The sequence below is a fragment of the Sporosarcina sp. P16b genome (assembly GCF_002743065.1).
Taxonomy (GTDB): Bacteria; Bacillota; Bacilli; order Bacillales_A; family Planococcaceae; genus Sporosarcina.
On the sequence record NZ_PDYO01000001.1, the window covers coordinates 115,344 to 173,014 of the forward strand.

Annotated in this window: 55 protein-coding genes and 1 other annotated feature (2 of these 56 cut by a window edge); of the genes, 53 read left to right on the plus strand and 2 right to left on the minus strand. The window is 42.2% G+C overall.

Annotation, left to right across the window (positions count from 1 at the left end; genetic code table 11):
- The 14 genes from CSV77_RS00595 to pyrE all read left to right on the plus strand — a co-directional run.
- Nucleotides 1–304, plus strand: partial view of a DivIVA domain-containing protein gene (locus CSV77_RS00595; RefSeq protein WP_099635912.1) — the 3' portion only. 263 nt of this gene lie to the left of the window's left edge; only the last 304 of its 567 coding nucleotides appear in the window; its start codon lies beyond the left edge, outside the window; the stop codon is at nucleotides 302–304.
- Between the two features lie 42 nt (nucleotides 305–346).
- Nucleotides 347–567, plus strand: a binding site (T-box leader).
- Nucleotides 568–672: 105 nt separating this feature from the next.
- Nucleotides 673–3,432 (plus strand): isoleucine--tRNA ligase, encoded by a 2,760-nt coding sequence (gene ileS / locus CSV77_RS00600; protein WP_099671926.1) that lies wholly within the window; start codon nucleotides 673–675, stop codon nucleotides 3,430–3,432.
- 138 nt (nucleotides 3,433–3,570) lie between these two features.
- Complete coding sequence (gene lspA, locus CSV77_RS00605; RefSeq protein ID WP_099671927.1) at nucleotides 3,571–4,047, plus strand: signal peptidase II; 477 nt, start codon at nucleotides 3,571–3,573, stop codon at nucleotides 4,045–4,047.
- Nucleotides 4,047–4,952, plus strand: a complete 906-nt coding sequence (locus CSV77_RS00610) for an RluA family pseudouridine synthase (protein WP_099671928.1) — start codon at nucleotides 4,047–4,049, stop codon at nucleotides 4,950–4,952. The genes lspA and CSV77_RS00610 overlap by 1 nt, the downstream gene beginning before the upstream one ends.
- 225 nt (nucleotides 4,953–5,177) lie before the next feature.
- The gene (pyrR, locus tag CSV77_RS00615) at nucleotides 5,178–5,726 is read left to right on the plus strand and encodes a bifunctional pyr operon transcriptional regulator/uracil phosphoribosyltransferase PyrR (protein WP_099631026.1); all 549 of its coding nucleotides are present in this window, start codon (nucleotides 5,178–5,180) and stop codon (nucleotides 5,724–5,726) included.
- A gap of 20 nt (nucleotides 5,727–5,746) precedes the next feature.
- On the plus strand, nucleotides 5,747–7,033 hold the full coding sequence (locus tag CSV77_RS00620; RefSeq protein WP_099630863.1) for a uracil-xanthine permease family protein: 1,287 nt from the start codon (nucleotides 5,747–5,749) through the stop codon (nucleotides 7,031–7,033).
- A 54-nt stretch (nucleotides 7,034–7,087) separates the two neighbouring features.
- A complete protein-coding gene (locus tag CSV77_RS00625) occupies nucleotides 7,088–7,966 on the plus strand; it encodes an aspartate carbamoyltransferase catalytic subunit (protein ID WP_099671929.1) in 879 nt (292 codons plus the stop codon).
- A gap of 1 nt (nucleotide 7,967) precedes the next feature.
- Nucleotides 7,968–9,245, plus strand: coding sequence for a dihydroorotase (locus CSV77_RS00630; protein WP_099671930.1), 1,278 nt, complete (start codon nucleotides 7,968–7,970; stop codon nucleotides 9,243–9,245).
- Nucleotides 9,245–10,345 carry a carbamoyl phosphate synthase small subunit gene (locus tag CSV77_RS00635; RefSeq protein ID WP_099671931.1) on the plus strand — a complete coding sequence of 367 codons (1,101 nt, stop codon included), beginning with the start codon at nucleotides 9,245–9,247 and terminating at the stop codon, nucleotides 10,343–10,345. The genes CSV77_RS00630 and CSV77_RS00635 overlap by 1 nt, the downstream gene beginning before the upstream one ends.
- Nucleotides 10,338–13,535 (plus strand): carbamoyl-phosphate synthase large subunit, encoded by a 3,198-nt coding sequence (gene carB, locus CSV77_RS00640; protein ID WP_099671932.1) that lies wholly within the window; start codon nucleotides 10,338–10,340, stop codon nucleotides 13,533–13,535. The genes CSV77_RS00635 and carB overlap by 8 nt, the downstream gene beginning before the upstream one ends.
- Nucleotides 13,532–14,311, plus strand: a complete 780-nt coding sequence (locus CSV77_RS00645) for a dihydroorotate dehydrogenase electron transfer subunit (RefSeq protein WP_099671933.1) — start codon at nucleotides 13,532–13,534, stop codon at nucleotides 14,309–14,311. Before carB ends, CSV77_RS00645 begins: the two co-directional genes overlap by 4 nt.
- Nucleotides 14,308–15,222 (plus strand): dihydroorotate dehydrogenase, encoded by a 915-nt coding sequence (locus CSV77_RS00650; RefSeq protein WP_099635918.1) that lies wholly within the window; start codon nucleotides 14,308–14,310, stop codon nucleotides 15,220–15,222. The genes CSV77_RS00645 and CSV77_RS00650 overlap by 4 nt, the downstream gene beginning before the upstream one ends.
- A complete protein-coding gene (pyrF, locus tag CSV77_RS00655) occupies nucleotides 15,219–15,932 on the plus strand; it encodes an orotidine-5'-phosphate decarboxylase (RefSeq protein ID WP_099671934.1) in 714 nt (237 codons plus the stop codon). The genes CSV77_RS00650 and pyrF overlap by 4 nt, the downstream gene beginning before the upstream one ends.
- Nucleotides 15,929–16,558 carry an orotate phosphoribosyltransferase gene (gene pyrE / locus CSV77_RS00660; RefSeq protein ID WP_099671935.1) on the plus strand — a complete coding sequence of 210 codons (630 nt, stop codon included), beginning with the start codon at nucleotides 15,929–15,931 and terminating at the stop codon, nucleotides 16,556–16,558. Before pyrF ends, pyrE begins: the two co-directional genes overlap by 4 nt.
- A gap of 326 nt (nucleotides 16,559–16,884) precedes the next feature.
- Here pyrE and CSV77_RS00665 read toward each other — a convergent pair whose 3' ends face one another.
- Nucleotides 16,885–18,570, minus strand: a complete 1,686-nt coding sequence (locus CSV77_RS00665; protein WP_099671936.1) for an Rqc2 family fibronectin-binding protein — start codon at nucleotides 18,568–18,570, stop codon at nucleotides 16,885–16,887.
- A 364-nt stretch (nucleotides 18,571–18,934) separates the two neighbouring features.
- Here CSV77_RS00665 and gmk point away from each other — a divergent pair, with 364 nt between their 5' ends.
- From gmk to spoVM, 13 genes are all read left to right on the plus strand, one after another.
- Nucleotides 18,935–19,552, plus strand: a complete 618-nt coding sequence (gmk, locus tag CSV77_RS00670) for a guanylate kinase (RefSeq protein WP_099630873.1) — start codon at nucleotides 18,935–18,937, stop codon at nucleotides 19,550–19,552.
- A gap of 3 nt (nucleotides 19,553–19,555) precedes the next feature.
- A complete protein-coding gene (rpoZ, locus tag CSV77_RS00675) occupies nucleotides 19,556–19,780 on the plus strand; it encodes a DNA-directed RNA polymerase subunit omega (RefSeq protein ID WP_099671937.1) in 225 nt (74 codons plus the stop codon).
- Between the two features lie 77 nt (nucleotides 19,781–19,857).
- A complete protein-coding gene (gene coaBC / locus CSV77_RS00680) occupies nucleotides 19,858–21,078 on the plus strand; it encodes a bifunctional phosphopantothenoylcysteine decarboxylase/phosphopantothenate--cysteine ligase CoaBC (RefSeq protein ID WP_099671938.1) in 1,221 nt (406 codons plus the stop codon).
- Entirely contained in the window at nucleotides 21,068–23,476 is a 2,409-nt protein-coding gene (gene priA / locus CSV77_RS00685) for a primosomal protein N' (protein ID WP_099671939.1), read from the plus strand. The genes coaBC and priA overlap by 11 nt, the downstream gene beginning before the upstream one ends.
- A 29-nt stretch (nucleotides 23,477–23,505) precedes the next feature.
- Nucleotides 23,506–23,991 carry a peptide deformylase gene (def, locus tag CSV77_RS00690; protein ID WP_099671940.1) on the plus strand — a complete coding sequence of 162 codons (486 nt, stop codon included), beginning with the start codon at nucleotides 23,506–23,508 and terminating at the stop codon, nucleotides 23,989–23,991.
- Complete coding sequence (gene fmt, locus CSV77_RS00695; protein ID WP_099671941.1) at nucleotides 23,988–24,926, plus strand: methionyl-tRNA formyltransferase; 939 nt, start codon at nucleotides 23,988–23,990, stop codon at nucleotides 24,924–24,926. The genes def and fmt overlap by 4 nt, the downstream gene beginning before the upstream one ends.
- Complete coding sequence (gene rsmB, locus CSV77_RS00700) at nucleotides 24,923–26,263, plus strand: 16S rRNA (cytosine(967)-C(5))-methyltransferase RsmB (RefSeq protein ID WP_099671942.1); 1,341 nt, start codon at nucleotides 24,923–24,925, stop codon at nucleotides 26,261–26,263. Before fmt ends, rsmB begins: the two co-directional genes overlap by 4 nt.
- 28 nt (nucleotides 26,264–26,291) lie before the next feature.
- Entirely contained in the window at nucleotides 26,292–27,050 is a 759-nt protein-coding gene (locus CSV77_RS00705) for a Stp1/IreP family PP2C-type Ser/Thr phosphatase (RefSeq protein WP_099630880.1), read from the plus strand.
- Nucleotides 27,047–29,041, plus strand: coding sequence for a Stk1 family PASTA domain-containing Ser/Thr kinase (gene pknB, locus CSV77_RS00710; protein WP_099671943.1), 1,995 nt, complete (start codon nucleotides 27,047–27,049; stop codon nucleotides 29,039–29,041). The genes CSV77_RS00705 and pknB overlap by 4 nt, the downstream gene beginning before the upstream one ends.
- A 12-nt stretch (nucleotides 29,042–29,053) precedes the next feature.
- Nucleotides 29,054–29,935, plus strand: a complete 882-nt coding sequence (gene rsgA, locus CSV77_RS00715; RefSeq protein WP_099671944.1) for a ribosome small subunit-dependent GTPase A — start codon at nucleotides 29,054–29,056, stop codon at nucleotides 29,933–29,935.
- Between the two features lie 2 nt (nucleotides 29,936–29,937).
- Nucleotides 29,938–30,606: a ribulose-phosphate 3-epimerase gene (gene rpe / locus CSV77_RS00720; RefSeq protein ID WP_099631027.1), complete on the plus strand. Its 669-nt coding sequence runs from the start codon at nucleotides 29,938–29,940 to the stop codon at nucleotides 30,604–30,606.
- The gene (locus tag CSV77_RS00725) at nucleotides 30,603–31,256 is read left to right on the plus strand and encodes a thiamine diphosphokinase (protein ID WP_099671945.1); all 654 of its coding nucleotides are present in this window, start codon (nucleotides 30,603–30,605) and stop codon (nucleotides 31,254–31,256) included. Before rpe ends, CSV77_RS00725 begins: the two co-directional genes overlap by 4 nt.
- Nucleotides 31,257–31,271: 15 nt before the next feature.
- A complete protein-coding gene (gene spoVM, locus CSV77_RS00730; protein WP_099630884.1) occupies nucleotides 31,272–31,433 on the plus strand; it encodes a stage V sporulation protein SpoVM in 162 nt (53 codons plus the stop codon).
- A 351-nt stretch (nucleotides 31,434–31,784) separates the two neighbouring features.
- Here spoVM and rpmB read toward each other — a convergent pair whose 3' ends face one another.
- Nucleotides 31,785–31,973, minus strand: coding sequence for a 50S ribosomal protein L28 (gene rpmB / locus CSV77_RS00735; protein WP_029052334.1), 189 nt, complete (start codon nucleotides 31,971–31,973; stop codon nucleotides 31,785–31,787).
- 214 nt (nucleotides 31,974–32,187) lie between these two features.
- On the opposite strand from rpmB, the gene CSV77_RS00740 reads away from it, so the two are divergent.
- The 26 genes from CSV77_RS00740 to dprA form a co-directional block, all read left to right on the plus strand.
- Entirely contained in the window at nucleotides 32,188–32,550 is a 363-nt protein-coding gene (locus CSV77_RS00740) for an Asp23/Gls24 family envelope stress response protein (RefSeq protein ID WP_099630885.1), read from the plus strand.
- A gap of 18 nt (nucleotides 32,551–32,568) precedes the next feature.
- Nucleotides 32,569–34,224: a DAK2 domain-containing protein gene (locus CSV77_RS00745; protein WP_099630886.1), complete on the plus strand. Its 1,656-nt coding sequence runs from the start codon at nucleotides 32,569–32,571 to the stop codon at nucleotides 34,222–34,224.
- 118 nt (nucleotides 34,225–34,342) lie between these two features.
- Nucleotides 34,343–36,382 (plus strand): ATP-dependent DNA helicase RecG, encoded by a 2,040-nt coding sequence (gene recG, locus CSV77_RS00750; protein ID WP_099671946.1) that lies wholly within the window; start codon nucleotides 34,343–34,345, stop codon nucleotides 36,380–36,382.
- Nucleotides 36,383–36,482: 100 nt separating this feature from the next.
- On the plus strand, nucleotides 36,483–37,055 hold the full coding sequence (gene fapR, locus CSV77_RS00755; protein ID WP_099671947.1) for a transcription factor FapR: 573 nt from the start codon (nucleotides 36,483–36,485) through the stop codon (nucleotides 37,053–37,055).
- A gap of 6 nt (nucleotides 37,056–37,061) precedes the next feature.
- Nucleotides 37,062–38,054: a phosphate acyltransferase PlsX gene (gene plsX / locus CSV77_RS00760; protein WP_099671948.1), complete on the plus strand. Its 993-nt coding sequence runs from the start codon at nucleotides 37,062–37,064 to the stop codon at nucleotides 38,052–38,054.
- Nucleotides 38,051–38,995 carry an ACP S-malonyltransferase gene (gene fabD, locus CSV77_RS00765; protein WP_099671949.1) on the plus strand — a complete coding sequence of 315 codons (945 nt, stop codon included), beginning with the start codon at nucleotides 38,051–38,053 and terminating at the stop codon, nucleotides 38,993–38,995. The genes plsX and fabD overlap by 4 nt, the downstream gene beginning before the upstream one ends.
- On the plus strand, nucleotides 38,995–39,741 hold the full coding sequence (fabG, locus tag CSV77_RS00770) for a 3-oxoacyl-[acyl-carrier-protein] reductase (RefSeq protein ID WP_099631028.1): 747 nt from the start codon (nucleotides 38,995–38,997) through the stop codon (nucleotides 39,739–39,741). The genes fabD and fabG overlap by 1 nt, the downstream gene beginning before the upstream one ends.
- 111 nt (nucleotides 39,742–39,852) lie before the next feature.
- Nucleotides 39,853–40,092 carry an acyl carrier protein gene (locus tag CSV77_RS00775; protein WP_085133672.1) on the plus strand — a complete coding sequence of 80 codons (240 nt, stop codon included), beginning with the start codon at nucleotides 39,853–39,855 and terminating at the stop codon, nucleotides 40,090–40,092.
- 106 nt (nucleotides 40,093–40,198) lie between these two features.
- Nucleotides 40,199–40,966, plus strand: a complete 768-nt coding sequence (rnc, locus tag CSV77_RS00780; protein ID WP_099671950.1) for a ribonuclease III — start codon at nucleotides 40,199–40,201, stop codon at nucleotides 40,964–40,966.
- Between the two features lie 2 nt (nucleotides 40,967–40,968).
- A complete protein-coding gene (gene smc, locus CSV77_RS00785; protein WP_158231994.1) occupies nucleotides 40,969–44,526 on the plus strand; it encodes a chromosome segregation protein SMC in 3,558 nt (1,185 codons plus the stop codon).
- A 12-nt stretch (nucleotides 44,527–44,538) separates the two neighbouring features.
- On the plus strand, nucleotides 44,539–45,561 hold the full coding sequence (gene ftsY, locus CSV77_RS00790; RefSeq protein WP_099671952.1) for a signal recognition particle-docking protein FtsY: 1,023 nt from the start codon (nucleotides 44,539–44,541) through the stop codon (nucleotides 45,559–45,561).
- A gap of 63 nt (nucleotides 45,562–45,624) precedes the next feature.
- Nucleotides 45,625–45,951, plus strand: a complete 327-nt coding sequence (locus CSV77_RS00795; protein WP_099671953.1) for a putative DNA-binding protein — start codon at nucleotides 45,625–45,627, stop codon at nucleotides 45,949–45,951.
- A 12-nt stretch (nucleotides 45,952–45,963) separates the two neighbouring features.
- Nucleotides 45,964–47,319 (plus strand): signal recognition particle protein, encoded by a 1,356-nt coding sequence (gene ffh, locus CSV77_RS00800; protein ID WP_099630894.1) that lies wholly within the window; start codon nucleotides 45,964–45,966, stop codon nucleotides 47,317–47,319.
- Between the two features lie 92 nt (nucleotides 47,320–47,411).
- Nucleotides 47,412–47,684 carry a 30S ribosomal protein S16 gene (gene rpsP / locus CSV77_RS00805; protein ID WP_029052320.1) on the plus strand — a complete coding sequence of 91 codons (273 nt, stop codon included), beginning with the start codon at nucleotides 47,412–47,414 and terminating at the stop codon, nucleotides 47,682–47,684.
- A gap of 15 nt (nucleotides 47,685–47,699) precedes the next feature.
- On the plus strand, nucleotides 47,700–47,933 hold the full coding sequence (locus tag CSV77_RS00810; protein WP_099630895.1) for a KH domain-containing protein: 234 nt from the start codon (nucleotides 47,700–47,702) through the stop codon (nucleotides 47,931–47,933).
- Between the two features lie 76 nt (nucleotides 47,934–48,009).
- Nucleotides 48,010–48,525, plus strand: a complete 516-nt coding sequence (gene rimM, locus CSV77_RS00815; protein WP_099630896.1) for a ribosome maturation factor RimM — start codon at nucleotides 48,010–48,012, stop codon at nucleotides 48,523–48,525.
- Entirely contained in the window at nucleotides 48,525–49,262 is a 738-nt protein-coding gene (gene trmD, locus CSV77_RS00820; RefSeq protein ID WP_143560695.1) for a tRNA (guanosine(37)-N1)-methyltransferase TrmD, read from the plus strand. Before rimM ends, trmD begins: the two co-directional genes overlap by 1 nt.
- A 127-nt stretch (nucleotides 49,263–49,389) precedes the next feature.
- Nucleotides 49,390–49,734, plus strand: coding sequence for a 50S ribosomal protein L19 (rplS, locus tag CSV77_RS00825; protein ID WP_099630898.1), 345 nt, complete (start codon nucleotides 49,390–49,392; stop codon nucleotides 49,732–49,734).
- Between the two features lie 103 nt (nucleotides 49,735–49,837).
- A complete protein-coding gene (gene lepB, locus CSV77_RS00830; RefSeq protein WP_369802711.1) occupies nucleotides 49,838–50,404 on the plus strand; it encodes a signal peptidase I in 567 nt (188 codons plus the stop codon).
- 18 nt (nucleotides 50,405–50,422) lie between these two features.
- Nucleotides 50,423–51,277, plus strand: a complete 855-nt coding sequence (gene ylqF / locus CSV77_RS00835) for a ribosome biogenesis GTPase YlqF (RefSeq protein WP_099671954.1) — start codon at nucleotides 50,423–50,425, stop codon at nucleotides 51,275–51,277.
- A 115-nt stretch (nucleotides 51,278–51,392) separates the two neighbouring features.
- A complete protein-coding gene (locus CSV77_RS00840; RefSeq protein WP_099671955.1) occupies nucleotides 51,393–52,166 on the plus strand; it encodes a ribonuclease HII in 774 nt (257 codons plus the stop codon).
- Nucleotides 52,163–54,379 carry a hypothetical protein gene (locus CSV77_RS00845; RefSeq protein WP_099671956.1) on the plus strand — a complete coding sequence of 739 codons (2,217 nt, stop codon included), beginning with the start codon at nucleotides 52,163–52,165 and terminating at the stop codon, nucleotides 54,377–54,379. The genes CSV77_RS00840 and CSV77_RS00845 overlap by 4 nt, the downstream gene beginning before the upstream one ends.
- Nucleotides 54,376–54,663 (plus strand): EscU/YscU/HrcU family type III secretion system export apparatus switch protein, encoded by a 288-nt coding sequence (locus CSV77_RS00850; RefSeq protein ID WP_099630903.1) that lies wholly within the window; start codon nucleotides 54,376–54,378, stop codon nucleotides 54,661–54,663. Before CSV77_RS00845 ends, CSV77_RS00850 begins: the two co-directional genes overlap by 4 nt.
- A gap of 134 nt (nucleotides 54,664–54,797) precedes the next feature.
- On the plus strand, nucleotides 54,798–55,958 hold the full coding sequence (gene sucC / locus CSV77_RS00855) for an ADP-forming succinate--CoA ligase subunit beta (protein ID WP_099630904.1): 1,161 nt from the start codon (nucleotides 54,798–54,800) through the stop codon (nucleotides 55,956–55,958).
- An 18-nt stretch (nucleotides 55,959–55,976) separates the two neighbouring features.
- Nucleotides 55,977–56,879: a succinate--CoA ligase subunit alpha gene (gene sucD, locus CSV77_RS00860; protein ID WP_099630905.1), complete on the plus strand. Its 903-nt coding sequence runs from the start codon at nucleotides 55,977–55,979 to the stop codon at nucleotides 56,877–56,879.
- 73 nt (nucleotides 56,880–56,952) lie between these two features.
- On the plus strand, nucleotides 56,953–57,671 hold the 5' portion of the coding sequence (dprA, locus tag CSV77_RS00865) for a DNA-processing protein DprA (protein WP_099671957.1). 160 nt of this gene lie beyond the right edge of the window; the window shows 719 of its 879 coding nt (coding positions 1–719); its start codon is at nucleotides 56,953–56,955; its stop codon lies beyond the right edge, outside the window.

Below are 57,671 nucleotides of genomic sequence, written 5' to 3' on the forward strand. Positions count from 1 at the left end.
ATCAAAGTTAATCATTTCTGAAGCAGAAAAGAATGCGGACCGCCTTGTTAACGACGCACTTGCGCAGGCAAGAAAGATTGCACTTGAAGTTGAAGTGTTGAAGAAACAGTCAAAAGTATTCAAAAGCCGTTTCAAGATGATGGTAGAAGCACAGCTAGATATGATCAATACTGAAGACTGGGATGACCTGTTGAAGTATGAATTGGATACATCCAGTGTCGAAAGTGTAGCTGAGCAAGAGTTGGATATTCCGAATGTAGATAGTTTAGATGAAGAGCTAGTGAAGCAGACGAAAGAAGCTTGACAACTTTCGAACACATTTTTATAATGAAAAGTAAATTGAAACGAAGAAGCGTTGACGGAAAAAGTACTTTCTGATTTTGCCCATAGCGAGCCGGGGATGGTGTAAGCCTGGTGGTGAATCAAAAACGAAAATCACTCCTGAGCTAGAACCTTTATATAGATCTTGGTTCTCGGTCTCACACTGCCGTTACTAGTGTCTAAGCGGCAATTGCTTTATGCGATTGCAAGTAGGGTGGTACCGCGAGAATGAACCTCGTCCCTTTTTGGGATGGGGTTTTTCTGATTTCTTAAGCAGTTGAGCGCTTGAGCTAGCCGAATTCATTTCTATAGCAATAAAAAGAATTACCCATATTTTAAGGAGGAATTATAATGGAATATAAAGATACATTGCTTATGCCGAAAACTGATTTCCCTATGCGTGGAAATTTGCCAAATAATGAGCCGAAAATACAGGAAGAGTGGAATGAGAAGAATATCTATCAGCAAGTTCAAGAACGTACCGCAGATCGTCCGTTCTTCATATTGCATGATGGACCGCCTTATGCGAACGGTGACTTACACATGGGTCACGCACTGAACAAGGTGTTAAAAGACTTTATCATTCGTTATAAATCGATGTCTGGATTCCACGCACCATATGTTCCAGGTTGGGATACACATGGTTTGCCGATTGAGCAAGCACTTGTAAATAAAAAGATTGATCGCAAAAAAATGAGTACTGCTGAATTCCGTAAAATGTGTGAAGAGTATGCCCTACAACAAATTGACAATCAGCGAACGCAGTTTAAGCGTTTAGGGGTTCGTGGAGATTGGGAGAATCCATACATCACACTGAAGCCTGAATTTGAATCACGTCAAATACAAGTGTTTGGTGAAATGGCTAAAAAAGGATACATCTATAAAGGACTAAAACCTGTCTACTGGTCTCCTTCAAGTGAAACTGCTTTGGCGGAAGCGGAAATTGAATATCAGGATAAAAAGTCTCCCTCCATATATGTCAGCTTCCCAATCTCGGATGGGAAAGGTGTACTGGAGCATGATGTGAAGTTCCTAATCTGGACAACAACACCTTGGACCATTCCTGCAAACTTAGGAATTTCCGTTCATCCTAAATTTACGTATGTTGTAGTAAACGTACAGAATGAGAAGTTTGTAATTGCAAAGGACTTAGTCGAGTATTTGGCGAAAGAGCTTGAATGGGAAGAGTACACGATCGAAAAAGAAATTCAAGGCGTAGAACTAGACCGAATTGTTGCAAGACATCCGTTTTATGATCGTGATTCATTAATCATGTTAGGTGAGCATGTTACGGCAGATGCAGGTACAGGCTGTGTCCATACAGCACCAGGTCATGGTGAAGATGACTTCTACGTGAGCAAGCAATATGGAATCGATGCATTATCTCCGGTTGATGACCGCGGTGTCATGACAGATGAAGCTCCATTTTTCACAGGTATGTTCTATGAGGATGCGAATAAAGCGGTGACTGAAAAGCTGGAAGAAGTCGGAGCGCTTCAAAAATTGTCATTCTTCACTCACTCGTATCCGCATGATTGGCGTACGAAGAAGCCGGTTATCTACCGTGCGACTGCACAATGGTTCGCTTCTATTGAATCTTTCAGAAGTGATTTACTCGAAGCCATCCGAACTACTTCGTTCACGCCAGCTTGGGGAGAAACACGTTTATTCAATATGGTCCGTGACCGTGGCGACTGGTGTATTTCTCGTCAGCGCGTATGGGGTGTTCCGATTCCGGTATTCTATGCGGAAAATGGTGAGGTCATTCTTACAGATGAAACGGTCAGTCATGTAGCAGATTTATTCCGCGAGAATGGATCAAATGTCTGGTTCGAACGTTCTGCTAAAGAACTATTGCCAGAAGGCTATACACATGAAGGAAGCCCGAATGGCGAATTCACGAAAGAAACGGATATTATGGATGTTTGGTTCGACTCGGGTACCACACATCAAGGTGTACTAGATGAACGTGATGATCTTCGTTACCCAGCAGATTTATATCTTGAAGGTTCCGATCAATATCGCGGTTGGTTCAACTCTTCATTGACAACGAGCGTAGCCATCAACGGTATTGCACCGTATAAAGGTATCTTGAGCCATGGTTTCACATTGGACAAAAATGGTCGGAAGATGAGTAAATCTCTAGGGAATGTTATCGTCCCTTCGAAAGTCATCAATCAACTTGGTGCAGATATCGTGCGTCTATGGGTATCGTCAGTAGACTATACAGCAGATGTTCGGGTGTCTGATTCGAACTTTAAGCAAGTTTCAGAAGTCTACCGTAAGATCCGTAATACGATTCGCTTCTTGCATGGTAACGTAGCCGACTTTAATCCGGCTACAAATCGTGTAGCATTTGATGATATGCGTGCAATTGATCAGTATGTCTACGTGAAGTTGCAGGATTTGATCGAGGAAGTTCTTACAGCGTACGATCAGTATGCTTTCCCTACGGTCTACCACGCAATCAATAATTTCTGTACAGGTGTACTAAGTTCACTTTACTTGGATATTGCGAAAGATGTAGTCTATATCGAAGCTGCGGATCATCCAGATCGTCGTGCAATGCAGTCAGTGATGTATGATACATTGATTACACTTGTCAAGCTCATCACACCAATCTTGCCACACACTGCAGATGAAATGTGGAAAAACATTCAGTACGTTGAAGAAGATAGTGTCCAATTGACGGATATGCCTGAAGCTGATCATAAAGGTGAAGTAGCGGACACGCTTCGTGAGCGCTTCGATAACTTGATGGAGATCCGTGATGATGTCTTGAAAGCTCTTGAGGAAGCGCGAAACGCGAAAGTAATTGGGAAATCATTGGAGGCAAAAGTGACTGTTGTGTTGCCTGAAATTCAACGCGGCATATTGCAAGCAGACGATATCGATTTTGCACAATTCTTCATCGTCTCGGACTTTGAAGAAAGTACAGATGCAGATTTACCGAACGGATTGAAACTAGAGCATGCAACGGTCTTGGTAGAACCTGCTGAAGGTGAAAAATGTGAGCGTTGCTGGACAATCTCTGAAACGGTTGGAGAAGATGCAGAACATTCAACACTATGTACACGATGCGCGACTGTTGTGAAAGAAAATTATGCGTAAGTAATTTTGATGTCGCAGCCATCATCATTCATTCGTGGATGATGATGGCTTTTTTGAATCGTTGAACTAACAAACATAATGAAAGACGTGTTTTTGTGGTAAACTAAAGAAGAAATTAGCTGGACGGAGGGTAATGAAGTGATCGTTTATTATGCAATCGCAGCACTGGTCATTGGCTTGGATCAATTGACGAAATGGCTAGTCGTAAAAAATATGGAGTTAGGTGAACATATTTCTGTTCTAGATCCTTATATTGCATTGCTATCTCACCGTAACCGTGGTGCTGCATGGGGGATGCTTGAAGGGAAGATGTGGTTATTTTTTATAGTGACCATTGTAGTAGTAGTAGCTATTGTTTACTTCTTCCATACAGAAGGTAAAAAGGACCGACTACTAGGTATGAGTCTGATGCTATTGCTAGGCGGTGCGATTGGGAACTTTATCGATCGACTAGTAAGGGGAGAAGTAGTGGATTTCATCAGCGTCTTGATTCCTGTTATAAATTATGATTTCCCGATATTTAATGTGGCGGATGCCGCATTGACAATTGCTGTCATACTTATTTTGTTACACGTAATACTTGACGAAAAAAAGAAAAAGAAAAAGGTGTCCTAATGGAAAGAATTGAATATGAAATAACTGAAGAACTTACAGGCAATCGAATAGATAAAGCATTGGCTACTCTTCAACCGGACTGGTCCCGTACACAAATCCAGCAATGGGTGAAAGAAGAACATGTTAAGGTAAATGGCAGTGCAGTTAAGCCGAACTATAAAGTCAAAACAGACGATAAGGTTACTGTCGAGCAGCCGGAAATCGAGGAGTATGATGTTGAAGCTGAAAATTTACAACTTGAAATTGTATACGAGGATCAAGATGTATTGGTTGTCAACAAACCTGTAGGAATGGTGGTTCATCCGTCGGCGGGGCATGTAAGTGGTACTCTAGTTAATGGATTGATGTACCAAGTGACAGATTTGTCAGGCATCAATGGTATCATGCGACCGGGTATCGTACACCGTATTGATAAAGATACTTCAGGGTTATTGATGGTAGCAAAAAATGATAAAGCGCATGTTTCATTAGTTAATCAGCTCGTCGCGAAATCGGTTAATCGTGTATATACTGCTTTAGTTCACGGACATATTCCGCATGATAACGGCACAATAGATGCACCAATCGGACGTGACAAGCGTGATCGTCAACGAATGGCGGTCGTGGATGACGGGAAAAATGCTGTTACACACTTTAAGGTTCTAGAACGTTTTGGCGCGTATACATTGGTTGAATGTCGTCTTGAAACAGGTAGAACTCACCAAATTCGTGTGCATATGAGATATATTGGGTATCCTCTTGTAGGAGATCCGAAATACGGTCAAAGAAAAACAATCGATTTTGGCGGACAAGTACTACATGCGGGAACTGTTGGTTTTAATCACCCTGCGACAAATGAACACATGGAGTTCACTGCACCATTGCCTGAAAATTTCCAACAGTTACTAAACGAATTACGTTCTTAATAGGCGTTGACAAACGTTTAGTAAGGGATGTATACTCTAATAAGCAATTGAATAGCGATACCTTTAACGTCAGTCCTGTGAGGCTGGGAAGGTTGCACGGAATTACATGATAACTTACTGCGGTAAGTATCGATGTATGCTTTTTTCTGCACGTCCGCCCTCCAGTCTACTCTGACTGGAGGGTTTTTTTATGGAAAAGGTAAGAGAGAAAGGGGACTTATTGATATGACGGAAAAAGCAGAAATACTAGACGAACAAGCCATCACGCGGGCGGTCACACGTATTGCCCATGAAATTATCGAAAAAAACCGAGGTATTGATCACTGCATCCTAGTTGGCATTAAAACAAGAGGGGCAATCTTAGCGAAACGCTTAGCGGATAAGATTGAACTAATCGAAGGTAAACCTATCAAAACCGGTGAATTGGATATCACATTGTACCGGGATGATCTTCAATTAAAGAACCAGCAAGGAGAAGCATTTGTACAACAAGTCGATATCGAACATAATGTAGCGGATCAAAAAGTCATCTTGGTCGACGATGTTCTTTATACAGGCAGAACGGTTCGTGCTGCACTAGATGCCATTATGGACTTGGGAAGACCTTCTTCCATACAGCTGGCTGTCTTAGTAGATCGAGGTCATCGAGAACTACCGATTCGTCCAGATTTTGTTGGTAAGAATATCCCGACCTCAAATGAAGAACGGGTAGTAGTCAGTATGATCGAAAAAGATGGAACGGATGGAGTCAAGATTCACACACGCACATTATAAAAAGCTGGGAGAAATGATAGATGAGTGTAAAAGTATTGGATGTACATGAAAAACCGCAACCTATTCGTTGGCTGGTACTGAGTTTGCAACATATGTTCGCTATGTTTGGCGCGACAATCTTGGTACCACAATTAGTAGGCTTAAGCCCTGCTATTGCGCTATTAACGAGTGGGATCGCAACCATCGTATTTATTATTGTGACGAAGTTTCAAGTTCCGGCCTATCTAGGCTCTTCATTCGCTTTTATTGTACCCATTCAGATGGCGACGCAATCTGGCGGTATCGGCAGTGCAATGATAGGTAGTATGTTCGTAGCATTGGTCTATGCGATTATATCGTTACTGATTTATAAAACAGGCTATAACTGGATTATGAAATTATTGCCACCCATCGTTGTGGGACCGGTCATAATGGTGATTGGATTGGCGCTCGCACCGACAGCCGTAAATATGGCCAGCACGATCAATGTTGACGGAGCGGATGTTTATAGCGGCTTACACTTTTCCGCGGCTCTAGTAACACTTGCTTCTGCAGTATTTTGCTTAATGTTCTTTAAAGGAATTATCAGCTTGATGCCAGTTCTTATAGGAATCGTAGTGGGGTACATCTACTCTGCGTTCATCGGTATTCTAGATTTCAGCAAAGTTGTAGAAGCCAAGTGGTTTGCGGTACCGGAGATGCTGATTCCTGGTGTGGATTATGAATTTGTCGTAACACCGACACTTCTGATCATTATGGTGCCAATAGCGATTGTCACGATCTCTGAGCATATAGGACACCAGTTGGTACTAGGTAAAGTAGTAGATCGCAATTATATTGAAAGTCCTGGATTACACAGATCATTGCTTGGTGATGGACTGGGCACGCTTATGAGTGGACTAGTCGGAGGACCACCTAAAACTACATATGGAGAAAATATCGGTGTACTTGCTATCACGCGGGTTTATAGTGTGTATGTGATCATGGGGGCTGCGGTATTTGCGATACTCTTCTCCTTCATAGGCAAAATTATGGCGTTGATCGCTACAATTCCTACAGCAGTACTTGGGGGGATATCCATTCTGTTGTTCGGTATCATCGCTTCATCAGGAATACGGATGCTTATCGACCACAAGATCGATTTTGATAATCAACGAAATCTAGTTATCGCGTCCATCATCCTAGTCATCGGAATCGGTGGAGCGACTGTCAATATAAGTGAAACATTCCAAATCGGCGGTATGGCACTGTCAGCAATTGTCGGCGTTCTGTTAAATCTCGTGTTGCCAGGTAAAACAGATGATACTTTGATGGATCGGGAAGAATAGAAAAAAAGCAGTTCGTGCATGAATTACTTGCATTTCGTGAAGGAGGAACATCTGATGGAACATTTAGTTTCAATGAAAGACCTGACAGTTGAAGAGATCATGCTCATACTCGATAGGGCAGCGATTTTTAAGCGGCTGGGCTTCAGGGAATTGCCTGGAACATATACCGTCTGCAACTTGTTTTTTGAACCTAGTACGAGAACAAAAACGAGTTTTGAAATGGCAGAACGTAAAGTAGGCGCGCAAATCATTCCTTTTGAGACGAGTTTCTCGAGTACTTTAAAAGGAGAATCTTTGTATGATACGATTAGGACGTTGGAAGCAATTGGGTTGGATGCTCTAGTCATTCGTCATCCAGCCGATGGTTTCTATGAGGAACTGATAAAACGTACGAATGTTGCCATCATTAATGCAGGAGACGGATCAGGTCAGCATCCGACACAATCTTTGCTCGACATCTTCACGATTCAAGAAGAATTCGGACATTTTGCAGGACTGAAAGTATTGATTGCGGGGGATATCGCCCACAGTCGTGTAGCTCGCTCAAATGCGGAAGCTTTGCGGAAGCTCGGAGCTGAAGTCACGTTCCTCTGCCCACCGGAATGGGCAGGAGAATTCGACAGTGTTGACAACTGGGATGAAGTGATTGAAACGAGTGATGTCGTTATGCTGCTTCGCGTACAACATGAGCGTCACAATACAGAGATGGCTTATACGAAAGCTGCTTATCATGAGCAATATGGTCTCACTATAGAACGGGCTGCAAGAATGAAAAAAGGTGCAATCATCATGCATCCTGCTCCAGTGAATCGTGATGTAGAAATAGCGGATAGTTTAATAGAGGGTCCGCAATCACGAATTTTTAAACAGGTAGAAAACGGCGTCTATATTCGGGCAGCTGTTCTAGAACTTATTTTGAAGGGGCGGAAGTAATATGAACACGTTAATTCAACAAGTGCAAATGGTAAACGAGGAAGGCCAGATCGTCGAAACGGACATTAAAATTGCAGACGGAAAGATTTTGGAAATTGGTAATCAACTAGGTACAGCCGGATGTGAAGTAATTGAAGGAAAAGGGTTACTTGTATCACCAGGGTTCATCGATGTACACGTTCATTTGCGCGAGCCGGGTGGAGAACATAAAGAAACAATTGAAACAGGTACCCATTCAGCAGCAAAAGGCGGATATACAACCATTTGTCCAATGCCGAATACACGTCCAGTACCAGACACAAAAGAAAATCTTGAAAAAATCAACACATTAATTAAAGATCATGCTAAGATTCGTGTGCTCCCTTATGCGTCCATCACCATCAGAGAAGCGGGAAAAGAACGTACCAATCTGTCTGAATTAAAAGAACACGGCGCATTTGCGTTCACGGACGATGGCGTAGGTGTACAAGAAGCTGGCATGATGTATGAAGCAATGCAAGAAGCAGCGAAGATCGATATGGCTATTGTGGCACACTGCGAAGACAACACACTAATCTATGGTGGGGCAATGCATGAAGGGAAACGTAATAAAGAACTTGGCCTACCAGGAATTCCTTCTATTGCAGAATCCGTACATATTGCACGAGATATTTTACTAGCAGAAGCGGCAGGCGCACATTACCACGTTTGTCATGTTAGCACGAAAGAATCAGTTCGCGTAATCCGTGACGCAAAAAAAGCTGGTATTCATGTGACAGCAGAAGTCAGCCCCCACCATTTGTTATTAACAGAAGATGATGTACCCGGAGACGATGCGGACTGGAAGATGAATCCGCCACTACGCGCCATCGAAGACCGCGATGCATTACATGAAGGCTTGATGGATGGGACATTGGACTGTATCGCAACCGATCACGCACCGCATACAGCAGATGAAAAAGCAGTAGGTATTGCAAAAGCACCATTCGGCATCACAGGATTAGAAACAGCATATCCCTTACTATATACAAACTTCGTAAAGCCAGGATATTGGACACTCAAACAACTTCTTGACTGGATGACAGTAAAACCTGCGGAAGTGTTCAACTTGCCATACGGTAAGCTTCAAGTAGGAGCTGAAGCAGATCTCGTATTACTGGATCTAGAAAAGCAACAAAAAATCGACCGTACGACATTCGTTTCAAAAGGTAAGAACACACCATTTGACGGAGTAGAATGCGCTGGATGGCCTGTAATGACAATTTTCGGTGGGAACATCGTATGGAAGGATGGTCAATGATGACAAAAAGATACTTAGTATTGGAAGACGGTTCCATTTTTGAAGGAAAAGCATTCGGAGCAGAAAATGCTTCGATAGGGGAAACTGTATTTGCAACAGGTATGACAGGCTATCAGGAGACAATTTCAAGTCCTTCAGGTTGTGGACAAATTATCGTAATGACGTATCCATTGATCGGTAACTACGGAATTAACCGAGACGATTATGAATCTATCGACTTAGCAATCAACGGATTAGTCGTTAGAGAGCTAACAGAAGAGCCTTCAAATTTCCGGAGCGGCATGTCACTAGGAGACTTGTTAATATTAAAAGGAATCCCAGGTATCCAGGAGATTGATACTCGTAAACTAACGCGTCTATTACGTGAAAAAGGTGCGCTACGCGGTAAATTAACAGCTGCAGGAGAAGAGATCGATACCGATTCAACTGTTGCAGAACTTCAACAATACGAACTGCCAAAAGATTTGGTTGCGAAAGTATCTACAAAACGTCCATATCCATCCCCAGGCTTAGGTAAGCGTGTCGTCGTTATTGACTATGGCATTAAACATGGCATTTTACGCGAATTAAATAAAAAAGATTGCGATGTCATCGTTGTACCTTATGATATATCGGCAAAAGAAATATTAGCATTGTTCCCAGATGGTATTTTATTATCAAATGGACCAGGAAACCCTGAGGATGTAGAAGGGGCAGTCGAAACTATCAAAGAATTACTAGGCAAGAAGCCTATCTTCGGTATCGGACTTGGTCATCAATTATTCGCACTAGCATGCGGTGCTAAAACGGCGAAGATGAAGAACAGTCATATTGGCGGCAACTATCCAGTAAAAGACTTGATTACGAATCGTACCGATCTCACATCACAAAGTCATGGATATGAAGTACTTGAAGACTCTTTAGCAGGAACGGGTCTCGAAGTGACACATATTGCATTGAATGATAAGTGTATTGAAGGGCTTCGAAGTGAGAAGCTAGAAGCATTTACTGTTCAGTTCCACCCGGAAGCTTCACCAGGGCCACAAGATTCTAGCTATATATTCGAACGTTTTATTCAATTGATGACTGCAAGCAACCGAAAGGAGAATACTAATGCCTAAACGTACTGACATAAAATCTATCCTCGTGATTGGTTCAGGTCCGATTGTAATTGGACAAGCAGCAGAATTTGACTATGCAGGTACACAAGCCTGTTTATCTCTTAAAGAAGAAGGATACCGAGTTATTCTTATCAACTCTAACCCTGCAACCATTATGACTGACACAGAAATGGCAGATAAAGTATATATCGAGCCCATCACACTTGAATTCGTTAGCCGCATCATCCGTAAAGAACGCCCGGATGCACTACTTGCGACGTTAGGCGGACAAACTGGTTTAAACATGGCTATTGAATTACATGAATCAGGGATCCTAGACGAATTAGGAATTGAGATTTTGGGTACTAAGCTGGATGCGATTCATAAAGCGGAAGACCGTGATTTGTTCCGTACATTAATGAATGAAATGGGTGAACCTGTTCCAGACAGTGAGATTATCCATAATATTGATGAAGCTTATGCATTCGTCAAGGAGATTGGTTATCCAGTGATCGTTCGTCCTGCATTCACGTTAGGTGGAACAGGCGGGGGAATTTGTCATAATGATGAAGATTTAGAAGAAATCGTAGCAAGTGGTTTGAAATATAGCCCAGTTACACAGTGTCTTCTAGAAAAATCCATTGCAGGCTTCAAGGAAATCGAATATGAGGTAATGCGTGACTCAGCAGATAATGCAATTGTCGTTTGTAATATGGAGAACGTCGATGCTGTCGGTATTCATACAGGAGATTCTATTGTAACGGCGCCATGCCAAACATTGACAGACCGTGAAAACCAGATGCTCCGTAACGTATCGTTGAACATCATTCGCGAGTTAAAAATCGAAGGTGGCTGTAACGTACAGCTGGCACTTGATCCACATAGCTTTGATTATTACATTATTGAAGTGAACCCACGTGTTAGTCGTTCATCTGCATTAGCTTCGAAAGCAACGGGTTATCCAATTGCAAAACTAGCGGCGAAAATTGCTGTCGGATTGACGTTGGATGAAATGATGAATCCGGTAACAGGTAATACGTATGCTTGCTTTGAGCCGACACTGGACTATGTAGTCACTAAAATTCCACGTTGGCCTTTCGATAAGTTTGAATCAGCGAAGCGTAACTTGGGTACACAGATGAAAGCGACAGGTGAAGTAATGGCGATGGGCCGTACATTTGAAGAGTCCATCATGAAAGCTGTTCGTTCATTAGAAACAGGTCAATTCGATTTGTCACTTCCAGGCGGTGGTGAGATGTCTGATGAATGGATCGAACAACGAATTCGCAAAGCAGGCGACGAGCGTCTATTCTTCATTGGAGAAGCATTACGTCGCGATGTAACAATTGAAACATTACACGAATGGAGTGCAATTGATTTATTCTTCTTGCGTAAATTCGAAAACATTGTACGTTACGAAGAGATATTGAAAGATAATCCATACGATAAAGCCATTGGTTATAAAGCAAAACGTCTTGGATTCCCGGACAATACGATTGCTAAGCTATGGAAGACAACAGAACGTGAAGTATACGACTGGAGACAAGAACAAGGGCTAGTTCCTGTCTATAAGAAAGTGGATACTTGCGCTGGGGAATATGAATCGGATACCCCGTACTTTTATGGTACGTACGAAGACGAAAATGAATCTGTAAGAACGGATAAGAAGAGCGTGATTGTTTTAGGTTCAGGTCCAATCCGAATTGGGCAAGGTGTAGAGTTCGACTATGCGACAGTGCATTGTGTATGGGCTATACAACAAACAGGTTATGAAGCGATCATCGTCAATAACAATCCTGAAACTGTTTCGACCGACTTCTCTATCTCCGATAAGTTATACTTCGAACCGTTAACAATTGAAGACGTCATGCATATCGTGGATCTTGAGCAACCAGAAGGCGTCATCGTACAGTTCGGTGGCCAGACAGCGATCAACTTGGCTGATGAATTGGAAGCACGCGGAGTAAAAATTCTTGGTACATCACTTGAAGATATTGACCGTGCGGAAAATCGTGATAAATTTGAGAGTGCTTTGCATGAAATTGGTGTGCCACAACCACTTGGAAAGACCGCTTTATCAGTTCCAGAAGCAGTCGTTATTGCAAAAGAAATTGGCTATCCAGTCTTAGTCCGCCCGTCATATGTACTAGGTGGCCGTGCAATGGAAATCGTCTACTATGAAGAGGAATTACTTCAATACATGGAGAACGCGGTAAAAGCTAGTCCTGAACATCCGGTATTGATCGACCGTTACTTAACAGGAACGGAAATTGAAGTCGATGCAATTTGCGACGGTGAAACAGTTTTGATTCCTGGCATCATGGAGCATATCGAACGTGCAGGCGTTCACTCAGGTGACTCAATTGCAGTCTATCCTCCGCAAAACCTTTCACAGTCCATGATCGAAACGATTGCTGACTATACGAAACGTTTGGCTCTTGGGCTTAAAATTCGTGGTTTAATGAATATCCAGTTCGTTATTTCGGAAGGACAGGTGTATGTAATCGAAGTGAACCCGCGTTCTAGCCGTACAGTTCCATTCTTAAGTAAAATCACGAATATCCCGATGGCAAATGTCGCAACTCAAGCTATCTTGGGGAAATCCATCTTAGAACAAGGCTATACCGACGGACTTGCAGAAGCACCAGCAGGCGTCTATGTCAAAGTACCGGTCTTCTCTTTCGCAAAACTTCGTCGTGTAGACATTACACTCGGGCCTGAAATGAAATCAACAGGTGAAGTTATGGGTAAAGATATAACATTGGAGAAAGCATTGTATAAAGGCTTAGTAGCAGCTGGAATGGAAGTAAAAGAATACGGTACCGTGTTAATGACAGTTTCCGATAAAGATAAAGAAGAAATTGTAGATATTGCAAAACGTTTCATTGAAACTGGATATCGTATAGTGGCAACAGAAGGTACTGCTAAAGTACTCGAGGCAGAAAATATTGAAGTGAAAACAGTAGGTAAAATTGGCACAGAAGGTCCGACGTTGATCGATGTGATCCAAAAAGGACAAGCACAATTGGTCATCAACACATTGACTAAAGGAAAACAACCCGCACGAGATGGCTTTAGAATTCGCCGCGAAACAGTGGAGAATGGTGTTCCTTGTTTAACTTCGATTGATACAGCTGCCGCGATGTTATCCGTTATCGAGTCCATGACATTCCAGACGGATGCAATGCCACAGCCGCAGGTGGTTCAATGATCATCCAAGACTTGATGACCGTCGAATCGCAACAGGAAATCGCGAAAAACATTTTCGAGATGAAGTTAACAGGCAAGTTGGTCGGAGAAATTACTTCTCCGGGCCAGTTTGTCCATATCCGAGTGTCGGATTCATTTGAACCATTATTGCGACGTCCAATTTCAGTTGCTGAAATTAATCCCGAGAAAAATGAAATGACCATCATTTATCGCGCAGAGGGTCGAGGTACATCGCTCTTATCTGAAAAACGTGAGGGAGATACAGTAAATGTACTAGGACCTCTAGGAAATGGCTTCCCAATTGAAGAAACATCGGCTGGTCAAACAGCTGTATTGATTGGTGGCGGGATCGGTGTGCCTCCACTCTATGAATTGTCAAAACAGCTAACAGCAAAAGGCGTGAAGTGCATTCATATACTTGGTTTCGAATCGGATCAAGTAGTTTTCTATGAAGAAGAATTTGCTGCTTTAGGCGAAACATATATAGCAACAGTGGATGGCAGTAACGGTACACAAGGATTTGTTACGAACGTCATGAGTGAATTATCTCATGACTTCGAAACGTTTTATAGTTGTGGACCTATGCCGATGCTTGATGCCGTACAAAAAGCGTATGTGCATAAAAAAGGATTCTTATCTTTTGAACAACGTATGGGTTGCGGTATTGGTGCTTGTTTTGCTTGCGTCTGTCATACGAATGAAAATGCGACAGATCAGGCATATGTCAAAGTATGTTCAGATGGACCAGTATTTCCAGCAGGGGTGGTGCAGATATGAATAGATTAGCGGTGACATTGCCAGGACTCGAATTGAAAAATCCCATTATGCCTGCATCTGGCTGTTTCGGTTTTGGTAAGGAGTACGGTAATCTGTACGATTTGTCCCAGCTCGGAGCTATCATGATTAAAGCGACAACGGAAGAAATGCGTTATGGTAACCCTACACCACGTGTAGCTGAAACTTCTTCAGGGATGTTAAATGCTATCGGTCTTCAAAACCCTGGGCTTCAAGGCGTGTTGACTAATGAATTACCATGGTTAGAGAAATTCGATGTTCCAATTATTGCGAACGTTGCGGGATCTGAAACTGCAGATTACGTTGAAGTGGCGAAACAAATTTCAAAAGCATCAAACGTGCATGCGCTCGAATTGAATATCTCCTGTCCAAACGTCAAATGTGGCGGGATCCTGTTTGGAACGGATCCTGAAATAGCAAAAGAACTGACAGCGGCTGTAAAAGCTGTTTCATCTGTTCCTGTGTATGTGAAACTATCACCGAATGTCACGGATATTAAAGCGATGGCATTGGCGGTAGAAGCAGGCGGAGCAGATGGAATTACGATGATTAATACATTGGTTGGCATGCGTCTAGATGAAAAAACAGGTAAGCCGGTGATTGCGAATAAAACAGGCGGCTTATCTGGACCTGCAATTAAGCCAGTTGCGATTCGCATGGTCTATGAAGTAAGCCAAGTGGTTAATATTCCAATCATTGGAATGGGTGGCGTAACATGTGTACAAGATGTTGTGGACTTTATGTCTGCCGGCGCAAGTGCAGTAGCAGTAGGTACAGCGAACTTCGTTGACCCATTTATTTGTCCAACAATAATCGAGCAACTACCTGCTAAATTGGATGAACTTGGAATCGATCATATTTCTGAATTAGTTGGAAGGAGCCATCGTGTATGAACCACTCCCCAATTATTGCATTAGATTTTGATTCAGCTGAAAAGACATTCGATTTCTTACAAGCCTTTGATCACTCAGTCAATGTCAAAGTAGGAATGGAATTGTACTATAAAGAAGGCCCCGCTATGATTGCACGATTGAAAGAAGAGGGATATTCCATCTTTTTAGATTTGAAATTGCATGATATCCCGAATACGGTAAAATCAGCAATGAAAGTATTGGCTTCACTTGAAGTGGATATGGTCAACGTCCATGCGGCTGGCGGGAAGACAATGATGGAAGCGGCACTTGAAGGACTTGACGCTGGAACTGCTGTGGGAGTTCAGCGTCCTGCATTAATTGCTGTGACTCAACTGACGTCAACAGATGAACGACAAGTGAACGAAGAACAATTAATTCGTGTACCGCTTCGTGAATCTGTGGAGCATTACGCAAAATTGGCTTCATCCGCACAGTTGGACGGCGTGGTTTGTTCAGTACAGGAAGCGAAAATTATTGAAGAAGTATGCGGCAAGGATTTCTTCAAAGTGACACCTGGCATTCGCTTGGCACAAGGTGATGTCCACGATCAGAAGCGCGTGGCCACCCCAGCAAAAGCAAGGCAGGAAGGCTCTACACATATAGTAGTGGGCCGTGCCATTACAGGAGCCGATAATCCGCTTGAAGCATATCAACATGTAAAGACATTGTGGGAGGGAACGACATCATGACGAGAGAAAAAGAAGTTGCACAAATCCTGTTAAATGTAGGAGCAGTAGCAATTAATCCAGAAGAGCCGTTCATTTGGGCCTCTGGGATCGAGTCACCTATCTACTGTGATAACCGCTTGACAATGGCAGATCCGGTAGGGCGTAAAGAAATTGCTGAAGGGCTTGCGGCATTGATCCGCGTTCATTATCCTGAAACTACTGTAATTGCAGGAACGGCGACGGCAGGCATCCCCCACGCAGCGTGGGTTGCAGATATTCTGAAATTGCCTATGGTTTATATCCGATCTACAGCTAAAGCACATGGCAAGAGCCGTCAAATCGAGGGGAAAATCGAGGCGAATGCGAAGGCTGTTATTATTGAAGATTTAATCTCGACTGGTGGAAGTAGCTTAAATGCAGCGAATGCATTGATTGCAGAGGACGTGGAAGTATGTGGGATCGTCTCGATCTTTACATATGAGTTGCAAAAGGCTGACGAAAAGTTTGCGGAAGCGAAACTTTCTTATCATAGCTTGACAAACTTTGCGGCACTTGCTGAAGTAGCGAAGGAAGAAGGCGCGGTTAAGGAAGAGTCTATGAATGAATTGATGGAATGGCATACGAAGTTGAAGCTTGGCACGCTGTAAGTAAATAAATAAAAACGGTTCCCGCAATGGGAGCCGTTTTGCTTTCTAGAAGAAAGAGTGGTGAGTGGGTGGGCAACGTTGATCGACGTTCCAGGCGGATGCTTTCCTGCGGGAAGTGCCGTCACGTAGAACGGCTTTTGCGAGTAAAAGTGTAGTGATAGGAGCACATCTTTGCACTCGCCGCCTTCCACTTACGATCAACTGGTGTCATCTTTTAATGTGGAACGATGATGCATTTTTAAAGAAAAAAAGACAGAATAGAAACCTATAATAAAAGGAATTCACTTCTGTCTTAAGATGTTCAAAACATATAGCCATACAGTGCATTATTTCCGTAATTTACGTACTAAATCTTCGTCAGGTGTAACGAACACAGTTTTCTGTTCAAAGTAAATGACGAAGCCTGGTTTTGCTCCTGAAGGCTTTTTAACATGACGAATTTGCGTATAATCGACTGGGACGGAAGATGATTCCCGGGCTTTGCTGAAGTATGCAGAGAGTGCGGCTGCTTCTTCAATTGTTTGGGCGTCTGGATCGGTGTCGTGAATGACGACGTGTGAGCCTGGTATGTCTTTTGTGTGAAGCCATATGTGATCCCGAGCGGCAAGTTTGAATGTCAGGTAGTCGTTTTGTTTGTTATTTTTCCCTACTGAGATCGGAATACCAGTGGAAGAAACGAATGCTTCCGGTTTTGGTTTCTGTAGTTTTACTTTCTTTTTATTTCTACGAGCACGCATGAACCCAAGTTCTACCAATTCTTGACGAATTTCTTCAATATCGATTGGTGAAGCTTGATATACTTGCTGTCTGACCATTTCGAAGTATTCGATGTCGTCTTTAGTTTTTTCAAGCTGTTCTGCAATTCGAATCAGTGCTGTTTTTGCTTTTGAGTAACGCGAGAAGTAGCGTTGTGCGTTATCAATTGGTGATTTTCTTGGATCGAGTGGAATTGTGACGGTTGTGCCTTGTTCATAATAATTCTCTACAGTCACTTCTTTATCGCCTTTATGCAGCATGTAGCTGTTCGCAGTCAATAATTCACCGTATAATTTCAATGTATCCAAGTCTTGCGCTGTCTCTTGTTCTTTTTGAAGTTTCTTTGTTTTGTTTTCCAATTTGGCAATCTCATTTGATAACCAACGCTCTAGATCGATAGCTTGGGATTTTACGCGTTCTCGTTCTGCCCTAGCAAAATAGACTTTGTCCAGCAAGTCACCTAAAGTGGAGAACGATTGAGTGATTCCTTGTGCATGGGTTAATGCAGTTGCGGAAAACAAAGTTTTTCTATCGTTTTCCACGGTAGTGGGTTTCATTGTACGTAAGCTGAAACTCTCAAGAAATGATCGCCACACAGTAAATGATTGATTATCATCCTGTAAACGATATAGCAATTCCGCAGCTGTTAATGGGGAAAAGCCTGCGAAATGCTGTACTATATCCTTTGGTTCTTGTAAAGCACCTACTATTGTATTGAATTCCGTTTCGGTTACTTCAAACGGATCTACTTTATCTTGTGGTGGTGCTGGAATATAAGGCTGTCCAGGTAAAACAGTCCGGTAACTATTAACGGAAGGCGGTAAATGTTTCATACTGTCAATAATCATATCTCGTGAAGCGTCGAGTAAAATTAAGTTACTGTGTCGCCCCATGATTTCAATGACTATCTTCCGTTCGATTTGGTCCCCTAATTCGTTTCGAGCCTGGACGTGAATATTCACAATCCGGTCATTCTCATGCTGTTCAATTGATGTAATCATTCCACCTTCAAGTTGCTTGCGTAATACCATACAGAACAACGGTGGCTCGGAAGGATTCGTTAACACTTCATCAGTCAACTGTAATCGTGAAAATGAAGGGTGTAGCGATACTAATAATTTATGATTTTTATTATTAGCTCGGACTTGAAAAATGATTTCCTGTGAATTCGGCTGATGAATCTTCGAAATCCGCCCCGTCTTCAGTTGCTGCAATTCGCTTACTATTGCTTTTGTAAATAAACCATCAAATGCCATACGGATTCCTCTTTCATATCGTTTTGTTCCATTTTAGCACTCATCGTATGATTATGGTATAATATGAACAGATTGCACACATGGGCCTACGTAGTCTAATCAGACAATTTTGTATTAATACTTCTTTCAATTTTAAAAATATAGGATATCTAGTTGATTTTCGTTTCAGGCGGGCGACTCCTGCGGGAATAGCATGAGCCTTGAGACCCCGCAGGTAGCGAAGCGGACGAGGAGGCTCAAGCCATGCCCGCGGAAAGCGTCCCACCTGGAACGGAAATCAACGGTGCTATCTGCTTTAATTGTCTGGTGTATAGGTTATAGTTAGGTATGACGTGCTAATGAATACATAACAAAGAGGGATTACATGTACAAACATCGAGGACTCCTAATCGTCCTTTCTGGTCCATCCGGCGTCGGAAAAGGAACCGTACGAAAAGAATTATTTACAAGTCCGGACACCAACTACGAATACTCCATATCCATGACTACTAGAAACCCGCGCGAAGGTGAAGTTGACGGCGTTGACTATTTCTTCCGATCAAAAGAAGTATTTGAAGAAATGATTGGAGAAGGAAAGCTTCTCGAATATGCAGAATATGTAGGGAACTACTACGGAACTCCACTCGATTACGTTAACGCAACGCTCGATGCTGGTCGTGACGTATTCCTTGAAATTGAAGTAGTCGGTGCTGCCCAAGTGCGTGAAAAAGTACCAAACGGCCTATTTATTTTCTTAGCACCTCCAAGTTTAAGTGATCTAGAAACTCGTTTGATTGGAAGAGGTACGGAAGCTTCTGACATCATTGCAGACCGTGTATTAAAAGCAAGAGAAGAACTCGAAATGATGCATCTGTATGATTATGTAGTAGAGAACGACGAGGTCTCCAAAGCATGTGATCGAATCAATGCAATTGTTACGGCAGAGCATTGCAGAAGAGAACGTGTGGAAATGAGATACTTACAAATGTTGGAGGGAGAATAAACTATGTTATATCCATCAGTTGATTCACTAAAAGGAAAAGTTGATTCTAAATACACTCTGGTTACACTGGCAGCTAAGCGCGCACGTGAACTACAAGAAAAACAGAACGAATCACTTCATTCATACCGGTCAGTAAAAAGTGTTGGCAGGGCTCTTGAAGAAGTGGCAGCGGGCGTCTTAATCAACGTAGCAGCAGATGAATCAATTATTTATGAAGACGAAGTTTGATTTGAAATAAAAAACAACTCCCTTGGAATTCAACCGTTCTCAGGGAGTTTATTATTTTTAGAAAGGACGAGAGTTCCATGAAGATAGATAATAAAAACATTTTACTCTGCGTAACAGGTGGTATTGCGGTTTATAAAGCTGTTGCACTCGTCAGCAAATTAAGTCAGGCAGGCGCGAATGTAAAAGTTGTGATGACTGATTCTGCGAAAGAATTTGTTCAGCCATTATCCTTTCAAGTCATGTCAAGAAACGATGTGTATTTTGATACATTTGATGAAAAAGATTCCCGTGTCATTGCGCATATTGATTTAGCAGACTGGGCAGATTTAGTAGTCGTTGCGCCTGCAACAGCTAACGTAATTGGCAAGCTTGCACACGGAATTGCAGATGATATGGTGACGACTATTTTACTTGCAACACAAGCAGACGTTTGGATTGCGCCCGCAATGAATGTACATATGTATGCCCATCCTGCTGTCATGCGTAATATAGATCAATTGCATAGGGATGGCTATCAGTTTATCGAACCGTCAGAAGGTTTTTTAGCTTGCGGTTATGTGGGTAAGGGGCGTTTAGAAGAGCCCGAAAAAATTACGGAGTTAATTTGCAAGCATTTTAATGAAGGATCTTACCAACCTTTACGTGGTAAAAAAGTTGTGATTACAGCTGGTCCGACTCGTGAACGTATAGATCCTGTCCGCTATGTATCTAATTTTTCAAGTGGCAAAATGGGCTACGCAATGGCGGAGGCAGCACAGAAGCTGGGTGCACATACTGTACTTATTTCAGGACCGGTCGAGCTATCGGTTCCATCAGGCGTCCATGTGATCCATGTAGAAAGTGCTGCTGAAATGTTCGATGCTGTAATCAGTCAGTATGATGATGCGTCCATTGTAGTAAAATCGGCAGCTGTTGCAGATTATCGACCGAAAAACATACATGATCAAAAAATGAAGAAAAAAGATGGCGATGATGTACTGGAATTAGAGCGGACGATTGACATCCTAAAAACACTTGGAAAACGCAAAGAAAATCAATTGCTAATTGGCTTTGCAGCTGAAACGACGGATGCGATTGCCTACGGACAGAAAAAATTAGAATCTAAAAATCTAGATTATATTATCGTCAATGATGTCACGGATCCTGGTGGCGGATTTGGCAGTGAAACAAATGTTGTGACATTGATTTCTAGAGAAGGAGAAACTATTCCTTTTGCCGCCATGCCAAAAACTCAACTGGCCGAACGGTTATTTGAAACCATCCTTCAGCATGAAAGTAGTAAACTGCATGATTGCTGAAGTCATTGTAGATGTAGCGGCCTATCCGATTGACCGGCCATTTGATTATGTAGTACCTATCGATTGGGAACATGTGATGGAGCCAGGTTTACGGGTAAAAGTACCTTTTGGTCCACGAAAAGTAGCAGGCTATGTGACGGGTATCAAAGGAGAAAGCCAACTAGACCAAAATAAAATTAAACCGCTCGCGGAGATTATAGATTTGGAGCCAGTGCTGTCTGCGGAATTATTAGCTTTGTCGAAATGGTTGGCAACGGAAACGATCGCCTATGAAATCGATGCACTGCAAGTCATGTTACCTGCAGCTATGCGTGCTAAATATGAAAAGATTATGACTGTCATCAAACCAGATGAGCTTGATGAATCATTCCGCGCGTTTTTAGGCAATCGCAAACAAATCACCTTAAAAGCACTTCAAGATGCGAATTTATTAAATGAAGTAAAGAAATATAATAAACTAGGAATTGTCGAAATTGATACGGCGATCAAACAGAAAACCAAAATGAAAAAAGTGCGAATGATTCATGTGCCGGATACGAGACAACTTGAAATGGCGTTAGAAGAAGTACATCCAAATGCAAAAAAACAACAAGAACTACTTCGTTGGCTGTTGCAGCATCCGACAGAAACTATAGAAGCGAGTAAAATCCTCGATGAATCCGGCGTTACAGCTACTGTGTTGAAATCACTTGTAGATAAAGAGATAGTAGAACAATCGCAAGTGGAAGTGTACCGAGAATTAGAAACACCCAAAATGCAAGATAGTGGCAAGCCGGAACAACTAACAGACGAACAGCAAGTAGCCCTTTCCGCTATTGAACAGTCGAGTGACAACAATATTCAGGAAACCTTTTTACTTCATGGTATTACAGGAAGTGGTAAGACGGAAGTTTATTTACAGGCTATCGATCACGTGTTGAAGCAAGGGAAAGAAGCGATTGTGCTAGTGCCTGAGATCGCATTGACACCTCAAATGACGGCTAGATTTAAAGGGCGGTTTGGAGAATTAGTTGCGGTTTTGCATAGCGGTTTATCTGCGGGCGAAAAGTATGATGAATGGCGCCGAATCCATCGTGGTGAAGTGAAAGTTGCAATTGGTGCACGTTCAGCAGTATTTGCTCCCTTCACGAATTTAGGATTATTGATTCTCGATGAAGAACACGAGACTACCTATAAACAGGAAGAGTCACCCAGGTATCATGCACGTGATGTAGCGATTTGGCGTGCTGAATACTATCAATGTCCTGTTATATTAGGAAGTGCGACACCGTCATTGGAGTCTTATGCTAGGGCTTCCAAAGGGGTGTATTCATTATTAACATTATCCAAACGAGCCAAAAACCAATCTTTGCCAAGTGTTGAAGTGGTAGATATGCGAGAAGAACTAAAAGTAGGAAACCGTTCGATGTTTTCTGTAGCGCTTGCTGAAGGGATTCGCGAACGATTAGCAAGGAAAGAACAAATTGTCCTGCTGCTTAATAAACGTGGGTTTTCGAGCTTCGTTCTCTGCCGTGATTGCGGAACAGTTGTCGAATGTCCAAACTGTGATATTTCATTGACGTACCACCGTGCCAGTGAAAGTTTAAAATGCCATTATTGTGGCCATGAAGAACGAGTACCTTCCGAATGTCCGGAATGTACAAGCGAGCATATTCGGTTCTTTGGAACAGGAACACAAAAAGCGCAAGAAGAATTATATAAATTGGTACCTGAAGCCCGCGTAATACGGATGGATATCGATACGACGAATACAAAAGGTGCCCATGAACGTTTGCTATATGATTTTGGTGAAGGAAAAGCAGATATTTTACTTGGAACACAAATGATAGCCAAAGGACTGGATTTTCCGCGTATAACTTTAGTAGGCGTATTGGCAGCTGACACATCTCTCCATTTGGCCGATTTCCGCGCTGCCGAGAAAACATTCCAATTATTGACGCAAGTGAGTGGGAGAGCTGGTCGTGATCAATTACCTGGTGAAGTAGTCATTCAGACATATGATCCTGAGCACTACGCGATTGAATTATCCAAAACACAAGATTTTGTACCTTTTTACGAAATGGAAATGGATAGAAGAAGACAACTTGGTTATCCACCGTACTATTACGTGACGGTTGTACAGTTTAGTCATGAAGATGTATTAAAAGCAGCTGACTATGCACACAAAGGCACTGAATTTATGGCGGAGCGACTATCACAAGGCACAGTCATCATTGGACCGACAGCAGCTGCTATCAGTCGTCTCAACAATAGATATCGATACCAATGTTTGATAAAATACAAACGTGAACCCGCACTTATACCGGTTCTGCAACAACTTTTGAAACACTACAAAACAAGTTGGGCAAAAGATGGCTTGGTCATGTCGATTAACCGTGAACCAACATCGATCTTTTGACCTTTCTACGAAGAAATGAGGAAATTATTTTGACTATATTAACTATCATTAAGCACCCATCATCTATTCTCACGACTCCATGTGAGGAAGTGACTGTATTTGATGATGAATTGGGTATCTTACTAGATAATATGCATGAAACGATGATTAAACATGACGGCGTGGGTATAGCTGCTCCACAAGTTGGTAAATCGATACGTGTGGCAATAGTAGACTTCGATGAAGGACAAGATATTATTGAAATGATCAATCCTGTCGTCACGGCAACTGGAGGATCTGAAGTGGAAGTAGAAGGATGCTTAAGTTTCCCTGGATTGTTCGGAGAAGTAGAGCGCCCTTTCCACGTAAGGATTGAAGCACAAGAACGTAGTGGTAAGTTATATGAATTAGAAGCAGAAGGCTATGAAGCGCGTGCAATCTTACATGAGATCGATCATTTGAACGGCGTTCTATTTGATAAGAAGATTCAACGTGTCGTTGATCCATCTGAATTCGAAGAGGAGGATGACGAATGACAAAAATCATTTTTATGGGGACGCCTGAATTTTCTGTAGGTGTTTTGAAGATGCTATATAATGAGGGATATGAGATTCTTGCCGTCGTGACACAACCGGATCGTCCCGTTGGTCGTAAGCGCGTGTTGACTCCACCTCCTGTAAAGGAAGAGGCGGTGCGTTTAGGACTTCCTATCATTCAGCCTGAGAAGCTAAAAGGCTCCGCAGAGTTGCAGGAAATCCTCGAACTACAACCTGATTTAATAGTAACCGCTGCATTCGGTCAATTGCTTCCGAATGATCTTCTCGAGGCGCCTAAACTCGGTTGTATAAATGTTCATGCTTCTTTATTACCTAACTATCGTGGAGGCGCACCGATTCACCAGGCTGTTATCGATGGCAAAAAGGAAACGGGTGTCACGATCATGTACATGGCGGAAAAACTGGATGCAGGTGATATCATTTCACAAGTTACCACTCCAATTGATGAAACAGATGATACGGGAACGATGTTTGCAAAACTATCTGTAGCAGGAACAACATTATTAAAAGAAACATTACCATCGATCATTGAAGGCACGAATGAGCGTATAGTACAGGATGAGACGCAAGTAACGTTTGCTAGAAACATCTCGAGAGAACAGGAACGAATTAATTGGACAAGCTCAGCTAGATCCATCTATAACCAAGTACGGGGGTTGCACCCTTGGCCTGTCGCCTATACAAAGTTTGCTGGTGATCAAGTGAAAATTTGGTGGACCCAGTTGGAAGAACAAGTTTCAGATGCACAACCTGGAGAAATCATCGGTTTGGAAAAGGACCGTATTATTGTGCAGACAGGTGAAGGAGCATTAGCAATTACCGATTTACAACCAGCAGGAAAAAAACGAATGACAGCTACCGTATTCTTAAATGGAATCGGATCCAAATGGCAAGTGGGAGACACGTTTGAATGACAAATTATAAAAAGAAAATTTGGCGCGGTAATGTACGTGACGCGGCATTATCCATGTTGATGCAAATTGAAGAAGAGCAAGCGTATAGTAATTTATTGCTTCATAAAACGATTGAAATTTATGATCTTCAACCAAAAGACCGTGCGTTATTGACGGAACTAACTTACGGTACATTACAACAACAAATGACACTGGATTATTATTTAGCACCATTTGTTAGAGGGAAACTACAACCATGGGTACGACAGCTACTTCGTCTGTCCGTTTATCAAATCATTTACTTATCTAAAATTCCTGAGCACGCCGTTGTCAATGAAGCAGTGAAAATTGCGAATAAGCGTGGACACAAAGGTGTTTCATCCATGGTCAATGGTATATTGCGCTCGATTTTGCGTGAAGGCGTACCTTCTTTAGATGAAATAGAAGACCCTGTTACTCGTTTATCTATAGAGACAAGTCACCCTGAATGGTTGATCCGAAGATGGATTGAGCAATACGGCATGGAAGAAGCAACCGCTGCGGCAGTTGTCAATAATCAGCCACCCATCACGACTGCTCGAATCAATAGAACGAAAACCAATATAGGGGAAGTAATCGGCTTGCTGAAAAAAGAAGGGATTACTGCAATAGCTGGCACTCTTTCTGACAGCAGTGTTCAAGTAGAGTCAGGTAATCTCGCTTCCACAGAAGTGTTTAAACAAGGTTTGCTGACCATTCAAGACGAGAGTTCTATGCTTCCGGCTATCGCATTACAAGTGGAGCCAGGTATGCGTGTACTGGATATGTGTGCGGCTCCCGGCGGCAAGACCACACATATTGCAGAACGTATGAAAAACGATGGGGAAATTCAAGCACATGATCTGCACCCCCATAAATTACGATTAATTGAACAAAATGCAGAGCGTCTCGGGTTGACTTCCATTCATACAAATAGTGGGGATAGCCGAGAGTTATTGAAAACATATGAACCTCAATCTTTCGACAGGGTGTTAGTAGATGCGCCGTGTAGCGGGCTAGGGGTTATTCGCAGAAAGCCTGAAATTAAATATAAAAAAACTTTACAAGATATTGAAAATCTGACAGTCATTCAAAAAGAACTACTTGAAGTTGCCTGTCAGTTGGTCAAAAAAGACGGACTTTTAGTATACAGTACATGCACGATTGATAAGTCAGAAAATGAAGAGATAGTGGAATGGTTCTTGAGAGAGCAACCAGACTTTGCACTCGTCCCGCACCATATTCAGGAAGATGACAATGAACCTCAATATTTACAAATATTACCACACGACCATCAAACTGACGGTTTCTTTGTAGCGACGTTACAAAGAATTCACTAACCTGACCAATTGGAATGGAGGGTAGCCTATGGAATATGAAATACGGTCAGACACAGGACGAAAGCGAACTGTCAATGAAGATGAAGCCGCCGTATTCGTTCATCCTGAAATGCAGACGGTACTTGCAGTCATTGCTGATGGAATGGGCGGTCATAAAGGCGGAGATTATGCCAGTTCCACAGCGGTGCGTATGATAGGCGAGCGGTTCATGTCCGCCGACGAAGAAGTCGTAACAAAGCAGGATTGGATTGACTTGTTGTATGATGCGGTGGTCGATATTAACCAGTTATTGTATACAACTGCCCAAGCAGATGCCACGTATAAAGGCATGGGTACTACGCTAGACCTTGCACTAATATTGGATGATCACTGTGTAGTTTTTCATGTGGGCGACAGCCGAATTTATCAAGTGACAGGCAAAGCGATTCGCCAAATAACAAAGGATCATTCTTTTGTTAATGTGTTGATTGATAGCGGAGAAATTACGGAACAAGAAGCCGAAGTCCATCCGCAACGGAATTGGATTATGAAAGCGGTCGGTTCAGAGAAATCTATTGTACCTGATCGCTACTCATTTTCATTATTGTCACAGTCGTATGTATTACTTTGTACAGATGGTTTAAGCAATAAAGTCGAAAAGGAAACTATGCTCGATATTATGTCGAAGCAAAGTTCTTTAGCAGACAAAGCAGATGAGTTCATTGCCTTGGCGAACCAGCGTGGTGGGGAAGACAATATTACAGTAATATTGCTGGCTATACCTGAAATTGAGGTGACTCCGGTATGATTGGAAAACGAATCGGTAAGCGATACGAAATTATTCGGGTGATCGGTGATGGAGGTATGTCCAGAGTTTACATGGCGCATGATATCATTCTCGACCGCGATGTAGCAATCAAGGTATTGCATTATGATTTTTCCAATGAAGATGAATTGAAAAAACGGTTTCAGCGCGAAGCACTTTCTGCTACGAGCCTGACACATCCCAATATTGTAAATATTTTCGATGTCGGTCAAGAAGACGAACTCCATTACTTAGTGATGGAATACATAGCCGGCAAAACACTAAAAGACTATATCCATACCCACGGCGCATTATCGGCGGACCATGCTGTATCTATTATGAAGCAGCTTGTATCTGCCATATCACACGCTCATCATAACGGTATTATTCATCGAGATATTAAACCTCAAAATATTTTGATGAACGGTGAAGATGACGTGAAAATAACAGACTTTGGAATTGCCATGGCTTTAAATTCAACGGCACATACGAAGACAAACTCTGTTATTGGAACTGTCCATTATCTGTCTCCTGAACAAGCCAGAGGCGGTATGGCTACGAAACGATCAGATATCTATTCACTCGGTATTGTATTTTATGAATTACTGACAGGGGAATTGCCGTTTTCAGCGGAGACAGCGGTAGCGATTGCATTAAAGCACTTGCAAGAAGAAACACCATCCGTCCGTGAACAGTATCCTGAAATACCTCAAAGTGTAGAAAACGTCATTTTAAAGGCAACAGCTAAAGATTCATTCTATCGCTACACGACTGCAGATGAAATGTATGATGATTTACTAACTGTTTTATCTCCAGAACGATTGAATGAAAGCAAGTTTGCCTTGCCGTTTGATGATGATAAGACAATGGCTATTCCTGTTATTAAAGACGTTGCGAAATCCGCTGTTGTGGAAGACACAATGAAAATAGATTCTGTAAAACCCGAATTAGTAGCACCTGTGAAAAAGAAAAAGAAGAAATGGCCGTATGTATTAGTAAGTAGTATTCTGCTACTTGCGTTACTGGTATTCTTTTTGGTTATGATGATGAAACCAAAAGAGATTATCGTACCTAAAGTAGTAGGGGAAGAAGAGCTTGTTGCGACAGAGATACTCGAAAAAGAGGGCTTTGTTATAGATGAGCGTTTTGAAGAGACGTCCGACGAGTACACAGCAGGACAAGTCATTAAAACAGTACCTCAAGCGGGAAAGAAACGTAAAGAAGGAGACGGTGTGAAATTATTTATTAGCGCTGGGAAAGATCCTATGGTACTTAGTGATTATACGGGCCGTAACTTTGAAGCGACTAAACGCTTTTTAGATGGCTACGGATTTTTACCTATTGAATCAGTTGAAGTCTATTCGGATGAGCCAAAAGGAACGATTCTTAGCCAGCAACCTGAAGCGGATCAGTCTGTTATCCCTGAGGAAACAGAGTTAATCTTCACTGTAAGTAAAGGCAAAGAGTTGCAATCTCTTGATGATTTATCGGGTATGTCTGCAAAACAACTAGAAGAGTATGCGAAGAAATCCGGCCTGAAAATTCACATCGTAAGTGAGGAACATTCAGATAAAGTGGATAAAGGATATGTCGTTTCTCAGAAACCTTCCAAAGGGGAAAAAATGGAGAAAGGGGAACGGGTGGATGTCGTAGTTTCGAAAGGGCCTGCATCCAAGCCGATTAAATTGTTGGTGAAGACCGTGATGATCCCGTATGACGATCCTGAAGAATCAACGGATGAAGATGATGGAGATGAAATAGATTCAGAAACAGAAACGAAACCTCAATTGGAGCCGATTCCTCAGAAAGTCCAGATTTATATACAGGATCGCACACACACGATGAATGATCCTGTCGAGGAATTTGAGATTACAGAAGATACGACACGTAAGTTTACAATCGAACTTCTTGAAGGCGAGCGCGGAGGATATAAAATCATGCGTGATCAAACGGTGATTGAAGAAGATAAATTCAACTATACAGATTTAGAATAGAGGAGGAGTTCGATGGCTGAAGGCCAAATTCGTAAAGCAATCAGTGGCTTTTATTACGTAGAACATAATGGGAATTTAATTCAATGTAAAAGCCGGGGCGTTTTTCGATTAAAGAAAATTAATCCCTTGGTAGGAGACTTCGTTACGTATGTACCTGACGGAGCCAATGATGCGACGATTACAGATGTCCATGAGAGGAAAAGCGAGTTAGTCAGACCGCCCATTGCCAATGTAGATCAAGTATTACTGGTCTTTTCGGTCGTGGAACCCAATATGAGTCTTCGTTTACTCGATCGTTTCTTGACAGTCATTGAATCACATCAATTAGAACCAATCTTGTATATTTCTAAAGAAGATATCGCCAACCCTAATACACTAGAAGAAAATGAAAAAAATCTCGCGTATTATCAACGTATCGGTTATACCGTTTTGCGTAATGTGGAGAACAAGCATTCATTACTCGAAACACTTCGCCCGTATTTTAGTGGTAAAACTACTGTACTAGCAGGTCAGTCCGGGGTGGGCAAATCCACGTTATTAAATACGTTATTACCTGAATTGCAACTAAAAACCGGTGTGATCTCCGACGCGCTTGGACGGGGAAAACACACTACACGCCATGTAGAGTTATTGGAAGTGGCGGATGGCTTGGTAGCCGATACACCTGGGTTTAGCTCTCTCGATTTTGAACATATCGAAAAAGAAGAACTGCGGGATTATTTTGTGGAGATCTCAGAAGCGGGTGAAGGTTGTAAATTTAGAGGATGTCTTCATGTCAAAGAACCGGGTTGTGCAGTTAAAGCACAAGTAGAAAAAGGAATCATTTTGGAAGGTCGCTACGAAAATTACTTACTGTTCTTGCAAGAAATTACGGATAGAAAGCCGAGGTATTGATTATGATAAAAATTGCACCATCTATTTTAGCCGCAGACTTTGCTAGACTTGGTGAAGAAGTGAAAGAAGTAGAAAAAGCAGGAGCTGAATTAATTCACATCGATGTAATGGACGGACATTTCGTACCGAATATCACGATGGGTCCCATTGTCGTCGAAGCGTTGCGACCATTGACGGAGTTACCGCTAGATGTCCATCTGATGATTGAAAATCCAGATGCTTATATCGAGGACTTTGCGGCAGCGGGTGCAGATTATATTACTGTACACGTAGAAGCATGTCCTCACTTGCATAGAACACTCCAATTGATTAAATCGACAGGTGCGAAACCGGGTGTAGTATTGAATCCTCATACACCGGTTGAACAAATCATGCATGTCCTTGAGGATATTGATATGGTATTGTTCATGACAGTCAATCCAGGTTTTGGTGGACAGTCGTTTATTCATTCCGTCTTACCAAAAGTGAAGCAACTCTCCGATATTATCAAAGAACGAAATCTTTCTATTGAAATCGAGATTGATGGGGGTATCAACGAAGAAACAATAAAACCTTGTGTGGAAGCGGGTGCGACTATTTTTGTTGCAGGTTCAGCAATCTATGGGAAAGAAGACCGGGCAAAAGCACTCCAAGCTATTAAATCAGCAGGTGAGAGTGTGATGGTGAAATGAAGTATGCTATCGTGTGTGCAGCAGGCCCTATAGAGGAAGTGGTTGACTTAGCTGAATACGTTCAAGAAGATACTGTGTACATCGGTGTAGATCGCGGTGCTTTGTATTTATTGGAAAAAGGCATTCAGCCCAATGAAGCAGTTGGCGACTTCGATTCTGTGACGGAAGAACAGTTAAAACAAATCAATTCGAACGTAGAAATTGTCCATCGTGCGAATGAAGACAAAGATGAGACAGACACAGAACTAGCTGTACAGCGAGCGCTTGCATATGAACCTGATTATATTATTTTGACCGGCGTGACAGGTGGTCGCTTGGATCACTTACAGTCTGCTTTGCATTTATTGTATCGCATGCAAGCGGAAAATCGTAAAGTGAAATTCAAGATACACAATACTACGAATGATATCCGTGTCATGCTTCCTGGCGTGAGACGTGTAAAGAAAGACGCGCGCTATCCATACACTTCCTTTTTCTCGTTTGGCCCCGTCGTGACAGGGTTGACGTTGACAGGATTCAAATATGAAACGGTGAATGAACGATTAGAAATGGGGGTAACACGTTTTACAAGTAATGAAACAGTGGCGGATGTTTGTACTATCTCTTTCCGTGAAGGCATATGCTTAATGGTAAGGAGTTCAGATTCCTGAAAGGAGTTGGGGGATTTGCGAGTATACACATTCACGCTTCCGAAGTTTGTCAGTAACATTGTAAGAAAGTGCGCAGTAGCTTTCCAAAAGGACAGCCGTACAAAAACAACCGTTGCTGCCAATCCAAAAGCCACCAAGACAAAAAAACGCAAAAAAGAAAAATCACAAAGCGCCTAAGAAGGTGCTTTGTGTTTTTTCTTTTTTAGGGAAGCAAAAAAGCGCCTTTATGGCAATTCCTCCAACATCTGTCGAGGCTACCCAGGCGCTTTCAGCTTTAGATTACATCTAGCTTCAGACGGCAACCGCTCGGAACACTTCGGGCTAGAGGATAAAGGCAAAAACCGCCTTTTTCTTCTAGCCCTCCAGTGTCTGACGCGGCTAAGCGCCGTCTTCAGCTTTAGATTACATCTAGCCTCAAGCGCCAGCCTCTCGGAATGTTTCGAAATTACCAGAAAGGCAAAAAAGCGCCTTTATGGTAATTCCTCCAACATCTGTCGAGGCTACCCAGGCGCTTTCAGCTTTAGATTATTATACTCGTTGTACTTTGCCTGATTTCAAAGCTCTTGCAGATACCCAAACGCGTTTAGGTTTGCCATCGATTAGGATTCTAACTTTTTGAAGGTTAGCGCCCCAAGTGCGCTTGCTAGAGTTCAAAGCGTGAGAACGAGTGTTTCCAGAACGAGCTTTACGTCCAGTAATAACACATTGTTTAGCCATTTTAGTTCCTCCTCGTGAATTTATTTAGCGATTCACGTTACAATTCGCATACCATAGTACTTTATCATAAGCTTCGTATCGATGCAACAATTTTTTTTGCTACTTTCAAGGTTTTTTCCTTTACACTATATTTTAACGGTTTCAATACTTTCATTCCTGATGAATTCCCGTATAATGTACGTATGATGTGTCTAGAGATGGGAGGAGAAGAGGAATGTCAATCGAACTGAGAAATGAGCATGGTACGATAGATATTACAAATGATGTAATTGCGCAAGTGGTCGGAGAGGCTGCGGTCGAGTGTTATGGAATTGTGGGGATGGCTTCTCAGCACCAAATTCGCGATGGGCTTACAGAAATTCTTCGCAAAGAAAACTATTCTCGTGGCGTGATTGTTCGTAACGAGGGAGATGCATTCCATATCGATATCTACGTCATCATGAGCTATGGCACGAAAATTACTGAAGTGGCCTATCAAGTACAATCAAAAGTGCAATATATAGTGAAAACCACGTTAGGTTTATCAGTAAGTTCAATAAATATTTTTGTTCAGGGAGTTCGTGTAACGAACGTGTAAAAGGAGGCCTTTAAGTCAATGACTTCAATCAATGGATTGCAATTTGCGAAGATGGTAGAAATGGGTGCGCACCATCTTCATCAAAATGCCGATTATGTAGATTCTTTAAATGTATTCCCGGTGCCAGATGGTGATACGGGAACGAATATGAATTTATCCATGACATCCGGTGCGAAAGAAACAGAAAGAAATGCGCAACAACATATTGGCTTGACGGCACAGGCATTTTCAAAAGGATTGCTAATGGGTGCCCGTGGGAATTCTGGAGTGATTTTATCCCAGCTATTTAGAGGATTCAGCAAGCAAATTGAGAATGAAGCAGAAGTAAATGTAAAACAATTTGCGGAAGCACTTAAATATGGTGTAGATACAGCTTATAAAGCTGTTATGAAACCTGTAGAAGGAACCATTTTGACAGTCGCTAAGGATGCAGCCAATGCAGCTGTTGAGCATATAGAAGAAACAGCGGATTTAACAGCGTTACTAGAAATTATTGTAGAAGAGGCCAAGGAATCTCTGAAACGGACGCCTGATCTATTGCCGGTTCTAAAAGAAGTAGGAGTAGTAGACAGTGGTGGACAAGGTCTCGTATATGTATATGAAGGATTTTTGGCATGCCTAAAAGGTGAGGACTTACCTGAAAAGGTAGTTATGCACTCAATGGATGACCTAGTGATGAATGAGCATCACCGCAGTATACAAGGCTTCATGAACTCAGAAGACATCGAGTTCGGCTACTGTACGGAATTCATGGTCAAATTGGATTCGGGTAAGTTGCTCGACAAACCATTTGACGAGGCAACATTCCGTCAAGACTTAAGCGAACTAGGTGACTCACTGCTCGTCATTTCAGATGATGAAGTAGTAAAAGTACATATTCACACTGAAGAACCTGGAGATGCTTTATCTTATGGACAGAAATATGGTTCATTGACGAAGATGAAGATCGATAATATGCGTGAGCAACACAGTGATATTATGAATCGGGATGAAGCGTCGACAGCAAAGCCGGTTCAGCATAAATACGCAATTGTAACGGTTTCGATGGGTGAAGGTATCGCAGAACTACTGAAAAGTATCGGGGCATCTGCCGTGATTGAAGGCGGTCAGACGATGAATCCATCTACGGAAGATATCGTCAAAGCGATTCAGGAAATCGGTGCGGAACGCGTATTGATCTTGCCAAATAATAAAAACATCATTATGGCGGCTGAGCAAGCGGCTGAAGTGTTAGAAATTGAAGCGGCAGTTGTGGCAACGAAATCCGTGCCTGAAGGTTTAGCGGCTATTTTGGCATTCAACCCCGAAGCGACAGTCGAGAAGAACGCGAAAGCAATGTTACAAGCGGCTTCTACTATTAAAACTGGTCAGGTCACTTATGCTGTTCGTGACACATCGATTGATGGTGTAACGATTCATAAAGATGACTTCATGGGAATCGCACAAGGGAAAATCACTAGCTCTAATTCTTCATTAGAGGATGTAACGAAGAATCTCATTTCTTCCATGATCGATGAAGAAGATGAGATTGTCACGATTATTTATGGTGAAGATGTGACGCATGAAGAAGCAGAAATGATCAGTAGCTATATCGAAGAACAATTCGAGCATGTGGATATAGAAGTGTACGCTGGAAAACAGCCGCTCTATCCATATATTATCTCTGTTGAATAAATACATTACGTTGTCCTGTAAGTGGGGGCAACGTTTTTATTATCCTGTCTTTTCATGGTAAACTAAAAAAGAGGAACATTCGTTTTCCAACAAGGTATGGAAAGGAGGTAATTTTCACGTGGAGAACATCTTTAAAAACAGTGTAGGTACAGTAAAAGGAATAGGCAAAACGACAACTGAACAATTCGGAAAGCTGGGAATTCTGACGATTGAAGATTTGTTATATACTTTCCCATATCGCCATGAAGATTTTCGTATGACAGATTTGACTGAAACACCGCATGGCGAGCGTGTCACAGTGGAAGGTCGGGTAGAGTCCGAACCGACAGTATTTTATTCCGGGAAAAATCGCTCTAGAATGCAAGTCCGTTTATTGGTCGGCCATCATTTGGTGAAAGCTGTATTTTTCAATCAGCATTACTTAAAGGATCGTCTGCTCACAGGAATGCAAATAAATGTTACCGGTGCATGGGACCGTGGTCGTCAGACGATTACGGTGAATCGTTTACATGCCGGTGAGCAAACTGATTTTGAGCCGGTTTATAGTTTGAAGGGAATTATGCATCAAAAAACGTTTCGTCGTTATATGCGTACAGTCATAGACTTAACTGCCAAAGATATAGAAGAGACACTACCGCGTGAGATGCTGGATGTATACAAGCTACCTTCTATAGCTGAAGCATTGGAGATGGTCCACTTCCCAACTAAAGCTGAAGACGTTAAGCATGCCCGCAGACGTTTTGTTTATGAAGAATTATTGCTGTTTCAGTTAAAAATTCAAGGAATGAAAAAGTTGCGCCAAGAACAGGAAAAAGGACTCGTCATTCAATATGATTTGAATTTATTGAAGAAGTTCATTAGTACATTGCCGTTCGAATTAACAAATGCGCAAAAACGTGTGGTGAATGAATTATGTGCAGAGCTGAAATCACCACTCCGCATGAATCGTTTATTGCAAGGGGATGTGGGGTCAGGTAAGACAGCTGTCGCAGCCATAGCGCTATATGCAGCGGTTACTGCAGGATTCCAGGGCGCATTGATGGCACCGACGGAAATATTGGCTGAACAACACGCTGAATTATTAGCCAACTGGTTCGAACCATTCGGTGTGACTGTTGCTTTTCTTGCTGGATCTACAAAAGCGAAAGCAAGAAAAGAGTTGTTGGAACGCTTGGAAGCCGGGGATATTGACTTGCTAATCGGAACGCATGCACTCATCCAACCTGAAGTGCAGTTTCATAAACTAGGCTTTGTTGTGACGGATGAACAACACCGTTTCGGAGTGCAACAACGTCGTGTTTTGCGAGATAAGGGCTTAAACCCCGATGTACTATTCATGACAGCGACTCCTATTCCGAGAACATTAGCGATTACGGTATTTGGTGAAATGGACGTTTCGATCTTAGATGAACTACCGGCAGGACGAAAAGAAATCGAAACACATTGGTTGAAAGAAGACTCCTTACTACCTGTGTTACAGAAAATGGAGAAAGAGTTACGTGCAGGAAGGCAGGCGTATGTCATTTGTCCTTTGATCGAGGAATCTGATAAATTGGATGTCCAAAACGCAGTCGAAGTACATGCCGAATTGAGTAATTATTTTGGTGGACGCTATAATGTGGGTTTGATGCACGGTCGATTACCTCCAGCCGAAAAGGATCAGGTCATGAGGGAATTCAGTGAAGGACAGTTAAATATCCTTGTTTCCACGACAGTAGTAGAGGTAGGTGTCAATGTGCCGAACGCAACCTTCATGCTGATTTATGATGCAACAAGATTCGGTTTGGCTCAGTTACACCAATTAAGGGGACGTGTAGGGCGAGGATCAGATCAGTCGTATTGCGTATTGCTCGCTAATCCGTCAACAGAAGAAGGAAAGATGCGCATGCAATCGATGACGGAAACGAACGACGGATTTATTTTAGCTGAAAAAGATTTGGAGCTACGCGGGGCAGGAGATATTTTTGGTAAGAAACAGAGTGGAATGCCAGAATTTAAAATGGCTGACTTGGTCCATGATTTCAAGGCACTCTCAATAGCGCGTGATGATGCGGAACGCTTGTTGAATTCGGATGCGTTTTGGACAAATGACGAGTACGCAACGTTACGCGGACGTCTTGAGCAATCGGGTGCACTCACTGATAAGCGGATAGACTGATAGATGTGAACGTAGTATATTCGATAACCTCTTGCAATCTCATTTACCTCTTTATATACTTAGTATTAATACCAAGTGCTAATCTAAAGGGGTGTAGTAATTGAGAGTTCCTAAACAGGAGAGGCAACAATTACTCGTAACGCTGCTTGAAGAAGATCCATTCCTGACAGATGAAGACATTGCCAGGCATTTTTCTGTGAGCATCCAAACCGTGCGGCTGGATCGGCTGGAATGTCGTATTCCGGAATTGCGAGAGCGATTGAAATCCGTAGCGTCGCAACAAATGTTAGGTACAGTGAAGTCTATGCAAGCTGAAGAAATTTTTGGAGAAATTATTGATGTGGAATTGGATAATAAAGCCATTTCGATTTTTGATGTAAAAGAAGTGCATGTGTTTAAACGAAATGGTATTGCCAGAGGTCATCATTTATTTGCGCAGGCGAATTCATTAGCTGTAGCAGTCTTGGATGATGACTTGGCATTGACGGTTCGTCCCTCACTGCACTTCCAAAAGCCAGTTAGAGCCGGTGATCGCGTAGTGTGTCGTGCTACTGTGCGCAAGGAAACCTTGAAAAATAAAAGTACGGTCGTCGACGTCCTGTCGACAGTAGAAAGTGAGCCTGTTTTCTCGGGAGAGTTTCAGATGTATCGTACAACAAAAAAAGGCGGGTAATTACATATGATTATTGCAGTAGACGCAATGGGTGGAGACAATGCACCCGGGGAGATTGTGAAGGGTGTATTACAGAGTCTTCATGCATTTGATGACATTAGGATACATATATTTGGTGATGAGCAAAAAATGGCACCATTTCTCGAAACACATCCACGCCTTCAAGTAGTACACTGCTCCGAAGTCATTGAACCTGATGATGAGCCTGTGCGTGCAATTCGAAAGAAAAAAGATGCTTCCATGGTCCGTATGGCGCAAGCCGTAAAAGATGGAGAAGCGCAGGCATGTGTGTCAGCCGGTAATACAGGTGCTCTCATGTCAGCGGGACTCTTTATCGTAGGTCGCTTGGAAGGGATTCAAAGACCAGCACTAGCACCGACTTTACCGACGATTGACGGCAGCGGCTTCGTGTTGTTGGATGCTGGAGCGAATTCAGATAGTAAACCTTCGCAGTTGGCGCAGTTTGCCGTCATGGGTAGTATCTACGCGGAGAAAGTGCGCGGAATTGATAAGCCGCGTGTAGGATTATTAAATATCGGAACAGAAGCTGGAAAAGGGAATGAGCTTACAAAATATGCCTATGAAGAGTTACAAGCTGCACCCATAAACTTTATCGGCAATGTGGAGTCGCGTGATTTATTGAATGGCGTGGCAGATGTTGTGGTCACAGATGGCTTTACGGGTAATATGGTATTGAAAACTATTGAAGGTACTGCAATGAATGTGTTTTCCATGATCAAAGAAGTGTTCATGTCTTCGTTAAAAACTAAGCTTGCGGCTGGATTAGTGAAAGATGATCTCAAGGTTTTAAAAAATAAGATGGATTACTCGGAGTATGGTGGAGCAGGTTTATTTGGTTTGAACCATCCTGTCATCAAAGCGCATGGTTCTTCGAATGCCAATGCATTTTTTAATGCAGTTCGCCAAGCGAGAACCATGGTACAATACCAAGTATGCGAAACAATGAAAAAAACAATCGGAGAGGAAGAGGAATCTTGAGTAAACTCGCATTTGTTTTTCCAGGACAAGGCTCACAAGCTGTAGGGATGGGGAAAGTATTCACAGAGAAGAACGAAGCGTGTAAGAAATTCATGCGAAAGGCTGACGAAGCTCTTGGATTTGAACTGAGTGCATTGATGCTAGAAGGCCCTCAAGATGAATTGACGTTGACTTATAATGCTCAACCGGCTCTACTCACGGTAGGTGCAATGATCGCTGCGCGTTTGGAAGAAGAAGGCATTATACCAGATTATACAGCAGGACACAGTCTGGGTGAGTATACGGCCCTTGTTGAATCCAAAGTTCTTTCATTTGAGGATGCAGTAGTTGCTGTTCATAAAAGAGGTCTGTATATGAATGAAGCTGTACCTGCAGGTAAAGGTGCCATGGCGGCCATACTTGGAATGGATCGTGATGTTTTGGAGTCAATTACAGCGAATATCACAGAGTCCGGACATCCTGTACAACCAGCCAACTTAAACTGCCCCGGCCAAATTGTTATTTCCGGTGCAAAAGAGGGTGTGGATAAGGCGTGTACAGCCTTGAAAGAAGCAGGTGCGAAACGTGCATTGCCATTGAATGTAAGCGGACCTTTCCACTCAGTTCTAATGCAGCCAGCAGCTGGAGAGTTACAAAAGACGCTTGAGGGTATCGAAATGAAGGATGCTGAAATTCCTGTCATCGCAAACGTTACGGCAGATGAAGTAACGAAGCAGGACGAAATAAAAAAATTACTAGTTGAACAATTGTATTCACCGGTACGTTGGGAAGAGTCTGTTGAAAAATTACTTGAACTGGGTGTTACTCGTTTCATAGAGTGTGGACCTGGAAAAGTATTGAGTGGATTAATCCGTAAAATAGACCGTACAGCAAAAGTATACCCAGTATATGATGAAGAAACGCTTGAAAAGTTGCTTGAAGAAGCGAAAGGATGGTCATGATGGGAAGATTCGATGGGAAAACAGCAGTAGTCACAGGAGCATCTAGAGGGATTGGGCGCACTGTCGCTTTACGCTTAGCGTCTGAAGGTGCTAAAGTAGTCGTCAACTATAGCGGTAGCCAAGATCGAGCAGAGACTGTAGCAGCCGAAATTCGCTCTGCGGGCGGAGAAGCGCTCGTATTTCAAGCAAATGTCTCCAATGCTGATCAAGTGAAAGCTATGATGGATGAGACGATTAAACAATTCGGTAGCATTGATCTCCTCGTCAATAACGCTGGCATCACGCGAGATAATTTATTGATGCGCATGAAAGAAGACGAGTGGGATGATGTATTGTCCATTAATTTAAAGGGAGTTTTCCTATGCACTAAGGCTGTTACGCGCCAAATGATGCGTCAGCGTGCAGGGAGAATCGTCAATCTGGCTTCTGTTGTAGGAGTTGTAGGAAATGCAGGGCAAGCAAATTACGTGGCAGCAAAAGCAGGAGTTATTGGATTGACGAAAACAACTGCAAAAGAATTGGCAGCACGTAATATTTTAGTAAATGCTGTTGCTCCAGGATTCATCACAACGGATATGACAGATGAGTTGGGCGATGATATGAAAGAGCAACTATTGTCAACGATCCCTTTAGGCAAGCTTGGAAGTGCGGAAGATGTAGCGAGCGTTGTGGCATTCTTACTATCCGACGAAGCAAAATATATTACGGGTCAGACTATCAATGTAGATGGCGGCATGGTGATGTAAAAGAACTACTTCTATGAAAGCGCTATTTATGGTTGCGTAACGAGGGGGCTAACCTCTATAATTCAATAGTAGCTAATGAGCCGACTTTGGCCTTGAGAGGAGGTGACTATGTTGTCAACAGTACTTGAGCGCGTAACAAAAGTAGTTGTCGACCGTCTAGGTGTCGATGAAAGCGAAGTAAAACCTGAAGCTTCTTTCCGTGAGGATCTTGGAGCTGATTCACTAGATGTAGTAGAACTTGTTATGGAATTTGAAGATGAGTTTGAAACGGAAATTTCTGATGATGATGCAGAGAAAATTGCAACTGTCGGAGATGCAGTAACGTACATTACAGCAAAAGTAGGCGAATGACCTTTTTTGTGAGACACTTTCTTCCTTTCATCTGAAAAGAGGAAAGCGTCTCTTTTCGCTTTCTAAGTGTGTACAGACTATTAATAGATGAGAGGCAGAGTAGTTTATGAAAAATAAGAGAACTTCGAAAGAAAACGTATCACACCCTACATTGCCACAAGCTGTACGCGAGAAATTTAGTACACTCCAGCAGAAACTAGGTGTTCAATTTCAGGATGAGAATCTATTGTATAATGCATTTACCCATTCATCCTATGTCAATGAACATCGTCGCAAGAAATTTTCCGATAATGAACGATTGGAATTCCTTGGAGATGCTGTATTAGAACTTGGAGTATCTAAATTTTTATTCCGTACAGAACCGGCAAAAAGCGAAGGGGAACTGACGAAACTTCGTGCAGCGATTGTTTGTGAGCCATCACTTGTTAAGTTTTCAAATGAATTGAACTTTGGAGACTATATTCTTCTTGGTAAGGGTGAAGAACTAACTGGTGGGAGAATGCGCCCTGCGTTATTAGCAGATGTATTTGAAGCGTATATCGGTGCGCTTTACTTGGATCAAGGCATGGAAGTCGTTGAAGAGTTTCTAAAGCGAATCGTTTTTCCGAAAATTAGTATCGGAGCTTTTTCGCATGTGACAGATTATAAGAGTCGCCTGCAAGAATTGGTGCAACAAAAAAATAACGGACCCCTTCAGTATGAAGTCATTGAAGAAAAAGGTCCTGCACATGCGAAAAAGTTTGTTACAGTAGTTAATCTGAATGAACAACCACTTGGAAAAGGAATTGGCAAGTCCAAGAAAGAAGCCGAACAGGAAGCTGCCCGTCGTGCGATAGAACATTTATTGATGCAGACAACCGAAGGGGAGAACTAATCGTGTTTTTGAAGAGGCTGGAAATCGCAGGCTTTAAATCTTTCGCGGAAAAAATCCATATAGACTTTGTACCAGGAGTAACGGCCATCGTAGGACCTAACGGAAGTGGAAAGAGTAATATTATTGATGCGATTCGTTGGGTGCTCGGTGAACAATCGGCAAAATCATTGCGTGGCAGTAAAATGGAAGACGTCATTTTTGCAGGCAGTGACTCACGGAAAGCAGTTAATTTTGCAGAAGTCACACTCATTTTGGATAATACTCAAAATCTATTTCCGCTTGATTACACGGAAATCAGTGTAACTAGAAGGGTGTTTCGATCTGGAGATAGCGCATATCTTCTGAACGGCCAGACTTGTAGGTTAAAAGACATCACCACACTATTTATGGATTCAGGATTGGGTAAAGAAGCATTCTCCATTATTTCGCAAGGTCGGGTAGATGAGATCTTGAATAGCCGTGCTGATGAAAGACGCAATGTCTTTGACGAAGCGGCAGGTGTCTTGAAGTATAAAACCCATAAACAGCAAGCGGAGCATAAATTATTTGAGACGACTGATAATTTAGATCGTGTACTAGATATATTAAAAGAAATTGATGATCGACTTGTTCCTCTTGAAAAAGAAGCAGGTTCGGCTCGTAAAGCTTCTAATTTGCGTTCTGAACTTCGAGAGGCAGATGTTCGTTTACTCCATCACGACGCTTCTACTTTGCAACAGCAGATTTCTGAAAAAGCGGCAGTTGTGAAAAATGATGAAACTGAACAGCGAAAGATTTCGGATACTCTTACACAATATGAAAACGATCTGGATATTGACAAGAAGGTTCTTATGACAGTAGAGCTTCAACTGGATGAGTTCCAAAATGAATTGATTAAACAGACAGCAGAAGCTGAAAAGTGGGAAGGGAGAAGATTGCTGTCCGTTGAAAAGACCCGCAATACGAAGCAGCAAGTGGAGCGTATTAGACAAGAGCTGCAATCAGCAGAGGACACTCAACGAATGGCAAAAGATAAACATCGTGCTATGCAGATGAAGCAGAAAACTGCTCAGCATGAACTTGAAGAAGTGACGAAAGAAAGTAAGCAAGTCACGGCCATGTTAAACAGTTCATTAAAAGAAACAGAACAGCAAATTGAACAGTTGAAATCAGTCTATATTGAGCGCCTCAATGAGGAAGCCACTGTGCGCAGTGAAATCAGGCATGTAGAGGAGCGGCTTCAGGGAGAAAAGTCTTCTACAGAAAAGATTACAGTTCAAACTACATTACTTTCCGAACGCAAACAACAATTAGCTAAAGAACAGCAAGAAAAAAATGAGCAAAAAAAGACTGTTCAGAAACAGCTAGATGAGCTCGAGAAGTCAGCTAGAGCTTGTCAGCAACAATTAACAGAAGAAGAGCAACGTCTATCTACGCAACAGCAAATTCTGCAGAAAGCATTGCGTAAACAATCCGAAATGCAAGGAAGACTCCGTGCCCTAGAAAGTCTTGAAAAGGATTTTTCGGGGTTCTATTCTGGTGTCAAAGAAGTACTCCATGCAAAGAAACAACAACGTATTCAAGGGATCGAAGGAGCTGTAGTGGAACTCATTAAGACGGAGCCAGCCTATACTAAGGCAATTGAAACAGCCCTTGGCGGTGCTATGCAACACATCATTACTACGACTGAGCATGATGCAAGACGAGCCATCGGTTATTTAAAAACGAAAAACTTCGGTCGCGCTACGTTTCTTCCTATGGATATCTTGAAGCCGCGTGAGCTTCCTATAAATAGCCGACACGTACTCTCTCAACAGCAGGGCTTCATCGGTACGGCATTTGAACTCATTCAAACGTCTGCGGCATATGAGTCGGTTGCCAAAAACTTATTGGGTCAGACGATTATTGCCAATGATCTTGAAGCTGCATCAGGTTTAGCTAAAACGATAGGACACCGCTATCGCATAGTGACACTTGATGGGGATATTATAAACGCAGGCGGTTCATTGACCGGTGGCGGTGCGAAAGGGCAGACCACGCTATTTTCCCGCAAGGCTGAGCTGGAGACTCTTACCAATCAACTGCAAAAAATGGATGAATCTATTCAACAGGCTACTGCACAAACGTCTGAAACTCGTAATTTAGTGGGTGCGAGTTTACATCTTCGTGATCAATTGCGCGTAAAGTTAGAGGAAACCCAACAGAAAAAGTCCATCATTCATGCGTCATTACAAGAAACAGAAATGGAATTGCGTTCTGTCGACATGGAAATATCCACAATTGAAATCGGACGTACTGACACAGTCTCTGCAGAAAAGCAGTTATCGACCAAAAAACGAAATTTACAAACTCGGCATGAAGTATTGAAAAGTGAACTTCAAGAGACGTTAGAAAAGCTAGAAGGTTTAGAGAGACTAGTAGAGAATAGACGTGAAGAACAACAGTCATTACAGAAGAGATTACATGACTTACAGCAAAAAAGTGCTGTATTAAAAGAGCAGAACGCCTATCATTCAAGCAGTATTTTGGAAACTATCACTCAAATAGATGAGTTGGAGTTGACAATTAGCCGCTTGCAAGAAGAACAGCACTATGTGCAGGAGTTTGTGATCGGTAAGGAATTAACACCTGAAGAAATAGAGAAGCAGAGTCAGCAAGCAAATGATACAAAAAGACACTTGCAACAAACGATTGAGATAGAAAAAGCTAAGCGTGTTCAGCAAGCTACACGTGTTCGTGATCATGAAGAGCGTATAAAAATGATCAGACAACAGGCAGGTATTATTTCCGAACGCTTGAACACACTGAGGATTCAGTTATCCAGGCTTGAAACACAGTTTGAAACGGTCAAAGATCGACTGGATGAAGAGTATGGCTTACGACCGAATGAATTGCATTTTGAATCATTGGATATTCCGCTACTACGCAAGACGGTAGAAGATTGTAAGCAACAACTAGCTATAATAGGACCTGTCAACCCGAATGCAATTCAGGAATTCGAAGAAGTATCTGAGCGTCATGAGTTTTTACAATCACAACGGAATGACTTGGTCGAAGCTAAAAATACGTTACAAGAAGCTATGGCGGAAATGGATCAGGAAATGAAGAGTCGCTTCGAGACGACGTTTGAAGCAATCCGCAGCCATTTTCGCCGCGTGTTTAAGGATATGTTCGGTGGGGGAGAAGCGGATCTTGTTTTAACGGATCCAACCAATTTACTGACTACCGGAATTGATATCATGGCACGACCTCCAGGAAAGAAATTGCAGAATTTACGTTTGTTATCTGGTGGAGAACGTGCATTAACTGTTATTTCTTTGCTGTTCTCTATTCTTGAAGTTCGTCCTGTGCCTTTTTGCATATTAGATGAAGTGGAAGCGGCACTGGATGAAGCGAACGTGGTACGATATAGTAATTATTTAAAGAAAGTTTCGGACCAGACGCAATTCATCGTGATCACACATCGAAAAGGCACGATGGAGGGTGCAGACGTCCTATACGGCATTACGATGCAAGAATCAGGTGTTTCGAAATTGCTTTCTGTTAAACTATCTGAAGTGGCAGAAGAAATCAGTAGCTAAGGAGTGAAATGAATGTCTTTCTTCAAGAAGATTAAAGATAAAATATCAGGAACAAACGAAGCGGTAGCGGAGAAGTTTAAAGATGGACTGACTAAGACACGCGATTCATTTACATCGAAAGTAAACGATTTAGTGTTTAGATTCCGTGTCGTCGATGAAGAATTCTTCGAAGAACTGGAGGAATTGTTACTTCAAGCGGATGTTGGTTTTGAAACCGTTATGGAATTAATTGATTTGCTAAAGGAAGAAGTACAACGTAAGAATATTAAAAACACGACAGGTATGCAGTCATTAATTTCTGAGAAGCTTGTAGAAATTTATAATTCAGGTGAAGCAGTTTCTAGTGAACTGAATATCGAAGAAGGTAGACTGAACGTAATTTTGATGGTTGGCGTGAACGGTGTGGGTAAAACGACAACGATCGGTAAAATGGCTGCCCGACTTAAAAAAGAAGGGAAAACCGTTATGTTGGCCGCGGGGGATACATTCCGTGCGGGTGCCATTGAACAGCTTGTTGTCTGGGGAGAGCGTACGGGCGTGGAAGTCGTACGTCAGGCGGAAGGCTCAGATCCGGCTGCCGTTATTTTTGATGCGGTGAAAGCAGCTAAGAAGCGTAACGTGGATGTTTTAATCTGTGATACTGCAGGTCGCTTACAAAATAAAGTGAACTTGATGAATGAGCTGGAAAAAGTACATCGCGTTATTGGCCGCGAAATTGAGGGGGCCCCTCATGAAGTATTGTTGGCATTGGATGCGACGACTGGACAGAACGCATTAATTCAAGCGCAGACATTTAACGAAGTAACGAATGTTACGGGTATTGTATTGACGAAACTAGACGGTACAGCGAAAGGTGGTATCGTGCTCGCGATTCGTAATAAGCTCGATATTCCGGTGAAGTTTGTTGGCCTTGGTGAAGGCATCGATGATTTACAACCTTTCGACCCGGAGAAATATGTCTATGGATTATTTGCGAACGGATTAGAAATGGAAGAAACAGATGATCATGAAGCTGAAATCGAAGAAGACAAGTAAAAGTACTTGACGGCAATACACATGCGCGATACTATATAATAGTGACTGAAGGGGGTCGTGATCTTGCTTGAAAAAACGACAAGAGTGAACTTCCTCTTTGATTTTTATCAATCATTATTAACTGACAAACAACGTTTATATATGCAATTATATTATTTAGATGATCTTTCTCTCGGTGAAATCGCTGAACAATATGGTGTATCGAGACAGGCTGTGTATGACAATGTGAAACGGACTGAGGCAATGCTCGAAGATTACGAGAAGAAACTCAATCTGTTCGAAAAACATGAAGGTCGACTTGAAATTGTAGAGTTGCTAGAAGAAATGGTGCCTATCGAAAATTCAAATCGCTTCATGAAATTGCTACATACCTTAAAAGACTTTGAATAGGGGGGATTGTCTATGGCATTTGAAGGTCTAGCCGAACGCCTGCAAGTAACAATGAACAAAATTACGGGCAAAGGTAAAATTAACGAAGCTGACGTAAAAGAAATGATGCGTGAAGTACGTTTTGCACTAATTGAAGCAGACGTTAACTTGAAAGTCGTTAAACAATTTGTCAAGACGGTCAGCGAGCGCTCAGTAGGTCAGGATGTAATGAAGAGTTTGACACCTGGTCAGCAAGTGGTGAAAATCGTAAAAGACGAATTAACGAATCTAATGGGTGGAGAACAAAATCCCATTCAATTCGCGCGTAAATCGCCTACGGTCATCATGATGGTAGGTTTGCAAGGTGCTGGTAAAACAACAACTACCGGTAAATTGGCTACAGTTTTACGTAAAAAACATAATAAGAAACCTTTGCTTGTAGCGGCAGATATATATCGCCCAGCAGCGATTCAACAACTCGAAACCTTAGGTAAACAAATTACTGTGCCCGTATTTTCTATGGGTACCGATCAGTCTCCTGTTGAAATTGCTCGCAAAGCAATGGAAGAGGCAGAACGTGAGCATAATGACGTCGTAATCATTGATACTGCAGGTAGACTCCATGTAGATGAAGAACTTATGCAAGAATTGAAAGATATTCGAGAGTTAACGAATCCTGATGAAGTATTCCTCGTAGTGGATGCCATGACAGGTCAAGATGCTGTCAACGTGGCAAAAAGTTTCGATGAGACAATCGGAATCACTGGCGTCATATTGACAAAACTTGATGGGGATACACGTGGTGGTGCGGCGTTATCGATTCGTACCGTTACTGAAAAGCCTATCAAATTTGTCGGTATGGGTGAGAAGATGGATGCACTTGAACCATTCCATCCAGAACGTATGGCGTCACGAATACTTGGCATGGGCGATGTCATGTCTTTGATTGAAAAAGCACAAGAAAACGTGGATGAGGATAAAGCGAAAGAGTTAGAGCAGAAATTGCGCACACAAAGCTTTACACTTGACGACTTTCTTGATCAAATGCAACAAGTGAAAAAAATGGGACCACTCGACGAAATTTTAAAAATGATGCCGGGTGCAAACAAGATCAAAGGACTCGACAATGCCAAAGTGGATGAGAGTCAAATGGGGCGTGTAGAAGCCGTCATTTATTCCATGACGCTTGCAGAACGGGAAAACCCAGAAATTATTAATGCGAGCCGAAAAAAAAGAATTGCTACAGGATCTGGAACTTCTACCCAGGAAGTCAACCGTTTGCTAAAGCAGTTTGAAGAAATGAAAAAAATGGTTAAGCAAATGACCAACATGCAACAAAAAGGTAAGAAAAAAGGTAAAATGCCTGGTTTTGATGCGTTTTTTAAATAAAATAGAGGGTGTTAAGAAAAAACCCTTTACAAACAAATGAAAACTTGGTAATATACTATCTTGTGTGAAACTATTCGGAGGTGTAGATAATAATGGCAGTTAAAATTCGTCTAAAACGTATGGGAGCTAAAAGATCTCCTTTTTATCGTATTGTAGTAGCTGATGCACGTGCACCACGTGACGGCCGTCAAATCGATCAGGTTGGTACATACAACCCGCTTACAAAGCCAGCAACAGTTGAAATCAACGAAGAATTGGCTTTGAAATGGCTTCAAGATGGAGCTAAACCATCTGATACAGTTCGTAACTTGTTCTCAGAACAAGGTATCATGGAAAAATTCCATAACGCTAAATACAGCAAGTAATTTGGAGGGGTGGACATGAAGCAGCTGATTGAAACAGTTGTAAAACCGTTAGTCGATTACCCGGACGACGTGAAAGTGGTATCTGAAGAACAGTCTCAACGAGTCGTTTATCAGTTATCAGTGAATGCGGAGGATATGGGTAAAGTGATCGGGAAACAAGGTCGTGTGGCAAAAGCGATCCGTACGATTGTTTACTCAGCAGCAGGCAGCCACCACGGCAAAAAAGTGTATTTGGATATCTTGGATTGATCCAAAAGGAAGGAGCCTCGGTTCCTTCCTTTTTTGCACGTATAAATACTTTTACTCATATAATGGAGGCGAAATAATGGAATGGTTTAATGTAGGCACGATTGTGAATACACATGGTATTAAAGGTGAAGTTCGTGTAATGTCCAAAACAGATTTCCCAGATGAGCGATATGAAGTGGGAAGTGAGCTCGCGATCTTCATGCCGAAAAGCAAAGCACCTACGTTCGTGAAGGTGATCAGTCATAGGAAGCATAAAAACTTTGATTTACTTATGTTTGAAGGCTATCCGAATATCAATGACGTCGAGAAGTTCCGAGACGGCGTAATCAAGGTCTCGGAGAAAGAATTGACAGAACTCGGAGAAAATGAATTTTACCATCATGAAATCATTGGGTGCCGCGTGATTACAGAAACGGGAGACGAGATCGGTACGGTTTCTGAAATTATCGAAACAGGCGCAAATGATGTATGGGAGGTAACGCCTGCTGAAGGCAAGCCGCATTATATCCCGTATATCGAAGATGTGGTAAAAGATGTGGATATAGATAAGCAAATTATCAAAATTGAATTGATGGATGGGTTGCTTTCATGATGAAAATCGATGTGCTCTCTTTGTTCCCCGAGATGTTTGAAGGTGTATTTCATTCTTCAATCATGAAAAAAGCGCAAGAACAACAAGCCGCATCGTTTAAGGTTACAGATTTTCGTGACTACGCAACAAACAAACATAGAAAAGTGGATGATTATCCGTACGGTGGTGGCGCGGGAATGGTACTAAAACCCGAGCCTCTCTTTGCGGCTGTAGATGCTGTCACAAGTTCAAGCAGTAGTAAGCCGCGCGTTATCTTAATGTGTCCGCAAGGCGAACGGTTCACGCAGAAGAAAGCGGAAGAACTAGCGAAAGAGCAACATCTTGTTTTCATTTGTGGTCACTATGAAGGATACGATGAAAGAATTCGTGAACATTTGGTTACGGATGAAATTTCACTTGGCGATTTTGTATTAACGGGTGGTGAGGTAGCTTCTATGGCCATCATTGATAGTGTAGTGAGGCTACTCCCTGACGTGCTAGGAAACGATCAATCAGCTGTCCACGATTCGTTTTCAACGGGTATGCTAGAACATCCACAATACACTCGACCCGCTACTTTCAACGGCTTTGAAGTGCCTCCTGTGCTGTTGTCGGGCAATCATGCAGAGATTGATAAGTGGAGGGAAGAGCAGGCATTCCTTCGCACGGCACAGCGTCGTCCAGAATTATTGCAAGAAGCACCCTTAACAGATTATCAGAAAAAGCTCTATCAGCAATGGATACAAAAAAGAGACTAAATTTGCTTGATTCGTTAACAGGCGTGTGCTATGATTTATTAAGCGCTTTTTAAGAGCGCCTATTTTACTGTTGTTCCGCTGCAAAGCAAAACGTGCAAGAGCATCAGAAAAGAAGGAGAGAAAAAACATGCAAAAACTAATTGCAGATATTACAAAAGAGCAGTTGCGCACTGAACACCCTTCATTCCGTCCTGGCGATACACTTCGCTTGCACGTGAAGATCATCGAGGGAACTCGTGAGCGTATCCAGTTATTCGAAGGTATTGTTATCAAACGTCGCGGTGGCGGAATCAGCGAAACTTTCACTGTACGTAAAATTTCAAATGGTGTTGGAGTGGAACGTACATTCCCATTACACACGCCTAAGCTAGCTCAAATTGAAGTAACTCGTCGCGGTAAAGTTCGTCGTGCGAAGTTGTACTACCTACGTAAACTACGTGGTAAAGCAGCGCGTATCAAAGAACTCCGCTAATAAGATAAACAGAAACGAAGGGGGCCTTGCATTTGGCCTCCTTTCTTTTTGCTCAGAAAGACAATTGGCTGTACAATAAAAACAGACAGGGCAGGAGGCTGGATTGATGGAAGAGAAAAAAACGAGAAGTGAAGGACTGGAATGGATTAAAGCATTATTGATCGCATTTGGATTAGCCGCCATTATTCGTATCTTTTTATTCACACCAATCGTCGTTGACGGTATTTCTATGATGCCAACATTGGAACATGGTGACCGCATGATCGTTAATAAAATCGGTTATACGATTGGTGAACCGCATCGTTTTGATATCGTAGTATTCCATGCACCCGAGCAGAAAGATTATATTAAACGTGTAATTGGACTGCCAGGCGATACAGTGGAATATAAAGATGATGTACTCTATGTAAATGGTAAAGCATATGAAGAGCCGTACCTTGATCAATATAAATCGGAAGTACAAGATGGTACGCTGACGGAAGATTTTACACTACAGGATGTACCGCAAATCGATGCAGAAACAGTGCCTGAAGATCACATATTTGTGATGGGTGATAATCGTCGGAAAAGTAAAGATTCTAGACATATAGGTGCAGTCTCAATCGATGAAGTCATCGGTAGTACCAGTGTAGTATTCTGGCCGATTAAAGATTTTGGTCTTGTGAAATAATGAAAGGAGACGATTCGAATGACTATTCAATGGTTTCCGGGTCATATGGCGAAAGCGAGACGAGAAGTCTCAGAAAAACTTAAGTTAGTTGATATTGTATTTGAATTAATTGATGCTAGATTGCCACTTTCCTCACGTAATCCTATGATAGACGAAGTAACCCAGCAAAAACCAAGATTGCTTATTTTGAATAAAATGGACTTGGCGGATGAAGTTCAAACTAAACGTTGGATTGCCTACTTTGAAAATCAAGGCTTACGCACAGTGGCGATCAATTCATTTGAAGGGAAAGGTCTCCAAACAGTCACCAAAGCGGCTAAAGAAATCCTGAAGCCGAAATATGACCGCATGAAGCAGCGAGGCATACGTCCTGGAGCCATCCGTGCAATGATTGTCGGCATTCCCAATGTAGGAAAATCTACTTTGATTAACCGATTAGCGAAGAAAAATATCGCTAAAACAGGAAATAAGCCAGGTGTAACCAAAGCGCAACAATGGATCAAATTTGAGAAAGAATTAGAACTTCTTGATACACCGGGAGTCCTTTGGCCGAAGTTTGAAGACCAGAATGTAGGGTATAAGTTAGCGTTAACAGGCGCCATTAAGGACTCGGTATTGAATATGGAAGAGCTTGCAGTATATGGACTTCGATTTTTAGAGTCGCATTATCCTGAAAGACTAGCACAGCGTTATGAAATGACAACGGTGGGCGATAATATTCAATCATTGTTTAATAAAATTGGTGAACGTCGAAAAGTATATACGGTTGGTGGAGAAATTGACTATGACAAAGTAGCAGAAATGATCGTACAAGACATCCGTGACCAGCAAGTAGGTAAATTAACATTCGATTTCCCTGAAGAATTCGAATGACTAGAAGCAACGGCTTGGAACTCTGTTTCCGAACCGTTGCTTTTTTGTCGAAAAAATCATGTAGAAACCGATATACTACTTAGACAATCATATTTTAGATGGACAGGTGAAGAAAATGACAACGATACAGCAAATAAAAAATCAATTAGCAGAGTTACAAGAACCGAATGATTGGCTTGCAGAACTTGAAGCGGACAGTAGAAAAGGCGTCCAGCAAGCAATTAGTCAATGGCGCACTCGATACGAAAAAAAACAAGCGATTATTCAAGAATTTCAAAAGAAAATAGCCTTTGACGATTCATATAGATCTTCACGCGTTGTATTGGTTGCAGGAATTGACGAGGCGGGAAGAGGACCGTTAGCGGGGCCGGTAGTTACAGCTGCCGTTATACTACCTGAGGATTGCACTGCCCTAATTGGATTAGACGACTCGAAAAAAGTTTCTAAGGAGAAAAGAGAAGAATTCGCCCGACTGATTAAGGAACAGGCCGTGGCGTACGCTATACACGTGCAGCCTGTTAAAGTAATTGATGAATTGAATATATACCAAGCAACAAAGGAATCGATGGAGATAGCTATAAGTGAACTTCGGATAGCGCCCCATGTAGTGATAGCAGACGCAATGAATCTACAGACAGCATGCCTGTGTTACTCCGTCATAAAAGGAGATGAAAAAAGCTTAACTATCGCAGCAGCTTCTATATTAGCGAAAACAACACGTGACGCTCTAATGATTGAATTACACGAGGAGTTCCCTTGGTATGGATTTAATGAAAATGCCGGATATGGAACAGCGAAACATCTACAAGGACTTGAAACGCATGGACTTTGTGAACATCATCGCAAATCTTTCGAACCGATTAAAACGATGTGGAGGGATCGACAATGAATTTACATTCATTATCTGCTACATCTGCAAGGGCTATTACGGAAACCCAACCGTTATCTCTAAAAGAAGGACAAATGATACACGGAAAGGTTACCCAATTATTTCCTGGTCAAATGGCGCAAGTGCAAGTTGGAAATCAGCAGTTATATGCTAAATTGGAAGTGCCGATGCAAGCAGGAGATCATTATTACTTCAAGGTCAATGGCACTGAACCTGAATTACAGTTACAGGTCATTTCTGGTCCGATGCGTGGAGAAAGCCAGTCATCACAACTAACCCAGTTAATGGAGTCATTACATGTACCTAAAACACAGGAAATGAAAGATATACTCGCGACAATTATTAAGCAAAAAATTCCTATGACAAAAGAAAATATACTAGAGGCTGTCAGTCTTCTGAAATCGTTACCGGATGGAATGAAAGCGGAGGCACTAGCGACGCTCGGTAAAATCGCTGAAGCGAAACTACCTTTCACGCCAGCTGTATTTCAATCACTCCTACAAGTTCATACAAGCACGATTGCGCAGCAATTGTCGACTTTGCTAGCTAACATACAAAGTGATTCTAATCTCCCTTCAGCGACGCGTGAGCGGCTTCTGGCGACTATTCAATCTCTTTCTTCTCCTTTAAGCACAGTGATAGGGAAAGAACTGCTGAATCAAAGTGTAGCCCAACTGCTAAATCCACAAGCTACTCAAGCAGATCGATTTACCGCGCTACAGTTATTGAAAAATGCCGCTATATTGCCTGCTCAAACATCGTTGGCCAATTTGCCGCAAGTGATGGCTGAGCTAGTCACGAAGGCAAATACACAAACTGCCTATGCTACTAACGACATGATAAATCAAAGGGATTCTAATAAAGCTATACATTCTTTAGTGAGTCAACTGAGTCAAACGCCTGCTGCAAATCAACAAACAATAAAAGCGCTTGTGCAAAATATCACGCAACAACTACCCAACGTAGCACTTCCGGAACATGTGAAAAACACGTTGCGGACTGTAATTAATCAGTTGAACGAACAGCCGCTGACAGCTAGTTCCAAAGCAACTATCGTTGAGCAATTCACTAAAGTATTGACTCAAGCCACTGCGACACCAACAACCGCGCCGTTAGCACCAAGTAGCATTGCGCATCAAGCTACAGTTATCCCTGCAACTGTGCAAGCGGTCCAAGCGGCCATAAGTCAAATAAGCCAATTGCCAGTATCTGACCAAGAAACAATCAAAGTGAATATGCAGCACCTAACACAACAGCTGAGTAGTAATTCCGCTTTACCTGAATCGATGAAACAAGCATTGCAAAATATATTGAATCAATATGTGCAACAACCAGTGACAGAGGGAGCAAAAACAGCATTAGTTGAACAACTTAGTCACACATTGATCCAACAAGCGAGCAGGCAGGATGTGCCAGTTCAGCAGCAAACGGTCATGAAGGAAGTGCAACAGTCAGTCCAGTCACTTTTACTACCATTTGATCAAGCGGATGAGGCAATTCGTGCATTAATGCAAACGGCCGAAAAATCGGGGAATATTTTAGTAAAACAACTGATCCAGACAGCTGAAGCTCAAGTGTCACAGGCGATGAACGGTGTGGTCATGAAAGAGGCTATACAACATGTATTAAGTACACTAGGTGTGAATTACGAGGCGATGCTCGGGGGGAAAGAACCTGATATCGCACATTTGGCTAGCGCATTAAAACCACAGTTACTGAGCATGCTACAGGATCCTTCGCTATCCCCGCCACTGCGTGATGCAGCAGAGGCAATGGTGCTTCGCATGAATGGGACTTTACTACAGTCAGGGGATTTAGGCGCGCAACAACAGCTGATCATGCAACTACCTCTCGAAATGTTCGGCAAGAAAATCGATGCTACGTTGCAATGGAATAGTCGAATGAAAGAAAACGGAAAAATTGACCCGGCCTTTGCGCGAATATTATTTTATTTGGAATTGGAATCACTGTCGACGACCTTGGTTGATATGAATGTGCAAGACAAAGTGGTAAACTTGACGATTTTTAATGATATGCCTTCCTTAAAAGTAGTAGGGACCGATTTTCAAGATCAATTAAAAGAAGGTCTTGAAGGAGTCGGCTATAAACTGTCGGGTATTACTTTTAAACCATTCACGGAAAAACAGCAAGAGGTCAAATTATCAGCTAGTACCTTCCAATCAGATGAGGGAGGAGTAGATTTTAAAATATGAGAGAAGAACAACGTTTTACTAGAAAAGAGGCCATTGCACTATCCTATGACCCTGAAGTTTCGGATGCCCCGAAAGTAATAGCTAAAGGAAAAGGAAAAATTGCGGAGAATATTCTCGAGCGTGCGCAAGAACATGCTATTCCCGTACAACAAGATCCGAGTCTGCTAGAATTGCTTGGTCAATTAAATGTCAATGAAACGATACCTGAAGAACTATATCAAGCGGTATCGGAAGTATTTGCCTATATTTATCGTTTAGATCGTGAAAAAGGTAGTGTGAAGTAAGCACGTATTTAAATTGTTGGAAATTAAAGAATTTTGATTTGCAATAGCGATTCTTGGACAATCTGTGACAGTTTGATTACAATAAAGCAGTAGTTGAACATCAAGCAATTGTAAAACGAATGGAGGCAGTACGTATGAACATCCATGAATATCAAGGGAAGCAGTTATTGAGAGATTACGGAGTAGCTGTTTCAAAAGGCCGTGTCGCGTTTTCTCCAAAAGAAGCAATGGCAGTGGCAAAAGAGATCGGTACAGTACCTATTGTGGTAAAAGCCCAAATACATGCAGGTGGACGAGGTAAAGCAGGCGGAGTCAAAATTGTAAAAACTCTTGACGAAGTGCGTGCAGTAGCAGCCGATTTAATTGGCAAGCAACTCGTAACACACCAAACAGGTCCTAAAGGACAAGAAATAAAGCGTCTTCTTGTTGAAGAAGGAATTGATATCGAAAAAGAATTTTATATTGGTCTTGTCGTTGACCGCGCAACAGATCGAGTTACGTTGATGGGATCTGCAGAAGGCGGCGTGGAAATCGAAGAAGTGGCAGAAAATAATCCCGAAAAGATTTTCTATGAAGTAATCGACCCAGTAGTTGGATTGGTTCCTTTCCAAGCACGTCGTATGGCGTTTAATATGGAAATTCCTAGCAACTTAATCAATAAAGCAGTCAGCTTTTTCTTAGGTTTATATAAAGTGTTCAGCGAAAAAGATGCATCGATTGTTGAAATTAATCCTTTGGTTGTTACAAAAGACCAGCGTGTACTTGCATTGGATGCGAAATTCAACTTTGATGACAATGCTACATTCCGTCATAAAGATATTATGGAATTACGTGACTTTGATGAAGAGGATCCGAAAGAAATTGAAGCATCGAAGTATGACCTGAGTTATATTTCTCTTGACGGAAATATTGGTTGCATGGTAAATGGGGCCGGTTTAGCGATGGCTACAATGGATACGATCCATTACTACGGCGGAGAACCCGCTAACTTCTTAGATGTTGGGGGCGGTGCAAAGAAAGAAAAAGTAGCAGCCGCTTTCAAAATCATTTTATCCGATCCAAAAGTTAAAGGTATTTTCGTTAATATCTTTGGTGGAATAATGAAATGTGACGTAATTGCTGAAGGTGTTATTGAGGCAGCTAAAGAAGTTGGTCTTCAAGTACCTCTTGTCGTACGTCTTGAAGGAACGAATGTAGAACGTGGGAAAGCCTTGCTACAAGAATCCGGCATCAATATCGTTGCAGCGGATTCTATGGCAGAGGGCGCGAAAAAAATCGTTGAGTTGATAGGATAAGAAAGGCAGGTACAAATCATGAGTATTTATGTGAATAAAGATACAAAAGTAATTGTACAAGGAATTACAGGTTCCACTGCCCTGTTCCACACACAGCAAATGTTGGAATATGGTACGAAAATTGTCGCTGGCGTAACGCCTGGTAAAGGCGGTCAGACGGTGGAAGGTGTGCCGGTATTTGACACTGTGGAAGAAGCAGTAAAAGAAACAGGTGCAACAGTTTCCATTATTTATGTACCTGCACCGTATGCGGCAGATGCCATTATGGAAGGCGTCGATGCAGGACTAGACATGACTATCTGTATCACGGAGCATATTCCAGTCTTAGATATGATCAAAGTGAAACGTTATATGGAAGGCAAAAAGACACGATTGATTGGTCCAAACTGTCCAGGCGTTATTACGGCAGACGAGACGAAAATCGGTATTATGCCAGGTTATATTCATACTAAAGGGCATGTGGGCGTAGTTTCTCGTTCAGGTACATTGACTTATGAAGCAGTTCACCAGTTAACTCAAGAAGGCATTGGTCAAACTACAGCTGTCGGAATTGGTGGAGACCCGGTAAATGGTACAAACTTTATCGATGTCTTGGAAGCGTTCAATGAAGATCCAGAAACTTATGCAGTCGTCATGATCGGTGAAATTGGTGGTACTGCAGAAGAAGAAGCAGCCGCTTGGATCAAAGAAAATATGACGAAGCCTGTAGTAGGCTTTATCGGTGGTCAAACTGCACCTGAAGGCAAGCGTATGGGACACGCAGGTGCTATAATTTCCGGTGGTAAAGGTACAGCTGCTGATAAAATCAAAGCGCTACAAGCAGCGGATGTTCAAGTTGCAGATACACCTTCAGTCATAGGTGAAACGTTAATCAAAGTCCTGAAAGAAAAAGGACTATACGAGAAATGTAAAACGAAGTAAACTAAAAGGAGTAGCTTAATTGCTACTCCTTTTTTCGTGCTCTTGCTTGTAGTGTCGAACAAAGGAGAATTCGATGCTCTATACTAATCAACAACAACATTTACTGTACGTACATTATATCCATCCTGTACCTTTTAATCGTTTTACGAAGCTATTGCAGGAGAACCCTTTATTGGAGGATCTACATTCTTACTCAGCCCTTCAATGGTCGTATATTTTTAATTTGCCCATAGAAAGAACGAAGCAATTCCCAGCGAAATATAAAGAAATTTCCTGTCTCCCTATAGTAGATATGCTGAAGAAAAACCATGTGGTACCCATCACATACTATCATTCGAATTATCCCGAAGAATTAAAGCAATTATGTGATCCGCCATCGGTTCTTTATACGAAAGGGAATAGACTTTTATTGAAAAAACATCCCCGTGTTGGAATAATTGGCTCCCGTACAGCTACAAGCTATTCCAAAATGGCGCTGGAATTTATTGTGCCACCGCTCGTTGACCGTCAGATCCCAATTGTTTCAGGCTTAGCAGCCGGAGCTGACACGATGGCGCATCAAGCTGCGATCGACTATGGCGGGGAAACAATTGGCGTATTAGGTCATGGATTTTCTCACATGTATCCGAAAAGGAATCAAAAAATAGCTGAAGAAATGGCGGAAAATCATTTACTTGTAACGGAGTATCCACCATACTTTCCACCAGCCAAGTGGACATTTCCTATGCGCAATCGGATTATCAGTGGTTTATCTAACGTGCTAGTCATTACAGAATCTGTCGAAAGAAGCGG

Coding starts and splice junctions, on each gene's coding strand:
- ileS (WP_099671926.1), top strand. CDS start 673: ATGGAATATAAAGATACATTGCTTATGCCGAAAACTGATTTCCCTATG.
- CSV77_RS00610 (WP_099671928.1), top strand. CDS start 4,047: ATGGAAAGAATTGAATATGAAATAACTGAAGAACTTACAGGCAATCGA.
- pyrR (WP_099631026.1), top strand. CDS start 5,178: ATGACGGAAAAAGCAGAAATACTAGACGAACAAGCCATCACGCGGGCG.
- CSV77_RS00620 (WP_099630863.1), top strand. CDS start 5,747: ATGAGTGTAAAAGTATTGGATGTACATGAAAAACCGCAACCTATTCGT.
- CSV77_RS00625 (WP_099671929.1), top strand. CDS start 7,088: ATGGAACATTTAGTTTCAATGAAAGACCTGACAGTTGAAGAGATCATG.
- CSV77_RS00630 (WP_099671930.1), top strand. CDS start 7,968: ATGAACACGTTAATTCAACAAGTGCAAATGGTAAACGAGGAAGGCCAG.
- CSV77_RS00635 (WP_099671931.1), top strand. CDS start 9,245: ATGACAAAAAGATACTTAGTATTGGAAGACGGTTCCATTTTTGAAGGA.
- carB (WP_099671932.1), top strand. CDS start 10,338: ATGCCTAAACGTACTGACATAAAATCTATCCTCGTGATTGGTTCAGGT.
- CSV77_RS00645 (WP_099671933.1), top strand. CDS start 13,532: ATGATCATCCAAGACTTGATGACCGTCGAATCGCAACAGGAAATCGCG.
- CSV77_RS00650 (WP_099635918.1), top strand. CDS start 14,308: ATGAATAGATTAGCGGTGACATTGCCAGGACTCGAATTGAAAAATCCC.
- pyrF (WP_099671934.1), top strand. CDS start 15,219: ATGAACCACTCCCCAATTATTGCATTAGATTTTGATTCAGCTGAAAAG.
- pyrE (WP_099671935.1), top strand. CDS start 15,929: ATGACGAGAGAAAAAGAAGTTGCACAAATCCTGTTAAATGTAGGAGCA.
- CSV77_RS00665 (WP_099671936.1), bottom strand. CDS start 18,570: ATGGCATTTGATGGTTTATTTACAAAAGCAATAGTAAGCGAATTGCAG.
- gmk (WP_099630873.1), top strand. CDS start 18,935: ATGTACAAACATCGAGGACTCCTAATCGTCCTTTCTGGTCCATCCGGC.
- rpoZ (WP_099671937.1), top strand. CDS start 19,556: ATGTTATATCCATCAGTTGATTCACTAAAAGGAAAAGTTGATTCTAAA.
- coaBC (WP_099671938.1), top strand. CDS start 19,858: ATGAAGATAGATAATAAAAACATTTTACTCTGCGTAACAGGTGGTATT.
- priA (WP_099671939.1), top strand. CDS start 21,068: ATGATTGCTGAAGTCATTGTAGATGTAGCGGCCTATCCGATTGACCGG.
- fmt (WP_099671941.1), top strand. CDS start 23,988: ATGACAAAAATCATTTTTATGGGGACGCCTGAATTTTCTGTAGGTGTT.
- rsmB (WP_099671942.1), top strand. CDS start 24,923: ATGACAAATTATAAAAAGAAAATTTGGCGCGGTAATGTACGTGACGCG.
- CSV77_RS00705 (WP_099630880.1), top strand. CDS start 26,292: ATGGAATATGAAATACGGTCAGACACAGGACGAAAGCGAACTGTCAAT.
- pknB (WP_099671943.1), top strand. CDS start 27,047: ATGATTGGAAAACGAATCGGTAAGCGATACGAAATTATTCGGGTGATC.
- rsgA (WP_099671944.1), top strand. CDS start 29,054: ATGGCTGAAGGCCAAATTCGTAAAGCAATCAGTGGCTTTTATTACGTA.
- rpe (WP_099631027.1), top strand. CDS start 29,938: ATGATAAAAATTGCACCATCTATTTTAGCCGCAGACTTTGCTAGACTT.
- CSV77_RS00725 (WP_099671945.1), top strand. CDS start 30,603: ATGAAGTATGCTATCGTGTGTGCAGCAGGCCCTATAGAGGAAGTGGTT.
- rpmB (WP_029052334.1), bottom strand. CDS start 31,973: ATGGCTAAACAATGTGTTATTACTGGACGTAAAGCTCGTTCTGGAAAC.
- CSV77_RS00740 (WP_099630885.1), top strand. CDS start 32,188: ATGTCAATCGAACTGAGAAATGAGCATGGTACGATAGATATTACAAAT.
- CSV77_RS00745 (WP_099630886.1), top strand. CDS start 32,569: ATGACTTCAATCAATGGATTGCAATTTGCGAAGATGGTAGAAATGGGT.
- plsX (WP_099671948.1), top strand. CDS start 37,062: ATGATTATTGCAGTAGACGCAATGGGTGGAGACAATGCACCCGGGGAG.
- fabG (WP_099631028.1), top strand. CDS start 38,995: ATGGGAAGATTCGATGGGAAAACAGCAGTAGTCACAGGAGCATCTAGA.
- rnc (WP_099671950.1), top strand. CDS start 40,199: ATGAAAAATAAGAGAACTTCGAAAGAAAACGTATCACACCCTACATTG.
- ftsY (WP_099671952.1), top strand. CDS start 44,539: ATGTCTTTCTTCAAGAAGATTAAAGATAAAATATCAGGAACAAACGAA.
- ffh (WP_099630894.1), top strand. CDS start 45,964: ATGGCATTTGAAGGTCTAGCCGAACGCCTGCAAGTAACAATGAACAAA.
- rpsP (WP_029052320.1), top strand. CDS start 47,412: ATGGCAGTTAAAATTCGTCTAAAACGTATGGGAGCTAAAAGATCTCCT.
- CSV77_RS00810 (WP_099630895.1), top strand. CDS start 47,700: ATGAAGCAGCTGATTGAAACAGTTGTAAAACCGTTAGTCGATTACCCG.
- rimM (WP_099630896.1), top strand. CDS start 48,010: ATGGAATGGTTTAATGTAGGCACGATTGTGAATACACATGGTATTAAA.
- trmD (WP_143560695.1), top strand. CDS start 48,525: ATGAAAATCGATGTGCTCTCTTTGTTCCCCGAGATGTTTGAAGGTGTA.
- rplS (WP_099630898.1), top strand. CDS start 49,390: ATGCAAAAACTAATTGCAGATATTACAAAAGAGCAGTTGCGCACTGAA.
- ylqF (WP_099671954.1), top strand. CDS start 50,423: ATGACTATTCAATGGTTTCCGGGTCATATGGCGAAAGCGAGACGAGAA.
- CSV77_RS00840 (WP_099671955.1), top strand. CDS start 51,393: ATGACAACGATACAGCAAATAAAAAATCAATTAGCAGAGTTACAAGAA.
- CSV77_RS00845 (WP_099671956.1), top strand. CDS start 52,163: ATGAATTTACATTCATTATCTGCTACATCTGCAAGGGCTATTACGGAA.
- CSV77_RS00850 (WP_099630903.1), top strand. CDS start 54,376: ATGAGAGAAGAACAACGTTTTACTAGAAAAGAGGCCATTGCACTATCC.
- sucC (WP_099630904.1), top strand. CDS start 54,798: ATGAACATCCATGAATATCAAGGGAAGCAGTTATTGAGAGATTACGGA.
- sucD (WP_099630905.1), top strand. CDS start 55,977: ATGAGTATTTATGTGAATAAAGATACAAAAGTAATTGTACAAGGAATT.